Source organism: Saezia sanguinis (assembly GCF_003991585.1).
GTDB classification, from domain to species: Bacteria; Pseudomonadota; Gammaproteobacteria; order Burkholderiales; family Burkholderiaceae_C; genus Saezia; species Saezia sanguinis.
Genome location: NZ_PQSP01000003.1, coordinates 1 through 57671 on the forward strand (window position 1 = coordinate 1; position 57671 = coordinate 57671).

Genomic DNA, 57671 nt, shown 5'->3' on the forward strand with positions numbered 1-57671 from the left:
TTGGTGTTCAGGCTCCCCAGGTGCTGGTTGACTGCTGCGCGTGCGTACCGGCTGTTGGTGAACAGGGCACTCTTGGCGCTGGCGTGGATTTCTCCGCTGAGGTTGTCAAACGCATTGAGTGCCTGCAAGCGGCTCATGCTGACAATCTGGTCATAGATTTTATTCCCTGGGCACAGGCTTTCAACACCCCAGCCGGTTTGAATCTGGTTATAGGTGCCGTCAAGATCACCAAAACCCGTTTCATTGCGCTTAAAGACCAGCCTGACCTGCTGCGGGTTTTCGTAGTTGACGGTTGGAACCAGAAAGGCCAGGTTGCTGCTGACGTTAGAAAATGTGCCTGTAACGCCTTGGTCGGTATCAATGAGAATGTACTCGGTTCCGCTAGACCAGGCACCAGCGCCTGCCTGTATGGCGAGATTGGCGTTAGCGTTGATGGCGACGGTTCCGGCACCTGGAAGTGTGGGGTTCAGGGATGAATCCGCCACCAGCCTGTCGCCAGAGCCGTCGGGGTTAACCTCTACCGCGAATGTGGAGCCGCTATTAAAAATGGCGTTGGCAACGGTAAGCGTGCCAATTGAGGTTCCAGGCGAAAGAGTACCCCCGGAGTTTACATTGACTGTACCTGTGATTCTTCCATGCCCGCCCAGGATGGTGCCATTGTTGACGTTAACATCGCCTGTGACCTGCGCGTTGGAGTTAGCACTGCTGCCCCCGACAATCAGCGTACCTTGCTCGATTTGTGTGGGGCCGGTATAGGTGTTGATACCGGTGAGAATAAGCGTACCGCCGCCGGTTTTGGTCAGGGTTTGTCCATCCCAGCCGAATTTGTAGGTGAGTGGATCGGTGTTGTTGGCCAAATCCGCACCCAGCGAGAATGTTTCCCCATCGGCAATTTTAAAAGTGCCGTGGGCGCTTTGCGGGTCGACGTTGCGCCACACCAGGTCAAGCTGGGCAATGATTTTGCTGTTGGTGTTATCTATACGAGCTGAACCAATGATAAAGTTGTCCAGGCTCACATAGCTACCCAGCGGCAGGCCTGCAACCAGGTATTGCAGACTGGTGTTGGTTACGCCGTTGTCGGTGTTGACCAGTGTGTAGGTGTTGCTGTCTGCTACAGGGGAATAACCTATGATGTCGATGGTGGCGTTGCTTGAATCAAAAGTGTCTGCCTGTACAGCCGGGGTGCTGTTGACATGCACGCCCAGCACGGTGCCACTGGCCATTTTGGCATCGTTGGAGATAGTCAGCGTATAGCCTGCGCCCACATCAACACGGCCTTGGTTGAGCGCAAGCTGTCCCATGCTTGCACTGGTGTTGAAGGTTAACGTGTCAATACCGGTTTTGGTCAGTGTGTTGACATTGTTGAACGCACCGTTGATGGTACCGCCCTGGGTAATGTCAAGGTCTCCGCCTGTATTGCCCATGGTGAATGTGGTGCCCGCAGCGGTATTCAACCAGGAGATGGATTGGCTGTAGTTGTTAGCCGTGAAGTTACCAGCCTGCAGGTTAAGGCCGCCCTGGTTCAATAACTGGTTGGTGCTACTGGCTGCCAGGGTACCGCTACCCGTTTTTTGCAAAATGCCACTGCCTGTGAGCGGGCCGATAATCGTCAGCGTATCTGTGTTAGCCGTGTTGAAAGTAACGGTATCGCTGGCCGCAGAGCCAATGTTGGTAATGCTACTATTAAATTGAAGTGAGCTACTGCCACTGGTGGTGATGGTGGAGCCATGGTTAAATGTGATGGTTCCAGCGCCTATGACGTTGGTGACATTGCTTGCCGCGGCAGTACTCAGCACGGTGGCGCCGTTATTGACAGTAAATGATGTGCCTGATGCCAACGCCCCGTATCTGGCGTTGTCTTTCAATTCGAGCGTGCCGCTATGAACTGTTGTATTGGCATAGATTTGAGAATATGTGCTGGCGGTGTTGGCGGCAAAATCTTCACCGGTAAAGGTGACTTTGCCGCTGGTCGTGTTGCTGCCATCGGTGGTGTTGAACCCCACAGTGACATTAACCGGCGCACCTGTGGAACTTAAACTGGTGAGAGGATCTTTGAATAGAACCTGCCTGCCTGCATCGGCCGAAATATAAAGTATGCCATTAGGCTGGCGAATATTGATAGCGTTGGCTACAGCGTTGGTCAGGTTGGGTGTTGAACCATTGCCAGTTTGGGTTCTGTTGTTGTAAAACTGGATGTCGCTGTTTTTGGCATACAGCAGACTACTGCCAGTTATGGTGGCGCTGTTGCCGATCAGAATGGCGCCCGCTGTCTGGCTGTTGGCATAGTTGTCATGTACCTTGATACCACTGGTACCATTGGCCACCATGGTAAGCCCGGTTTGCGCGACAATGGCCCCGGCCGTGTCATTGATGCCACGGTTGCCATAAATATCGGCATTGCCATGGAGTTCGACCCGTGCATCAGAAAACAAGCCGCCGCCTGAAGAACGTGCCGTGTTGTTGGCGAGAATAACTGTGGCATTTGTGCCACTGAAGATAATGTCGCCTCTGGTAGAGGTTCTGATGACACCACCAGCAATACCTGTAGCCTGGTTATTGGTGAATGACGCATTGCCTTCAAAGATCACATTGGCTGATGTCGTTGTGATGGCACCGTTAGAACTATTTGAAGAGTTATTATTGAAAATGACGTTGCCATTTTCTCCTTTGAATACCACGTCGGAATAAGAATTGATGACACCTTGGGCTGAGCCTGATGCTATATTGTTTTCAAACCGCAGTGTGCTGCCGGTACCAACATCAAAAGTTAAACTCGAATTGGTGTAGGAATTGAGAACCACGCCGGTATTAGCACCGCTGATGGTCAGGTTAATACCGTCATTGATGCGAATGGTGCCGTAACTGCTTGAAGACAGAGTAATCTTATCGATGGCGGAGTTGCCCGCGTCAAACACCCATGTATTGGAAGGTATCCCGGCTGTATTTTGATCAATGACCAGCGTGGCCGAATTGCTTGAGGTGCCGTTAAACCGGAGATCTGAGAGTCTGGTGGTCTGCCCTGAACCGGTACCGAAAATATCGGATAACAATAAACTGCCACCTGCCCCGATATTGACTATATCTGCATAGGCGCAAGTAGGGCCAAGCAAAAATAAGCTGGCAATGCTCAATGCCAGGCGCCGACGCTGTATGGGTGGTTGCTGCATTAAGCCGGTGAAGTCCCGGGTACCGGTTAAGCAATAGCCTGCTTTGGTGTTTCTGGAATGCATAGAAAAGCCCTTAAATTGACCGCACCTAAACTTAATCTGACACGTCGAGATTTATAACGGGGCTGTAATTTATTGCTTTTATCTTGCAATCTTCCCCTTTTTTATTTTAGTTAGGGCAGCTTAAAACTAGAGTTTCTGGCACATTTCAAACAAGCCCCTATTGGCGTCAATCTGCCAAGTGCATCGTGAGGCCGACGTTTATTATATTCGATTAACCATCGCGCATGGCCTGACGAACATCATCAAAAGTGTGGAAAAGTTGCTGATTTGACACCTTTTCACGATAAATACAGTTAACACGGATAAAGAAGGCCAGGCTATGGCATGGCCTGAAGTGGGCACCATCCTTTTGGGTGCAAGAGACTTCTGCATTATTGTTTGCTCTGTTTTTATTGAAAGCGCCCTAGATTCTTCCAGCGCCTGCTCCAAAAAGACAAAAGCGGTCACGATAAGCTTGAAACATACCGTTATTGATTGCCTCAGTGCTGTGCTGATGTATCAGTATGTGCGGGAAGACACATTCAGGTCGGTTGTTTGATCGCCTTCTGTCAGTTTCGTCTGATGAACTGGCACACCACAAGATACATTCATTTTAAAAGCTGTGACATTTAAGCCCACTCAATGGATTTCATTTTCCCCTACTACATAGCAATATGCCGCATTTACTGCTTTGACCGTATTGTGTTGGCGTTGTCTCCGAAGGGCTTTATCACTATTTCAAACCGTTTTATTTTTAGAAACATGGTTCAAACGCTCAGTGAATATTGGTATTTACACCCACCGCTCTTCATTAGAACAAATTTGGGCCAACAGGCTATTCACCTTGAGAACAACTTAATCCCAACTGTACCTAACCCCCAGTTGCGCCCCAAACCCTTTATTAACAGAACCGGTTTCGTAGCCTAAATTCCCTATAAAACTCCAGCTTTCATTGATTTTGGCCCGCAGCCCAACAGCAATGTCATAGTCGGTACCTTTTTGGTTGCTGCTAAAGATCCCTCCCGCATATGAAACATCTGTATCACCAAGCCATTCTCTACTGACACCAACCTCTACAAATGGCTCATAGATGGAACCTGATTCTGATCTGTGGTTATATCCAATCAGCAATGCAGCCCTTGTGGTAAAACTTTTACTGATGCCATAATGTATCTTATAGCCCATATTGGTTCTAAAATTCCTGCTCCCGGCATAGGCATATCGTAATTCGCCCTTCGGTTCAATGATCCATTTGCTGTCCTCGTCACGGATATATTCAAACTGTTTCCCCAGTTCAACGCTTGCAGTGATGAAGTCACGATTAGGTCTGTAGCTGATTAACTCTCCGGAAGAAGTATAGTTTTCAGCCCTCATTCTGGACCAGAAATATCTTAATGTTGCATAAGAATACCAGCCGTCACTATTGTCCCACACACCATACAAGCCAACACTTGGAGCATTTGCACGAGCCGTTCCATCAGGGTAGCCTGAATTATGATGTCTTATGTTACCTGTATAAATATATCCAGCCATAACGCCTGCATAGTACTTATTATCATCGTTTCCATACACTTCCTTGTCATACCCTATTTCAACACCATATAGACTCATCCTTGAATCAATTGCGTCATTAACTCTCAGACGTTTGCCATATGTACGAACCCAGAGTTCGTCGGGATGAAAAACATCATACTCACGGAGCTCCGTAATACGATGGCGGAATTCATTCAACCCTGTTTTAACAATAGAGAGGTGAATAGCAGGAATATTGATGATTGTTTTTGCTGTTGTTGTGGCCCGATGGTTGGTCTGTAAGTAATAGTTTTCATCTACAGCCCTGTAAAGCTCATACTCATAGGCCCCGCTATCTACAACGCCACCAAATAAAGTGAAGTCGACAGACTTGTTTGTTGCATTATCAAGATTGACAACTTGTATACCATAGCCGTTTATCACACTCGTACCGGCCGCATATCCGGTTGAATGAACTTTGAGTATATTATTTGTGCCGGTTGCATCATCACCATCAACGATAATCTTATCCGTACTCAATCCTGGAAAATCAAAATAAGTATTGATAAGGTAAGTCGAATCGTTGGATGTCAGTCTGCTCAGAGTTAAAGTGTTATAGCCACTGTCACCGCGCATATCTATGATTGAGCCACTTGTGGTCGTCAGGTTGGTAATATTACTGCTGCTTTTCATTACCCATGTTGAATCATCCAACGATACTGTTGACGTTATTCCTGCTGCAGCATCAGTAACAATAGCATTTTCCAGATAAGAATCTGTTGCTTCCAGCACCCCGTTATGAGAACTAAAATATGCCAGTTTGGTTCCATTACCGATAGCAACGGAATTATCTAAAATGAATTGACCGGTCTGGGTACTGCTATCACTCCAGGTATAAAACAAGGTATCCGTATCGGTAGTAATCGAGCTGTTTGTAAAACGAATAAGTCCATCGCGCTCTATTCCCACAAATGCATGGTCTAAAGAATCACCGGAAACAACCATTCCGGTTATATCCGCACTGCCGCCATCTTTGGCCAGTAAACCGTAACGGCCATTACCATCCAAATCCAGTTTATGTGTACCATCACCTTGTATATTAATATAACCGCCTTCAGACAGAACCCCATAAGAGCCATTATTTTTAGCCTCAATATCCAGCCCTACCAAATTTATGGTTGAAGCTGTTGGGGTAGCAGCCCCATCCGTCCCGAAAGCCCATATACCAGCACCTTCATTAAATTGGGCACCATGGTTGTCATTGTTGTTGGCCTTAAGCGTATTTGTACCAGCATTGCTGATAACGTTAACCAGACTGCCACCGCTTGCCTTGATACCGGCATCCGGGTTGCTGTCAATAACAATATTCATATCTACAATATCCAGCTGCGACCTGATCCCATTGGAAACATCCGCAACACTTATACCTATACCTTCATTATTAAGAGAGGTTTGGTTGCCGATAACGTCAAGTGTATGGGAACCGTCACCGGTGATGCTTATTAAGCCGCCATCGCGCACGTATATCCCGTACATACCATTATCATTGGCTTCAACGTTCATATTTTTGATGATAATAGAAGCTTGCTGGCCAGGAGCGCTGGCAGAAATGCCATGGGCAAGAAGCCCTGCACCATATGTCCAGTCGCCAGGAGTTGTTACCGTGTAGTTTCTGTTTTCGTTAGCGGTTAATTTGTTATTGCCAGAGCTGCTTTCTATATAGATCACACCACTATCAGCAGCCACCACCCCTTCAAGTTCGTTATCATTTGAAATGATATTCATATCCTTTATGACAACAGTGGCTACTGCCCCCGTACCACTGTCTGCTTCTTTCGCATGAATACCCTTTCCGAGATCTTGCCCTATATTTGTGGTCATTCTCGTGTTATAAATTTCCAGCGAATTTGTGCCACTGGTGCTGGTGATATTGACCAAACCACCATTGAGTGCGGCAATGCCCTGATACGCTTGATCTTCAACAAAAACATCCATATCTTGGATAATGACAGCTGATTTAGATCCATCTGAATCAACAAAATCTGCGACGATTCCATTGCCTGTGCTTCCATCAGAATTATTGTTCGCAATAACTTCCAATTTGTTGTTATTGGTGCCGACTATATTTATAACACCCCCTTCTGTAGCGCGTATGCCATGAAAATCATTTTCACTGACATTAATATTCATGCCTGCTATGGTTATAGTACTTTTCATGGCTGGATTGGCACTGTTAGAACCATCAGCATATATGCCCGCACCATCAGCCCAAGGATTAGCCGTAGAGGTCACATTTCTAAGCGCTTCCAGTGTATAACTGCCATCGCCAATGATATTGATAACACCGCCGTCCGTCGCTGACAAACCATACTGCCCATTGTCATTGGCTTCCACATTCATATTCTGAATGGTCATGGTCGATGCGGACGTACCAGAAACGCCCTGTGCAGCAAGGCCTGCACCTTCAGTCCAGGAAGTTGTATTGTTTTTGTTGCTGCTGGCAGATACAGTAAAAGTGTTCGGGTTGGAAACGTTACCAGCAATGATCGTCTTGCCGCCATTCTGAGCCAAAATACCATAAGCACCTGTGGAAGAACCATTATCATTGGCCTGTACATCCATGTTGATGATAGTCAGCACAGAGTCCGTATCCATGCTCGCAAGTCCAGCGTATTGATTGTTATCGGCAGTTAAACTGTTCTGAACGCTGTTGCTACCTGTAATCGTCGCTACACCTGCTGTTGAAACCTGCAAGCCATACTTGCCGTTACCATCAATCTGTACTTCCATACCGCTTACACTCAGATCGCCTCCCAGTGCAACAATCACGCCGCCATCAGCGCTATTAACACCATTATTCGTTACAGCTAAATACTGAGTACCATCCCCTGCAATAGTTATATCGCCGCTCCGTACCATGATGCCGGCAAGTCCATTACTATCAACCTCTATTTTCATACCCTCTATATTGATTGTTGCGCCACCTTCTGACCAAATACCACCGCCCCAACTGCCAGATGAATTATTGCCGCTTACAGTTAAAAGAGGATTACCACTGCTACCAATAATGTTCAAGACACTATCATTATTGAACGCAGCAACACCATAATTGCCATTATCACTGGCATTTACCTCCATGTTAGTGATAGTCAGGGTCGAACCGCCAATACTCTCAAGACCCGTCCCAGCATTGTTATTAGCCGTTAAAATGTTCTGAACAGCATTGCTGCCTGTAATCGTCGCAACAGCGTTATCTGAAACCTGCACGCCATATGAGCCATTATTATTGGCCTGCACATCCATGTCGACGATAGTCAGCACCGAATCCGAATTCATACTCACAAGGCCAGCATATTCATTGCCATCAGCGGTCAAATTATTCTGACCGTTGCTGCTGCCTGTAATCGTTGCTACCCCTCCTACAGAAGCCTGCAAGCCATACCTGCCGTTACCATCAATCTGAACATTCATACCGCTTACATTCAGATGCCCACCTTGTGTAACAATCACGCCACCATCAAGGCTACCAACGCCGTTACCTGTCACAGTTAAAGTCTGATTGCCATCCCCCGTAATCGTCACATCGCCGTTGCGTGCCATGATGCCGGAAAGTCCGTTACCAATAACCTCCACGTTCATATTATCTATATGAATGGTTGCGTTATTTTCCGACCAAATACCGCCACCCCAGCCGCCTGATGGATTATTATCATTTGCCGTTAAAAGAGAACTGCCGCCGGTGCCGCCAATACTCACGCTACCGTTACTGGCAAAAATACCTTGAGAGCCATTGTTGTTAAACTCAACAGTAGTCGCGCCGATAATGTTTACCTCTCCGTCCTGAGCCCGTAAACCATTATTCGCATTATTATTGGCGCTGACATTCATGTCATTGATCGTTAGATCTGAGCCACTCTCAACCAGAAAACCTTCCCAGGTGTTGTTATTGACTGTAAAGTTTTTTGTCGGGTCTGAGCTATTAATGGTAACTGACGTTCCACCTGAGATAAATACACCACTCTCGTTAATGCTGGAATTAATGTTTCCATTCGTATTTATAATTCCCGTTATGCCGCCCTCACCACGAATCCCGCTATTAGGCCATCCAGACGAAACGCCAGTGATTGACACATCACCAGTCCAAGTAGTGGTGCCATTCACAACATTGTAGGTGGTTTGTGCCCATGCACTTCCGCCAACCACTGTTGAAAAGAGCACTTTTACCATAATTATTTTTTTATAGTCCATTTCGCCCTTGAATCAAAAACAATACAGTAAATGTAAAGTAATTTGGCTATGATTATTTGTTATAAATCTAAATAGTTTTCTTTCAATAAAGAAAAACAACATCTTGGTGTGATATTTTTTTACTTTTGCCCATTTATTGATAAACAAGGTTTCAATATTCTGCTTTTTACCACGAATAACTTTGCACAATAAGCGTCATCTTGGTAATTTACACCTGAGCATAAACTTAAATCCTTTGTTGCTGCGCATCGGCATGTGTATGAATGATATCAAGTATCACCCTGCTGCTTAATTGCTTTCATTTCCAGCCAAGCACCCGTACATTTTGGATGCAGGAGAGCTTGTTACAATCACACTGCCTTGATGGCTAGGGACTGGAGAATAGAACGCGAAGCTACTTTTTCCTTTCTTGAGGAGGGTTGGTTTTTTATTGGAAAACCTTCCAACTTCGGAAAAATACTTTGGATTGCTTTGCCGTTTATGCTTGTTGCGTTCGACGCTATTATTTCTTTTATCTTATGATCTTGATTTGTAGAAATAACCGCATTAGCGATGGCCGACTTGCTTTGGGTGAACGTGCGTTCATGACACGCAGTGTCCAACATGAAAATATGTGAACTAATAAAGTCTGTAATAAAAATCCTTTCTATTCATTTTTACTTTTTATTGGTGTCTGTTTAGAGAAGACATCTGGCGAAGCACTTGGTTTGTCCACATGGGTACTGTTTACTTCCATTTGGAAATTAACATTAACGGCATCGATTGATAACGCAGGAATAGGAACAAGACCCAATACGGGGACTTTTAATGTTTGTTCTACTGCTGTCGTTGTTTCACCTTGCTGTACAGGGCGAGTAAACGTGAATTGTTGTGTATGAACTTCCTTGCCATCTTTATCTTTATAGGTTACTTTTTGAATAAAATCCTGTGTGGTTGACACCAATTGCTGTTGTGCTTCAATAGCGGCATGCAGAGGTGCGCCAATAAGGTCACTCATAGGCAGGCCTTTGAAGCTATCGGTAGCGCTCACATCAGGCGCATTTGAAACCGTTTGTTTCTCATCAATATCGGGATTTGTTTGTTGAGCAGGAGCGTCTTTTTTAGTAGTCACCGTAATTCTCCTTATCAAATTTCCCTGATCCTGAAACATCACAGTAAAACAAAGATTTTTAGGACGTATCTAGGACGCGAAGCCAGAAACAACAAAGGCCAGTCACTGCTGAACTGGCCTAAGTATTTGAATTTATTGGTCGGGGCGGCGGGATTCGAACTCGCGACCCCTTGCACCCCATAAATGTTTATTGTTTTCCGTTAACGTGTTTTGCGGTGCATTTTGTATAATTAAATCAATGCACTAGCGTTGTTTTCTGGTATTTCCCTTTCCCATATAGTATCATAAAGGATACTGAAAGCCGTGCACAAACGGTCACCATACGGTCACCAGAAATCATGGCTTTATCATACAGGAGACACGATGGCAGAGATCACCGAACGACAGTTAAGCACCAAACCCACCGACAAGGATATCTGGTTCAACGAGTCCGCGCCCAAGGGACATGGCCGTTTTCTGGCGCGGATTACGCCTGCCGGTGAACGTCTGTTTTATTTCCGTTATTCTGATTCTAGCGGCAAGCGGGTCCGTTTACCATTGGGAACATACAGCCGTACCGGCACAGCAGGCCTGACGTTGAAGGAGGCGCGTCAAAGAGCGATGGTTCTGGCCGATCTATATGTGAGCGGTCATACGAATTTGCGGGAGTATCTTGAAACCGAGCGGGTTAATTCTGCTGTCCGGCAGGAGTCGGAGCGGTTACGGCTGGAACGGGAAAAGGCTGAAGCCGAAGCGACGGCAGCAGCAATGGCAATGCGGCAGACGGTCAGGGGTTTGTTCGAGCAATGGATGGAGATTGATGTTGCCAAGCACAAGGATGGCGGTGCCGAGGTTCGCCGTATGTTTGAAAAGGATGTGCTGCCTTATATCGGCGATTGTTTTGTGGCGGATGTTAAAAAGGGAGATGTAGTCAGAGTGACAGATTCGCTGTTAGCCCGGCAGGTGCCGAGAATGGCGAAGCGGGTTTTTTCTCTGATGCGCCAGATGTTCCGCTTTGCGGTGGATCGTGATCTGATTGTGTTTGATCCGACTGCCGCTATCCGCAAGGCGAGGACTTTCGGGCAGGATAATGAACGTGACCGCATTCTGGATGAGGATGAAATCCGCTTGTTGGTTGAAAAGCTGCCGGATGCCGGTTTACTGGTGACGACCGAGATTGCGGTGTGGATCATTCTGGCAACCTGTTGCCGTATCGGGGAGTTGATGAATGCCCGCTGGCAGTATGTTAATCTGTACAAGCGGACATGGGTGATTCCAGCGGATCATTCCAAGAATGGCAAATTGCATGTTATTCATCTGTCTGATTTTGCGGTTTCGCAATTTGAACGGTTAAGGGAGATCAATGGCACATACGAGTGGTGCTATCCAAACGCTAAAAAAGATGGGGCGGTAACGCCTAAATCGGTGACGAAGCAGCTTGGCGACAGGCAATGCACAAACGAAGAGCAAAGGATAAAGGGGCGCAGTAAATTTTACGATGCCCTGTTGCTGCCCAATGGCAAATGGACACCGCATGATCTGCGCCGCACCGGCGCGTCGATGATGACGGCGTTGGGGATTCTGCCGGATGTGGCGGAGCGCTGTCTCAACCATGTTGAAGAGAACAAGGTCAAACGCACTTATCAACGGTACAGCTACGCCAAGGAGATAAAAGAGGCATGGCAGATGCTGGGGCAGGAGCTTGAGAAATTGGTGCAAGCCCAGCCCTGAAAATCAACCTTTCTTCTATCATTTGGATTGCTCATTACTCAATCTGACTGTGTTCTGTTGCGAGGCACGATCAAACATGACGATGTCGGCCAAAAACGATAAGTAGACTTTAAGGCCACTCCTTTCAGAAATTTTGGGGCGCGGTAAAAAATTATCTGACAGCAAATCCTTGTTTATACCTTTGTTGCTAATTGTTCAAAGCCAAGTAATATGGAAGGGTTAATTGACTTAAACTGCCACCTTGGTAATCTTTGATGATTTGTCCTATAAGCATCCATCAACTCATTCAGATCTGATGGTTTATTGATACCTAGAATACATTTTGCTTTTTCAAAGTATGACTTTGACGAAGCTCTTGCAAAAACTTCAAATGCACTGTGAAAACGACCAAGATACAGCAAAGTATCTGGAAACCAACCACGATAAAAGTCATCCTGCTGTATTTCAGCACGCATAAACAATATAAAGTCAGCCTGCATTAGATAACGAAACTCTATACCGGAGTTCTTACTTCTTTGCTCAAGTAGATCCGCATGAACAGATAAATGCCGGGGTTCCAATTTATTATTTCGATCCTCTAGGGAATACAAGTATTCTCGGAAAACGTCATATCCAACCATTGCATTTTTTCCATAATCAGGTCTTCCAGGCACATAGTATTGCTGTGTCAATAGCGCGTTAACTTCCGCAAATCTTTCATGCTTTGTGAAAATAGCAACCGCATATAGGAAAAGCTCATGAATAATAAATTTAAAGTTATCGAAGTCCCTTTCGTCCCAATTATTAACATTCGCAGGCCTGCTCATATATGGGATCAGGGCTTCAAAGAAGCGGTGTACTTTGAGGATATTTTCTTCTGTTGGCGCATATTGCGCAAGAGCAATAAACAGTGTAATTGCTTCATTCCTGTACGGAATAAACTTATCTATATTATCAATAACTTGATCATCAAATTCACCTTCTTTTTCGGTGATTCTAAAATTCTCAAGGTTACTAACAAAGGTAGAAAAATACTCGTCTAATGCACCAGATGTAAATGGTTTATTTTCTTTGATGGCGGATATAGCCCTTTTGTGTATTGACGTTGTTCCCAGAGATATCCCATCTGACTCTTCCAAAAAAGAAGGCGGCTTTCCTATCGCAGGCCTCGTATAAAGGGGCTTGTCATATACCCAACGTAATAGTTTTTCAAAGTTGTCCGCATAACTATCGGGAGCACTTAAATCAATATATATTCGTGATTTATAGTATGTTGGTAAGTATGCTTGACTTTGCGAATCTCTTTCAGAAATGATTGCTACAAATTTTCCTTGCTCCTGATTTTCATAGACTTCACGTGAAATGATTTGTGTTTCAGTGCCTACACCACCAGATCGTCCATCTGCCTTTGATGCGTAAATTTCATCACATATCATGGCGACCTTTGTTATCTGGGGATCTGTAACCATCTTTTCCATGAAAGCTACCGAATCATGGCCTTCTTTTAGATCCCATTTATCAAGAATTACATGAACGCCAGATTCGGTTAGTTCTTTAGCTAAATCTATTACCCACTGTTCATGGGTTGGGTTAGACCAGCTATAAGAAATGAATAATTTTGGGGATTCCATTTATGTACAAACCCTTAATGAGTGGATCACGCTACATTCAGCGGCTTTGGATCTGTATAACCTATATCCAAAGAATTAACTATATCTGCTTATGCTAATGACCTCTTTTGGCACTGCGCCGACTATCAAATTTGATTAAATCCAGAATAGCAAAGGTATCAAACTAAGTATAAGTTAGTGCACATCAGCAGAGATTTTCCCACAAAAGGCTCTTCCTGCTGATTACCTTTTTCTTCCTTTTGAAAAGTACCCTTAAGCCTTTTGGGGTACGCCCTTAAAAGCCCGTCCTTTGCCCCCTTTTTTTGTGCTATCTCAAATAAATCGCCGTAATTTCCAGCCGTTCAACGGCGGAAATGTCACCGCAAGGGCGGATAAACTGGCTTTGTCTTGGCGCACCAGCTAAAAACGTGTCCTATGGATATAGAAAATAAGCAGCCTTCTATTGCTCCAAAGTTGACTTGGATTTGCGCACATTTTTAACGCAAATAGGTCTCGGTGACGCCCGGCCTGAAATGTCCCTGCCCTGAAAATCAGGCATTCAGCTAAGAGCGGACCTTCCAACCTTCTAATGTGCAAAAGTTGTCAGATCTCAGTTATGAAATTGCTTAAATAGCTAACAATAACTATTTGGGTGGCAGCTTTTTCCTGTTGCTGAACAATTTAAAGCCTTCGGGTACTGGTTTAAATTTATCGCTCTCTTCAGGCCATCGTTTAGCTCGACTTTGGAAAGCCCTCAGCGCCTCAATATCCAATGTGGCAGCCACCACGAAGTCATTATCTCCTCCCCTAAGGCGGGCAATATCGCGAAGAAAGCTTTCTTTAGCCGGAGAACGGACTCGGCTATCACCATATTTCCGATTATTAACCAGAATGGTATATGCATGAATATCTAATGCGGCTGATTCGATTAATGAGGCGAAAGTATCCAAATCTTTGTTCCAACTTAGAACCATAAGGGCATCAACGTTACCTTGGAAACGGATTCGGGCTTTGCTGTTTTGAAGTTCCGAGCAAACCATCACACCAAAGTTGACGCCATTATGAATATAAATCGGCTTGGATGGTGGTTTATTGGATTTGCTCCACTCCTTTCCATATTTCACAATAAGCTCTTTATCTTCGCCAACGGCAGGTTCAAGCTTGGGTTGCCAGATCTTTACAAAAGTCGGATAGCCGAGCCTATTATCTGCAAGCACCAACGCGACCTCACTCAAAATCTTATTACCTTCACTGTGACGATACTCCATTCCTGCTATTAGACTAATACCTGCAGCGCTCAGTCTAGCTGCGATACTGTTAAGCCAGTGTAGAGGAACAGACAGTTCTGGAAAGAGTACATAATCCGGTTTTGGGTTCAGTTTCAGTGTATCGTTAACCAGGTTAGATATTTTCTGATAACGCTTGCGGCTTAAGTTAGGCTTATCACAAGCAGTAGCTGCCCAATCGCTATCTTCAGTGCGAAGATTAGTTAAAGCGACAACCACTTTATCTTTGTTGTCAGTACCGATCCTAAGGCATTTCTTTCTTTTCGTAGAAGGCTTGTTATTTGCATCTTGTTCAGTCGCGAGTAATGTCGGTTTTATCCATACCCCGCGCAACACTTGGGTATATTTAGCCCAAGTTACTGCTGGACCGTAAATCGGCGGTTTACCAGATGCCGAAGCTAAACCAACGCACTCGGGAGCTAATTCCGATATTTCAGCTGGAGATAATGGCCGTGTTGGGAAGAGATAAGGTAGGTAGCTATCGTTCTTACGATGCCCATTGACCACCTTGCCCAATCTCGTTCTGCGGGTTGAGTTTATGAATTTTCTAAACGTCTTTGTATCAAGCAATCCGGAGTTGCCAAGCAGATTCAGTATCTGCTTCTCTTTCTTAGCATCATGTCTACCAACCAGCTTCTCGGCAGAATGACTTTTTACAATGTATTTATATGCTGTTTTCGCAAGATCAGCCGATGCAACAAGTGGAGCTTTTTTCACGAAATCTGTCATGTCAAAGCGAAGATCACGCAGTTCTTTAAAGTCCGTCAGATTAGCTATAATTTGATTAAGGAACAAATTGGCAAGGCGCTTCTTCTTGGTCGAGCGTTCACCCAAGAAAAGTTTATCAGGACCATAGTATCGGGTTGCAGCGTCAATAAATAACCATGTCAATGTTCCCTTAATATAGCGCCAAAGATTTTTCAGAACCTTGGCATCACATCCATTAATTTTAACTTTTTTACCGTCGACAACTTCAGATGCTAATGTATCTATAGCTTTATAGGATTTAACCGCGATTCGCTCAGCCTGCTCCCACTCGTTCATGCTGATCGCAAAGCCAAGTAGTCGTGGTAAGTAATTAAAGTGTGCAAATAGCTTATCTGTTCGCAATATGTGGTTGTGGGCAAACTGGTAAAACTCTTCGCGTTGTTCTTTCCATTGGTTGGGTGGCAAATCCCGCGCTAGGGTTTCTACATGTCGAAGCTGAAGTGACCATCCTAAGCGGCGAATCGTCAGACCATCTGCTTTGCGTAGAGTATCTGCATTTTCTCCTACGCTACCTGCAGCGGAAAGTACTTTGGCAGCCGTCGAGTGCTCCAATTGGTCTGGCGATGGCATAAGTCGATGTTCGCTGGAAAGCTCGTATATTTCTTTCTCAATACTGTCCAACAAATCGAGGCCCGCCCGGCCCTGCAATACAAACATTTTTTGTTTATCCGACTGTAGCGATATTGTGGTATTGCCTTGAATGGCTGCCCCTTGATTAATTTTCCAAACCTTGCCGTTTGTGTCGTCCTGCGAAAGACAGGTTTTACCCATTCGCGTTCGGAACAACTGCATGAGATCTAGGCTGTTGGTAATAGTGCCTGTATCACGCACCACGAGAAACATATCATCAACATAGCGACCATAATGAATAGGAGAGAGTTTCTCCAAGACAAGCCTATCCCATTTATGTAGCAAGACATTGGAAATAATGCGGCTGCACGTTAGTCCAATAACCAATCCGCCCTTAATATCGGCCTCTTTGCCACCAACCGACTTGCCAAACTTTGATGCCCCACCAGACCAGTTGTTAAGAAAACGTGCGAGCTGAACAGTGAATGCTTTTTCTTCATCATCAAGGTTCAGACCAAGAACCTCTAAGAGAGCCTCACTAGATAAGGTCAAAGGGTCTATAAAATGGTAGTAGCTTTTCAGGTCAAGTGAAACAGCGATTATGTCCTGATCCTTTTCTAGCTCGTCCCGTATAGCTTTAAGTCCATCACTGCGCCACTTTTGGTATGGCTGATAATAGGGAACAAATGATCCAATGGAACTAATATGAAACAGATTTTCATCATCGCTACTAAAAAGCTCGTCATTTCGAATACGCTTTAGTCGAGCCCCATAGCAGCTACCATCCAGTTTGGCATCAAATTTGTGTCCAACCATATTGATCCATAGTGCAGATATAACATGCATATCTACGGGAAAATCCCCAATAATGCGAAATTCTGGTGTAATGTTATAGTTTTTAAATAAGCTTGCAACTGCTCGCTCAGGTTTGGAAAAATGAACATGACCATTTCCTGTAGTGTCTTTTTTTTCTGTAGATAGCTTCTTTGGCAACAACCAAAAATCACCCAAGAATTTTTTATTTTTCTCAAAGCCTGAATCTTCTTGTAGCTGCTCTAGCAGTTGCTCAAGATTTGTCAATAAGTTTTGCTCGTACTCCGCAAACTTGATAGCTGTAGGGAAAGTATTTTCAAAGAAGCAGTCAGCTTTAGCCTTACGATAGGCAATGAGTAAATCTTCGATTGTTAAAGAGTTCCATCCTTCAAATTTTGCATCATATGCCATAACTTGTTCTCATATCTAAAGCTTATAGAAAATTTGCATTCCTAAAAAAAATTCAAAATTATTTTTCGCGTTCTTCAAACACGTTACTCTTGATCAATAGGCCATGGCATAATTCTCATCCAAAATTTAATTAACTCTTTTATCGCTTTGTACCAACTGCTTACAGTCATCAGTTACGCCAATGTTTATATGGAGTCCTTGCAGAAGTACAGCGGATCAGCACATATCATTTATTAGAAATTTTCCCGTGAAAGGCTTCCTCTGTTAAATTGCCCTTTTCTGTCTGATAGATAAGACACCCTTATTTCTTTAACTTTTTTACTATTTTTCTTTTTCCTACTTCGAAAGCAATAAAATCCATAGCTTTTATACATAGGCCAAAACACCTAGTTAAAAATTTCTTAAAAACTCAATTTACCATCTACATATAGTAGCCATACCTGATCTGAGGATGATCAGTCTCATCCAGATATTTCATAATTTCTCCAACTTTCCGGGCACAGCTAAGAGTAATTGGATACTTGCCATCAAATTGAGTGTTGTTCCAATTCATTTTAGTCAAGCCTAAAATCTCACGAGCTAAAAAAACCGGAGACTGCTCTGAACGTATTACACGCAACTCGAGCGGTTGAGGAATATACAATCCCGGGTACGTTTTGTAGTACCAGATTGAACCGCGAGTGTATAGCAATTGCTTTTTCTCACTTAGCTCGAGTACAGTTCCTCTATAAGGTGGATATGCTCCATTACGGAATAATCGGATTTTTGAGTCCATAACGGTCACAAAGTCAACAGCATCTATCCGCAAATCACTCGCAGCTTGAGAAAAACCGTCTATTTCAATATCTGTAAAATTAGAAGTTTTGTGAACAACCACCCGAGCTGGAAAATGCCGTAGCGCATTCCAATATTCTTCAAGAGCGGCCTTAAAAAGAGAAAACGCCTGATCAAATGTAAGACGAGGAATACGATCTGTTTTGTCAATATGAACAGGCGTTCCACGCAGAATTAGGCCATTCCCTAATTCATCAAATACTTGGGCTAAACTAGTATTAAGCGTTTGCTTGTCACGACTGCGATAAAAAGCAACACCTAGAGCACATGATTGAGGCCGAGCAGCATCATTCTCTAACCGCCAAGGGTTAGTTGCTCCAGCTTTATAATACAAAGCACTGGCTAAATTCCATGCTTTAGTTGCATCATCTTGTTGACCTTTCGCGCTAGACGTTAACGACTCGGAACGCAATAATTGCAGGGGTTTTCCCAAGTGCATACTGCGTGCCTTCAGCGCTCTGCGAAAATTCAATTCTGTTGAAACGGCAATACTTTCCTCAAGACGCTCTTCGCCTTCCAAAGCTTCTTCAGTACTAACCGCAGCATAAAGTTCTTTTGACAATAAACACACAACCACATCTACTGGACGATTTTGCGCAAGAAACTTTATCTCCTCATAATAAAGCTTAATGGCTTGCTCCAATCTTTCATTTCGTTTTTTTATTTTGATTATGTTATCTATTTCTTGTTTGCGGAGTTGCCTACCAAGGTCTTGATTGAAGATAAATTTGGAGTAAAAACCCGTTTGTTCATTAAAACCACAGAAATCAGGAAATAAGTTAGTTTTATGTAACTCGACAGCGCTTTTAATAGGAGCCTTCATCCGTTCAAGTAATGCAGAAAAATTTTCTATATCCTGTGCGGTCCCTACTGCTCCCAAATGAATGTGTGTTCTGCGAGTCTGCGATTGCCTGTCATAGACACCATAGGCAGCTATACCGCGACGCGGACAAATATGCAAGCCTTCAGCGAATTGCAAGCGAGGTTCATTAATATGATTTAATTTCATTCTTTAATCAGCTTCAACGACAGAAAATCATCATTCTCAGATACCGGAGGTAAGGGAACCCATCTTGACTCATCCAAATTAGGCGCTCCTTGTTGTGAGATCTCATCACCAAAGGATAAAAAAGAGCCTCTCTTCGCCTCCCCAGAGAACAAGTCTTCAGTATCAATTGCTCTCAACCATGCTGATATAAATCTAAAATGATTGAAAACAGCACGGTTATTTTCTTGACGCTTTATCCAGCTCAAATACTCGTGGCCATACCGATTTGCCTTTTCAAAATTTAGTCCATAACTAAAAAACCAACTTGGTGTGATTGACATTAACCAATCTTGATCAAAGCAAAGAAAATCAACCGAAAAAGCCAAATGTTTCTGCATAAAAACTTTAGAAGCATCTTTTTTATTGTATTTTCTTTCATAGACTGTGCGTATTGCTTGTTTCTCTCCTTGCCATACCTCTTTACGGGTGTCGTTATTGCCCTCCTTTGGAAGAAAGACAAATTGCTTTTCTTTGTTATACCAACTGACATACTCTAAAAACAATCTTTGTTGCAAGGAAAAGCGCAGTAATGACTTAAATACATTTTCATGGTTAACATCTATTCGATAATAATCATGACTTGAATGCACCTCTTGGGTTCCTGATTCGACTAAATGAAAATATGGAGAATTTCTGTCTTCTAAATCATGAAAAGTAATAAGTGTGCCATCATGTATCGTATAGGCTGATGGAACCGTTTTGCCAATATCCTGATTGTATTCGCGAACGATTTGTCGCCAATGTTGCCACTTGCTTTTTCTTCCCCCTTTCATAATATCGCTATTTAATTGAGCAATATGGAGATCCGCAGGAAAATATATTTGGAGAAGATTAATAAAAAGGGTTTCTGATGGCTGTGTAGGTGGATCGATATCTTCATCCGCTAACCCCACGGGAACGCCTCGTAAATAAGATTTCAGTATATTAATTGCTGCTTGAAGATTAGCCGGAGGCACTTGAGCCGCTTTATTGCACAAGGATCGATAGTCCAAAATATCATTATCAACACACAAAGAAAACTCGCTTTTAACGACACTATTGATTGCCTCCTGAGAGTAATTATCCTGTCTTTTCGTTAAGATATAAATAATCAACCGTTCATAGCGTTTGTGAAGTTGGTGATTAATAAATTTATTTAACGTATCTTTTATTTTCCCGATATTAGACGTTCCTGTCACCTGAATCGCTACGCGCGCCATGTCATCTGCCAAATCAATACTTGGATAATTAGTTTGATCTGCATTTAGATTGCGAAGAGCCGACAGCCCGTAAAGCTCGCGTAGCAAGCCACAAATAACATTTTCAGCGATTTTATGAGTATCATAAAGCTGCATAGCACCAGCAGTATCAACGCTTTGCTGAAGCAGCCCTATCAACTCTCGAAATTCGTTTAGCAACTCAATATGTTTCATGCCAACTTGCCTGATTTTTTCTCACACATTCAGCATCAATCTTAAGTGCTGCTTTAAATAAAGTTAACCTTCTGTCCATACTCATATAAATTTTGATCAAAATCGAAGCGCTTTTTATACTTCCTTAATCTATTCAAAAAAACTTGAATATCCTCTATATTCTCTCTGCAAACACAATATATAGCAAATACATATGACTCGTAGCCTTTATATATTTGCGTCATCGTCCATACACCCGCTTGATATACCGTCCCCTACCATCACCATGTCCGAGGTCTCTGGAAGCCAGCATCAATGCATCTTTTTTATCGTATCTTTCAATCCGGCTGGCTTCGATCTGACGTTGGGTGAAAGCGTATCTGAGGCTATGCCTGCTTTCCTTGCCCCGAAAACCTGCGGCGTACATGACGTTCTTGTAGCGGATCATCGCCTTTTTTTCTTCGGGTTTGTCTATAAGTCGTTTGTTCTCTCTGGTTTGGGCAATGGTGATGGCGTGCCAGACAGCCTGTAGCGCTTCTTCCCTGTCGTGGGGTAGATGTATCGTTGGCACCCGCCCTTAGTACCGTAGATGATGTGGACGGGTTCGTCGTTGAGAAGCAGCTTTTCCCATTTTTTAAGGCTTTTGCAGGCTTTGGCGGCTTCTTCGGCTCTTAAACCCAACGCCTAACGCGAGTACAACTTAATCCGCTTCCAAGCCCTCTTGTCCTGTTCTTCAATTAGAAGTTTTTTGTTTTTCAGGCTATATTTCTTGTGTAAGCGTTTCAAATGCTATAGCCTGTTTCTTATTTGCGATTTTGTGTCTGGTTCAGTATCTTTTCTGTCTCATCGAGCAATTCTCCCGGACGCATTCCCAATGCCCTGGCGATTTTCATGACCTGCGGCAGCAACGGTGTATGTTCTCCCCGTTCTATGCGCCCCATGTAGGCTCGCTCAATCTGAGCCAGATGAGCCAAGGATTCCTGTGATATTCCTTTCGCAATCCGGTTTATTCTGATGGTTTGACCAAAGGCTTTTGACAACAAAGGATCATGTGTTTTTTGGCCTTTGGGTCTGCCTTTAGGCAATGTCTGCTCTGTATGCTTGTCCATCCGATAAGCATTACAGAATCGCAGACATCAAACCACGCTAATATTAACGCGATTATACATAAAAATGAATTTAATTCCATCAAGTGATTTATATTGTTTTTATGAAATGAACAAGAAACCTGTTGGCATTTCTACTTCAAGTTCCAAAAGCACCTGAAATTTCACTCTACTTGGGCCTTTTGCCTTTTTGCCAAGCCATTTAAAGATAAGGAGCCATTGCGCCAGCAATGGCTGCCGTTACCCTTAGTCAACCTTTATCTTTTCCTTTTAAAAAAGCCTTTTCTCTTTCTTTCCAACATCCTTCTATACTCCAGAAACTCCCCTGATGTGTAAAAAGAAGCAGATAGACCGAATCATCTCTGGTTTTAACGAGGTCCTATAAAGGGACACAGTCAATATTACAATGCTTTGTTATTGCCTAATGACAAATAGACTCTACATGATTTGCGCCGAATAAGTGCATCCATTATGACTGCATTAGATGTATTTCGTTAGCTGCAGTCCATGCAGTTAGAAGTTTTTATTTAAATGCGGTAACTCATAATTGATATGGCAATCCCTCAAAATTTTAGTGTGAACAAGTTCGCTGCAATGCTCTCGCGTACTGCGTAGACCGAATTAACGCCTCCATGCAAGCCATAAAAGGAATACTTAGACTCAAGATACTATGCAAAGATAACATCCGGATCATCATCTTCCATTGCTAAATTATTCATTTCCGTAATATGTTGAAATTCTTTGAGATATTCAGGCCGATTTTTCGCTAACCACCCCACCACCGCTGCATTAGCTAAGAGTTTCGTTAAATAACCTTTGATTACTGTTAAATGTAGAACATCTGGCCCATAATCCTCCTCCACAACCTTAATTTGCATCTGCAAAGCAGCAAGCTCTCGCTCCATACGTGTAATTGAATCAGAAGAAATATGGGATTCTGGTGATTTTTTGCGACTTTCGACCAATTGATTGGTCGGAGTTGCAGCCAAAAGAGCATTAGCAAACATGACTGAATAATTTTTATTGCCAGCCATCAATTCGGCTGCTTCAATCTGTCGCAAGGGTTTCATTTGCCTCAAAATATTGAATATTTTGGCGGGGCAATTGGTGTCCGCAAGCAAAGTAATGGCTTCGTCGCAAATACCATTCAGTAATCTGAATCGAAGCTTAATAGTTTCTGGTGATAAATTCAGAGCCTTACCAAGACGCTCAACTGAAACTCCTCGCTCCATAGCGCGAACAATCATCTTGTGGTCCTGTACAGCAGAAAGCCGGTTAATGCGTTTATTATATGAGTATGTATCGTCCTCAAGCGATATAAGGCAGTCAACTTCTACCTGACCTAAATCCTTCAATACTTCAATGCGTAGATGTCCATCCAAGAGAAAGTAATGTTCTGATCGTCCCGGAATGGATGTAACAACAGGAGGTTCTACAAGCCCGACATCTTGAATTGAAGCCTGAATCTGCTGATATTTCACGCTGCGTTTAACCTCGGGAGGCAGCACTTTCAACGGTAAGATATTGCATATCTGAACCCGAATGCACTTATGTAGAAATACATTTTTAAGAGTGGGATCAGGATGATGGTTTGAGATTCCAGACGTGCGTTTTGACATCATATCCCTTTCATCTGTTGAAGACGGGTTTGTATCAGTTTCGGCATTGAACTTAATTGTTCTCTCTTGAGTAGCTGCATAAATGAATTTATCGATAACAACTCCTTAAGCGCTTGTATGGAAAACACTACCCTATCATGTGTATAGGTTGCTTTCTTTATCATTAATTGTTGTCGCCCTGCTTCCTGTTCGAATAAACGTCTGAAATCAGCCGCTGTCATTTTTTTCTTTTTCTTCTGACTTCCAGTTCCTATAGAATTGACGCGAATAAGTTTGTCTTTTTGAGCCCGAGACTCTAATAAATGACGAAGCGTAATCAGTTTTTTCCCTCTAAATCCTTGCTCATAAGCATCGGCTAATAGACTCTGAATTTCACTTTCGCTACTCTTGGCAATATCTGTTGCCATACTGATGGGGATAAGACCAGTTTCTACTGCCGCAAGCAGTTTTTCCTCTCCGCGTTCAAGCAAACCGCTAATCGTATTGACCCAAGATGCTGTAACGCCAATCAGTTCTGCAATGTGAGAGTCACTATGCCCCCTGTCTCGCAGCCGCCCAATTTCTTTCATCAGGTCAATAGGACGATGCTGCCTTCTAGCTATATTCTCTACCAGACTCATCACTAAACAGTCTTCCTCGCTGGCATCAATAACAAATGCAGGAATTTCAGTTTGCTGCAATGCAAGAAACGCTTCAAGCCGACCTTGCCCACAAACAAGATCATATTTGAGATTATTTTGAACAGATTGATTTCGCCGACTGACAGTAATAGGACGCTTTAGACCTACCTTTTGGATGTGTTCAATAAGCTCCTTGTGAGTCTTTTTGCTTCTGGAACGGGGATTTAAAATATGAATCTGCGCAATAGAAACCAATTCGACCTGATCCCGTGATGTCAATGGTGCATTCATACAATTTCCTCCATAAAATAACATGTCGCCAACTCATCGAGAACATCTAAAGTTTCAAAGCGATAACTATCGATAAATGAATTGTTTTCTTCTGCTAGTCGTTGAGGCCATGCACCCATATCCAAACGCGGGATAAGGTAGTAATCCTGGGGCTGGGTGTTAGCACAATTCATACGTACGGCAACTGTGATATCAGGCTTGAGATTGTTATCAAACTGCAAACGCCAACGCAAAGTCCCTGCTGGGGTGGATCGACAAGGGGCAATAATGACTGATGCGCTCCACTCACCATTGATATACACTAAGTCATTAGTGTCATTGCATTTTACTTGTGCACCGACATGCATCAAACGATCAATAACACCTCCAAATACTTGCGGATATAGCCGCCGTAACGAACGATTAATTTCTAAATAACGATAGTCTCTGCTGGGCGTATAACCAATCAGAGCATAAGCACGTATAAGACCGCCAAAGCGACTGGAATAAACCGTACTTGATGGCATCCCTTCTTGCTCATCAATCAGTATCCCTGATAGTGTTCCTGCACGTTCGAGCAAGGCATGAAGCATTTTCAGCATCTGTGCGTCATCTAATCTGTGCGATCGCTGTAAAATAATTTCACGCACACGCGTAAATGCTTCTAACGAAATTATGCCCTGAAAAGCACCATCACAACGAACCCACACCCCTTGTGCATTTTGTATGGTTTTCCCTCGTAGCTTGGATGAGGTCTTGTTATAAACGTTATTTCCGATGTACTTCTCATTGGTAAGTACTTGATGAACAGTACTACGACTCCAAGGTCGGTCGAAATCAGTAAAAATGCCTCTTTTGTTTAGCGAATCTGCAATTTCACGTTCATTCATTCCATCATAAATAAACTGATGATAGATACGCTGAATTACGTCAATTTCAGCCTGGGGCCCTGGTATCAAGATCACTCTATCAGTTTGGATACTTTTCCGCTGCCCACGAGAAAGCTCTCCTTTGAAGTTCTTTTTTTCATCAAGTAATGCACGGCGTAGTCCATAACCCGCTGAACTACCTTGATGGAATCCCTTTTCAGCAAGGCAACACTGGCCTGCAAATACTTTATGAGAAAGCTCTCGACTGTATTCACCAGCCATTGACCGTTTAATACTTTTATATATCGTTGCCATTGGCGAACCATCATTTTCAAAAGGCTCAGCACAATATATAACCCGAATGCCAGCGCTTGTGCAAAGGTATTCATAATAGGCACTCTCATCGGTATTTTGAAAACGCCCCCAACGACTAACATCGTAAACAAGTATTACTTGAAACTGGGTATGTCCTGTTTGTACGTCTTCAATTAATTGACGTAATGCATCGCGCCCCCCAATATCTAAACCACTCTTACCTTCATCCCGATAAGTCGTAATGATGACCATTCCATGTTTTTTTGCATAAGCATGGATAGCTACAGACTGATTTTCAGTTGAATAGCGTTGATGATCAGTAGACATGCGGATGTACTCCGCCACTGGCACAGGATTCTTGATAAAATAATCCATATGATTCTGTGCTGCTTCAGAAAACAAATTGCTCTTCCAACAGCTTTAAATAAATAACGAATGATTATAATTTTTATCTGTGTCATTTTTATGACAAGAATATTTTGATTTTCTTGAAAATCCACTATTTTGAAAATAAATATATGCTTGTGCCGTGAATAAAGAAGCGATCATAGACCACCTCCTTGTTGCTTTTTTTTCAGATAATTTTGGAATCACTCTTTTTGCACCAGTCCAGTCAATCTTTCAAACTTTCCACTGATCCAAACAATTACCCCAGCAAACTTAGTAACAACTACACGAGTCAATCATGCCTTCAGCTAGTTTTGACAGGGCATAGCACACCACAAATAACGCGGCTGTATCCATCCAGGTAACGTCCTGAAAGGGGCGACGTGTTTCCCATGCTCTTCGAGTACAATCAACCGACGACGATGCTATATTGATAGTCACCTATTTTGACTCATGGTGCTCCCGCATAATGGAAATCAAGCTCACTGACAAGGATAAACGGCAGATCACACATCTAGACGATCTGTATGGAATCATGCAGCGCATTCTGCTGCGCGAAAACAAAATAGACAGAGAGAAAGAACACTTCTGGATCATTGGTTTCAATACCGCGGGGTACATTCTCTACATCGAACTGGTCAGCCTGGGCAGTGTCAGGGCGACCATCGTTGAACCGATGAATGTTTACCGCATTGCGGTGATGAAAAATGCCACTCGCGTCATTGCGGTCCACAACCACCCCGGCGGCAGCCTCGATCCTTCCGACAATGATCGGGATATCACCGACCGCTTGATTCAAGTGGGGCATATCCTGGATATCGAGCTAGTGGATCATTTGATCGTTACGCCGATGGCCTATTTGAGTTTTAGAGCGATTGGACTGATGGATGAGCTGGAGACCAGTCTCAAATATGTGCCGACATTTCAAGTGATTGAGAAAATCCGCAAGGAAGAGAAGGCAATTGCGAAAGAGGCAATAAAGGCAGTAAAAGATAAAGCAGATTCAGAAAAAATGGCTTTGATGAATGCCTTATTAGAAAAAGACGTATCGATTGAGAATATCGCAAAAATAATGGAAATCACGCCGAAAGCGGTTAAAAAAATCCTCAACAAAAAATAGGTATCGCAAGTCGGATATCACCGAAATTTATCCTAGGCATAGCTAGGATAACTATGAACGACCGCACTAGGGGAAGACAGGACACCGGCTCAGATGTTTGAGCTGGGCATTGTTGAGCAGGCCACAGAGGCATTTACCGAAGCTGCCTGACCAAGTTCCGGTTCGAGGTCAGGTGAATAGGCAGTCTGAGCCAATCAGTACCGCATGAACAGCCTTTTCTTATGCAGCTGTTTCAGTCTCTAGGTACATACATATTGAGCCAGTCTCTTTTCGCCATGTGCTCTTGAAACTAACTGCTATGCGACATCCTGCGACATTATGCAACCGTGCATAATGTCGCAGGATGTCGCACACATGGATAAATGCCCTGTCCAGAGCAATCAAATTAGCCTGATCTGTTTCAGCAAAAAATTATGTCACACTATGCCAGTCAATCAAAAATGCGCACTGCAAAACGATAAAGCGCCTTTGCCATTTCACCGGATTTCCGCTGTGTAAGGCTCGCCAACTCGCTTGCACACAGCGTAAATCCTTGCTCTGCGGCAAATCACGCATATTTTTAACGCAAATAGGTCTCGGTGATGCCCGGCCTGAAATGTCCCATCTCCTGACTGACCGTTTCCAGTGCCTGCTCCCGGTTTAAATGGTGGTTGACCTGTAACTCTATCATGCGTTGCTGTGCATAGCTGTGGCGCAGCCCATGTGCACCATGCGACCAGCCCAATGCACGATTGGACGCTGCTGTAAATGAGCTTGACCAGCGGTTGCCGCCGTTGACGTCATAGTGCTGCTGATAGTGAATATGGCGGTCTGTGATGGTTCTGGGTGCTTCCAGCCTTATTGCTTCAAGTCGCTGCACCAGATGTTCAGACAGCATCACTTCACGCACAAGGCCGCCTTTGCCGTGTACGGTGTAAAGGATTCCTTCTCTGCCTTCAAATTTTGAATCCAGTGCAGGACGTTCATCTGCTGCTCTTTCTGTCGCTGGCCGAAGTGTGAGGAGTTCATGCGCTCTTAATCCTGCGCTGTAGGCTAGCTCTGTTGCCAGTGCATTCCTCTGTGTCTGGGCTTCGCTGATGAGCTCCACCTGTGCAGGAGTGTACGCTCTGGAATGAAGTATCTGCTGGTGTTCAGACTTGATGACAGGCAGGCGTTGGTCTGGTTCCAGTTGATGCGTGACATGCTGCATCATGGCTTGTATGGCCTGCCGCTGTGTATCCAGTGCTTTCTGGCCTATTTCTTCTCCCCGGTATTCAAGGTAGTGCAATGCAGTTTGTGGCGTTAACTGGCGCAGGCTGATACGTTGATCTACGCAGTATTGCGCTACCTGGGTCAATGCCTGCTCGTAATTGCGTACGGTACCTACTGAACGTATGACTGTGCCTTGGAGTTGTTTCATGACCGATGCGGCCTGTCTGGCTGCACCGGCAAACTTAGCCATTGTGCTTTGCCAGCCACCGGCTGATGGTGCTGTGGGCTACTGTGATTTTGTGTTTTTGCAACCAGCGCTGCAGATCGGCTACAGTGGCCCCCTGCGCATGTAATGCCAACAACTGGCTGCCATAGCGCATGAGTTTGAATGTTCGCGGCTTGCGCATGGCACGCTTGTGGCCTTTTAAGCTGGCAACTTCTGCCTGTGGGTTAAATTCGCTTATCACTGCACCATCGAGATTAAAAAAGGAAAGAGCAAAGGAAAAAACAAATAAATTTGTAAGAACATCTGACCTTTTCAGGTTCAGCGGCCTGAGCCTGTTTGCCCCTGTTTCACCTTGACGCGGTGCGGCTCGGACTAATCTCGCCTGTGACGTGTGTATGTGTGTTGTTCTCCTTATAGAGTTGATGAAGTAAAAGGATTATCCAGCTAAATTTTCTTTAGCCAAGTGCTTCAGGGATATGCACTTCCTGGGTTCCAGCCATTCAACGAATGACCACGTACTTCAAGGAGATGTACGCCTGGGCATGTGTGTCCTACGGACACTGAACATGATTGAAATTTTACAGCTTATTTAGCCTTAAAAACCAGGTAAATAGAGGGTTTCAGGAAAGTGCACAACAGTGGACGTCAGTGCATGAGAAACCCAATGCAACACAAGGTTACTTGTGCGCAGTTTTTGAATTTCATGAATGCGCTCATGTGGATTTGTAAACATTCGGCAAAGCCGAGTGCCCCCAAAATCTCCACACCATGGTTTGACGGTTTTCTTTTTTCAAAGCAGGCTGAACCGCGAAGTGCGGAGGAAGAAACCAACCTGCAAAGTTACGCGATGGAAGTAAAGTCGTGCGTGAAATTTCAAAATGAACTCACAAGGAAAAATTTCTTATGATGAATCCTGGTGTTTTTAGGTCGCAAATCGAATTTTCAGGGCTGAAAATTTAAACTGCTTTGCCCACAGGTCGAGTTTTCACCCCCCGAAAATTCACAAAACCGCATTATTTACAGGACTGGCTTTTTTGTTCCTGCATCCACTGGTCTATGTCTTTGGAGTCCCAGGCTACCGCCCTTGCACCAATCTGGAAATTAGGCGGAAACCTGCCTTCACGGATCATCTTGTAGAGCTGGGTGCGTTTATACCCCACACGGCGCATGACCTCAGATATGCGTAAAAAGCGTCTTTCAACTGGGAAATCCTTTGTGTTACTCATTTCACTTCTCCTTAAATATGAATGTAAGAAGCAGCTTAATGAACATCCATGCCTGTTACCGCAATAAATGTGATTTTGCTCATGCAGTATTTTTTACATGAACAAAAAAGTGGTAACACAGCGGATACCGGCATGCACAGGAGATGTTTTACTTTGAGGTGGAACAATTTCCTCAACCCTATACGCACTCCGAACCCGTGGAAAATGCCGGATGGTTACCAGGACAAACCTATGAATAGCTGTTTATTTCACATTTTAATCACTGCATCATGCAACACTTATAACTTACCAGCGCAATGATGAGCTCAATTCACTATTACATTAGCTTCGCTTCAGAAGCAACTTTATAAAAAATATCGGCGGCATTCTCATCTAACCCCTCTATTTCGCGAGCAGTTTGTACCCCAATAATAATTTGACTCAGCTTTGACCTGTCATTAGTTACGCCATTTTCCAAATCTATCAAATATTGGATTTGGCTATCAATTGATTGCAAGGTTATATTTTCTGGATACATAACCATTAATTTTCCACACTGATTTTGAGCTCTAAGCAGCAACTCTATTCTTTCATTCATTTATTTGGCACTTTCAAAAATAAAGAATTATTGGGGACAAAAAATTGTACTCCACCACCTTGAGCTGAAAACGGTTTCCCAGGAATTGTCCAAGTGTCAATTATTTTTGCCGCAGTACTTTGCAAAGCAGAAATGGGTTGAGATGGAGTAAATGAGAACGGAACTCTACCCGACGGATTAATGCCTAGCATTTCTGCTGGTGTTCCTGAATTCGCAAAGTAATTTCCGATCCTGCCATTTTGAGTATATTGAACATATAACGAACCCGGCTGTAATTCTGTCGAGATAACAGCTTTGCTAAAATCAATGCCTTCAAGATGTCCAAGGATTCGATCCGTGTTAAAACCAGCTTGGCGATAAAAGTTATACGCTAACTCATATCGGTAAAGTTGCTCAATATTTGAGAATCCTCTCTCGATGTAGCTCTTATTAACATTTTCTACAACCCGTCCATGTGTATTGCTAGCAGAAATTCCCCACTTTGTACTTCCAGATGATAAAGACCACAGCAATCCGGTATTGCCAGCATATGCTCCTGCCCCAGCTTTGATTTCATAAGCAATGATCCACTCGCCCAAAGTCCGGGAACCTGTCGTGGATAGCAGTGAGTTCAGTGTTGATTTACCAATTGACTGTAGCAGCCCTCCTGCTCCTATTAAATAAGCCTCTGGATAGACCGACTCCACACTACCATAAGGCGTGGTAAGCACTTTCACGTAATCATTGCGTCTGTCTTCAAACAGCGGATCAATATGCCCGTTGTTGCCGGGCAGCCAGCCCACCATTTCGTTGGCTTTTTGTTCTGATGTTGCATTGAAATATGTCTGCGTCACACCATCCCAGGTAAAAGTGTTGCCACTCCCTGTTTGTATGGGCTGGTTATAGTACGGGCTGTCTTGCAGACTTTGCAACGCATACGCAAAATTGTCATAGGTTCTTTGTACTGATGCCTGATGTTGTCCATCTGTGGGCCTTGTAATATCCAAAGACAATGCATATTCCAGCAGCGCAAAGTATTCAAGGTTCTCCTGCCCTCCCTGGTCAGATACCAACTGGCGACCAGCCATTTCATAGATGCCGAGCCAGTAAGCGTATTGATTCTGGTCAAGTTCTCCTTGTTCGTTGGTGGCTTTCTCACGTGCCAGCTCTCTGATAAGGTCTCGTTCCTGCCGGTGCAACTGCCGGTTATTGGTATCCTGGTTGAACGCAGTGCTGGCCCCACCTTCACCCCCTGTAAGGTAACCCAGCCCCGAAGCAAGCCCAGCACCTACAGCCTCCCTGACACCCGGAGGCAGGTCGGCGGTAATGGTATTCAACTGGTCTGCCATGAGTGCACTGCTACCTGCACCAGCAGCCCCGCTCCAGTCGCCAGTCAAGCCCCCTACAACCGTGTGCGCCAGAACCCGGTACGCGCCGCCTTCGCCCCAGTTGGCTTCGATATCCTGCGCCTGAGCCAGCAGCCGGGCTTTTTCAGGGTCAGCGTCATCCAGCCGTCTGGCCTGCGCTTTCAGGGCATCCGCTTCTCGCAGCATGTTTTCCGCAAACCGGCCAACCCCCATGGCCGCCTGCTGCCCAAACGCGGCGGTGATCTCACCGCCTGCCTCCATGTTGCTCATCAACTGGTCAATGTCCCAGTTCTTTTCTATACCGTTCACACTCTGCCCGGTGCGTACACTGTCGTTGATGGCAGCAATCGCTTCTTCAGCTGTCTGCCCGGTTCTCCTGAGTTGTTCGTCCTCGTTGGTAATGGTGATGTTACCGGTGCTGATGCCTGCGACTGTGATGCTGCTGTTGCTGCCGCTGTCACTGGTATAACCCATCATGTTGCCGCTGGGAGTACCGTTAAAGGTGCCGTTCTCGTGCATGCCGCCCTGCATGCCCGCGCTGATGGAATTACCCTTGGCGTCATAGCTGCTGGCATTGATGAGGTCGCTGGTGGTTAAGGAGCCGGTGGTGAGCGTGTTTTTGTTGTCGTCCACCGCTGCTTGCGTGCTGGCGATAATCGCCCCCTTGAGGTCGGTGTTGCCTGCAACGGTGATGTCAAAGCCGCCGTCTCCGGCCATGATACCGGCGTATTCCTGGGCACTGATGTAGGCTCCGCTGGCACTGGATTTGCCCCCGCCAATGGAACCTCCAGCATTTTGGCCCTGCTGGGTGGATGCACTGATGCTGCTACTGCTGCTGTGGCTGGTGTTAAAGCTACTGTCTTGCAGGGTTTCGATGTTGAGGTTGCCGCCAATGTCGGCTTTCACGGTGTTACCGGCAATCTGGCTGCCGATGATGTTGGTGTCTCCCCCGCTGATGACCGTGAGGGTGTCGCCCGCACTGACATGACTGGCAGTCCAGCTCTGCTGTGTTCCGTAGCCTGATCCGCTGGACTGGCTGGCGCTGGCACTGCCGCCCCAGCCTCCCATACCATAGCTCACACCAGCTGACCAGCTCGATGAGCTGTTTTCGCTGTATTCGGTGCTGGTGTTACTGGCAGCCCGGATATCAATCTGGTTGTTGGCAAGGAGTGTGATGTTGCCGTCCGCATTAATGTCACTACCTTGTATCAGGATGTTGCCGCCGCTGTAGGTGGGGTGCTGGTCAGTTTGTTCAGCCGTGCCGTTGTTGGTGGGCCTGCCGGTAGCAACTAAATTGATATTGCCTCCAGCGCTCATAGTAGAGCCTTTGGCAGTGTTGTCGTTTTGCAGGCTGTAGCTTTCAGCCTTGGAACTGCCGTAGCTGATGGAAAGACTGGCATCGGGCTTTTGGGGTTCGCCATTGATGCTTTCTCTCATCACATCCTGGATACCGCCCATGGTGTTGTAGGCGTTAAAGGCAACAGCCCCGCCTGCCAGGGCCTGCATGCGTGAATCATCGGTACGGTCAGCGGTTTCGGCCATGTTCTGCGCAAACTGCGCAGTGGACATGAGCGAAGAGCTCAAGCCAATGGAGACTGAACTCTGGCTGGATTTGTAGGTGTTTTCTTCTCTGCGGGTTTGCCGGGCTTCGACCACATTGATGTCCTGCGCCACCACATTGATATCACCCTGACGGGCAATGACGTCGCTGCCCACCTGGTTGTAGGTGCCCTGCTGGGCGAGTATATTGACATTGCCTTGCAGGCTGCCCACCGTGCTGCCTACGGCGCGCTGTTCATCGATGGTCTGGGTGGTGGTGGTCTGCTGGCTGCCTACTGTAAAGGAGCTGACGTTGCTGCTGAGCACGCCGGTTTCGGTGGTGTGTTCGTAATGGTATTCGTGGCTGTTGGCAGTTCCTGCGATGATGTTGATGTTGCCTGCTTCAGAAATGAGGTTGACGTCATTCGTGGCAACGACACTGGAAGCCTGGATGGTGGTGTCACTCCGGCTTTGCAGGTTGATTTGCTCAGCACTCAAGGTGGAGCCGACCTGATCGTTCTGGCTGTATATATCTATATTGTGTTGCGTACCACTGCTCAAGCCCCCGGTGACATTGCGGGTGACCGAGAAACCGTCACTGTGGTAACTGTCCCCGGCTTCGATGTGTATGGTGTCGGCTATGGCATTAATGGTACCGGTATCACTTTGGATGCCGGAAGCTCGGGTATGCAGGGTGTCTCCTGCGATGAGGTTGATGTCGCCCGTGCCCTGTATCTGGCTGCCGGCCTCAAGACGGTTTTCATCATTGCGCCAGTTTTTGGCGTCAAACAGGGTGAGGTGGCTTTGTTCGGTATCAACCGTGCCGATGTCGATGTTGCGCCCGGCAGCTAAGGTGGTCACACCACCTCTGGTGGCGGTTTGTGTTTCGCCTTCGGCGGTGGTGGAAACGGTGGCGTCATTGCCAATGTAGCCTGCTCGCAGGTTGATGTCGCGCCCGGCACTCAGCAGGATCTGGCCCCGGTTGCTGCCGGAGGGCTCAGTGGTACTGGTATCGGTCGCTGTGTCGGTCGCGGTATCAGTTGTTGTGTCGGTTGTGATGTCCGTTGTTGTATTGGTCGATGCTCTGCTGGACTGGGCACTGTAGGCTGCCGGTTGTTCTTCTGGTGGCGGGTCAATATCTGCTGGCTGCCCGGAGGTCAGGACTTCCCGACCACTGAGGTACACGCTGGCGACGTTGCTGACGCCGTGTACACGCCCCATCGCGTCTTTACCGTCTGCAGTGGTGGAGATGATGTTGATGTCTCTGGCAGCAGCCAGGGTGATAGAGTTATCTCCCGAGATGGCCCCGCCAATGTTATCGATGTCAGTAGCTGATCTTAAGACGACATCACCGCCGTGCAACTGGCCTACTTTGTTTTGCAGATAGGCCACATCGACAAACAGGCCTTCGCGCCCGGCGATGGTGGCATTGTTGTTCAAGGTAACAGGGTTGCCGTCCTGTCCGGTGATATAAACGTTGTTGGCGCTGATCAGCGAGCCGCCAGCGGTGATCATCGCGGTGCTGGCACGGGTGTAAAGCTGGGGTACGAGTACGGTTTCTGTCGTGCCGTCGGGCAAGGTGACTTCGGCGCTGACCAGCCACACGATGTCGCCGGTGAGTTGCGCCATCTGCTCGGCGGTGAGTGCCACACCCACGGTGAGGTTGTAGGTTTGAGCAAATTCAACACCTGCATTCATCAGCGCCTGGTATTGTGCTTCATCACTGAGGTAGCCTGCCAAATAACGATAGCCGGTAAGCTGGCCGATCTGTTCGCGGATCAGTTGTTGTTCGTAGAATCCGTCGCCCAGGCGCTTTTGCGTGGCAGCCGGATCGAGCCCCAAAGCACTGAGCATGTAGTCTGAAGTGAGCCAGGTGCCATAGCTGGCAAACCGGGGGTCGGCCTCAATCAGGTAGTTTTTGTTGCTACCGGGGTTGATCTGGTACAGGCTGCTCGCGGGGATGCGGATGTTGGGCCGGGCGGCGTGTATCAGGTCACCACCCGGGAGTTGTACTGTGCCAACCTGGGTACCACTACCCTGGGGTGTGGTGTTTGGCTGCGGGGTGGCGACGACCAGGGTGGTTTCGGTGACGGGCAGGGTGACATCCAGCGGGGTATGGTTCCAGCGCCGTTCGTCATCTCCCCCGTTACTCTGGCGGATGTAGCTGTAGCTGGAGAAGCCGTGGTGGCGCGTGGTGTCCTGGCTTTTGGCGTCAATTGTCTCTACGTTGCCCGTGGTGACAATGGTGCTGCCTGCGGTGATACGGCTTTTGTCGTTGACGAGGTTGCCATCCAGCAGCATGCTGCCCCCGGCGCTGATTTGTCCGGGGTTGCTCGCGGTAACGACACTGTGGCTGCCCAGGATGTCGTAACCCTCGACATAGAATTCGCTGGTGGTGTTAAAGCCGTTTTGCATGTAGTCCTGCAATTCGGCATTGAGTTGCTGGTACTGGGCGAGGTTGCGGTCTTTCCACGGTTGCAGTTCAGCCAGGTATGCGTTGTACTGGCGCTGCTGCCCGGCATCACACGGGTGCCCTTGCGCACAGATAAAGCCGGGGTGTTCGGGCATGGGGGCGTCAGGCGCCTGCACCCCGAAGAGCGCCCAGTACGGCGAGTCGTAGTCGTAGTTAATCTGTTCAGGGATGGTGGTGATGTTCTCCATGTCGTAGCGTTCGGGCACATACGCGGCAACAGTCGGAGCATAGTCCATGCCGTTTGCCGGGCCGAAGATGTCCAGCGGATACTGGCTGGAGGGCAGTACCAGTGTATAGCGGGTGTCGGTGCCGCCAAAGTCCGATACCAGTTTGGAGAGTATTTGGGCGGATGTGTAGTTGGCCAGGTCGTCTGCGGTGATGGCTTTGAGCGAGCGATCTGCGCTATCGTAGATGAGGATTTCGTCAAACCCGTAACGATCCCCATTACCCAGGATAAAGGTGAGTACGGCACCCACTTTCTGCTCGGCGCTCATCTGCGAGGCAAATGCGGTGTTGCGGTTCTCGATGCTGCCCGCAGTAATCTGCATGTCGCCCAGAGTTTCGATCACAGCCCCGTCGTTGTAGACCAGGTCAGCGCTGCCTTGGGCAATGTGGTTAGCATCCAGGCTGCCGCCAATCGCCATGTCCCCGGCACTGAACAGGACAGCACCGTTGAGGTTCCTCAGTGTGCCTGCCCCAATATCCATACGTTCACGTGCAGCGATGACTGCTGACGTGCCCTGACCACTGGTCGTTTCGTCCAGGTTGGTGAGGGTATTAGCCTGCAAGCCGATGTGGTTGCCGTAGATACGCCCGCTGCCCAGGTTGGTGAGTGCGTCCGCAGTGATATAGGTGAGGATGCCGTCTATCAGGCCCCTGTTGGTGAATGTATTGGCAACTGTGATCTGGTTGGTGCCTGCGCTGATTTCGCCACCGGACAGGTTGTCGATGTTGTGCGCGGTGATGCTGGCGGTGTTGCCAGTGAGTATGTCTCCGGCATTGGTCAAGGTGCCGTCCACGTTCAAGGTGAGGTTGCCATCGGCAATGATCTGGTTACCGGCCTCAGCGGTGTAGTCGCCTTGTATGGCAATGTCGGCATTGGCTTCGGTGAGGATTTGTCCGGCCCCGGTGAGGTTGTCGGTGGTGATGCCCAGGTCCCCGCCGCTGATGATGACGCCAGCGCTGTTGTCAATGCGATCTGCCGTGATAGAGAGGTTATTACCGGCGTGGATGGTAGCGCTGGTATTGGCAAGGGTTCCAGCCTGCACGGTGCTGTTACCGCCACTGAGTATCTGGCCCTGGTTGGTAAGAGTCTGTCGTACTGTGGCGTTGAGCTGGCTTTCGGTATTAAAGGTGCCATCCGTTGCCATACCGGCGGCGATGAGTCCATTTGCGCTGTTCTGAATGTTTTGCGCATTCAGGCTGACATTGCCAAGAGCCGCTAAAGTGCCCTGGTTATCAAGCTGGCCGTTGCTGTTAAGTACCAGTTGCCCCTGGGTATAGAGGCTCCCGGTGTTGCTGATACCGCTGGCCGCCGCCACCTGGATGCCGCTGCTGGCGGCAACCGTATGACTGCTGTTGATGGTGCCGCTGTTGACAAGCATACCATCGGCGGTGACCGTAACCTGACCAGCTTGTGCGCCGATGTGCCCGGCGTTCCTCACCCCAACACCATGCTCGGTGCCGATCAAATAGATCTTGTTCGCATACATGCCGCCAAGACTGGCGACATCAATAGCGTACAGTGGTTTGCCGTTGGTATCTTCCACCGTGAGTTGCATTGGGGTGCCGTCCGGTGCAAAGCTGCCGGTGCCCGCAGCGATGGTCAAGTCATTGGCCCAGAGTCCCGAATTGATTTCAACTGCACGCGAGATGATGCGGGTGTAGTCAGCAGTAGAGGTGTCCAGCCCCGCTCCGTTGATGGCAATTCTGCCCCCTCCCAACGCTGCAACACGGTAGCTTTCCAGATTGCCGCTGTTGTTAAAGACGGGCGTGCCGGTGGTGAGCGTCACACCTGCGGCGTTGATGAAGCCTGCACCATCGACCGAGATGCCAGCCGGGTTGGCAATGATGACTTCGGCCCGCTGCCCGCCAACTTCGATGTAGCCTTGCAGCAATGAGGGGTTACCAGAGGTGACTTCGTTCAAGATGACACGCGCTGCACCATAGGATAAGTTCGGATTTCCCGGAACCCACCCGCCCAACTGCGTCTGGGCGTTGACAGTGCTGTTGTTGAGAATAACGCCCTGGCGCTGGACATTGAACTGGTGATACTGGTTACGACTCACACCCGAGCTGCTGGGCGCAGTGATGTTAACAACTGGCACGCCATTTCCGGCACTACCCATCCCCGGACGGTATTGCCCGGCATTCGGGTCAGGCACCACCTGGGCAAAAGCAGCGCTCAAAGGCGTGAGAGCAACAGCGACTGACAAGGCCAGACAGCCTAATTGTCTAAGAGGGTGGCTTTTGCTGTGCTTATGTTGCCGGAAATGATTAGCCTTAAAGTATGATCCTGCCCAATATTTCATAGGGAAACTGCTTTCTTTTTTGTTTCTTCCCGGCTTGCCCCTGCCGGCAGAGTGATCCTGCCTGGCACCACTCAGTTGACGTTGTAATATAAAACGATCTCGTGACAGGCTTCCAATAGCCGATAAAATCGCTGGCCTTACCAGATTAAAACCAACCAGCCCGTGTTTCCATAAAAAAGAACCCTGTCCGCCAATCGGCGAAGCAGGGCTACAGGTCATCTCGGTACAGCTTAATCCGGTTACTTCATCACTCATCCCTCTTCACCTGTTAAAACCTATCAAGTTTCAGCGTCTGGTTTTTTTGAGAATTTTTTCTGTTTCATCCATAATCTCACCGGAGCGCATCTCCAGCCCTTTAGCCAGTTTGATGATCACGGTGATCATGGGCGTCAATTCTCCCCGCTCAATTCTCCCGATATGGCTGCGTGCCAGCGTTGACAAATCCGCTAGGGCTTCCTGTGAAATCCCCCTTGTCAACCGCAATTGACGCACCGCGATTCCAAATGCTTGTGCGACTTCAGGATCGTGCGTTTTTATCCCTTTCGGTCTTCCCTGTACCAGTGGCTTGATCAAATGCTGCTTCATCCAGCAAGCATCTGATATTTATATTACATATTCTACACATACCTATGTACAAAATCGATGTGCCTGACAAATTTTAGGGGTTTATAAAGTTAAACAACCAGATCGAAAGCCTCCCAAGGCAAAGCCTTTTAAAGATAGAAAGCCATTGCTTCAGCAATGGCTCCCGTTACCCTTTGGCCCCCTTATAATTAACCTTTTGTGTTTTATCGCTTTACGCCTTTTGAGGCCATTTGCAGCCTCTCATCACCTACCAAGTACAAAAAACAAAACTTACTCTCTGGCATATCAGTATTGCAGTGCTGCACAAACGGTCACCATACGGTCACCAAAAAGCAGTTTTACCAGAAACGGCAAAGGCCAGTCATTGCTGAACTGGCCTAAGTATTTGAATTTATTGGTCGGGGCGGCGGGATTCGAACTCGCGACCCCTTGCACCCCATGCAAGTGCGCTACCAGGCTGCGCTACGCCCCGACGTGAATTTGGTATTCTAATTCAAAATGGATCGCGTGTCACGCAGTAGTTACTCGTCATTCAGTATTTTTTGGATTGCGAGCAATTCTTCACGCACCACTTTCCAGTCCATCGCAGGCCATGGAGTATCCGTTTTATGCAACTGTGGCTCCATGGAAACAGGTACATCATTTTGATGGTTAAAAGCATCGGATTCATCTTGCCGAGAAGAGGGGAACTGGCTGTCGAGTTCCGCAAAGCTTACGGCAATTTCTTCTTCATCTGCTGTTTTTTGAATGGCAGGAGATTCTGAATCGGTATTTAAGTTTTTATCGGATGAAGCATGTCCGCCAGTTAGCTGTTGCCTGGCCCCACTGATGGTAAACCCCTGCTCATACAAAAGGTTGCGTATCCGCCTGATCAACAGTACTTCATGATGCTGATAGTAGCGGCGGTTTCCTCGCCGCTTGATGGGTTTAAGCTGCGTAAACTCCTGCTCCCAGTACCGCAGTACGTGCGGTTTGACGCCACACAGTTCGCTGACTTCACCAATGGTGAAATAGCGCTTGGCAGGTATGGGTGGCAATACAGATGTCATGAAAGGCAGCCGAATAAATGTGTTTCGATTCGCCTTAAGGGCAATTGTTCAAATCATCAACCACTATAAAAGCGGTATTTCAGCCATTTGCCATGAAGTGCTTATTTGAAAAGTATTCAACAAGCACATACACAACCCGACATTTTTGTACGATCGCCCCCCGCGATTCCTCAAGAGTAGATATTACTACAAATTAACGAAGCAAGTAATTGAAGTTATTATGATTGCTCGTCGCCTGTGGCGATTTTCTGCTCTTGAACACTGCTTTTGAGCTTATTGCTGGCATGAAAGGTCACGACCCGGCGGGCTTTGATTGGCACTTCCTCGCCTGTACGCGGATTGCGCCCTGGACGGGATGCCTTGGAACGAACCTGGTAGTTGCCAAAGCTGGAAAGCTTGACTTCTTCCCCACGCACCAGGCTTTGGGTGATCTGGTCAAAGAATGCTTCCACAATGTCTTTGGCCTCGCGCTTGCTTAGGCCTATACGCTCGAACAGAAGTTCCGCCATGTCTGCCTTGGTCATGGTCGGCGTTTCGATTGTGGTCAAGTCAAATAAGCTGTTTTCCATGACTCGCTTCCTTCGTACTGTACCTAGATCTTGCCTAGTATCTGTTTTTATCCGCGCAATTTGGCATTATAAGCTTTTCCGGCAGCCTGAACCAATGTCGCAACGACTTCACTGATGCGCTCATCGGTTAATGTTGCAAGCTCGTCAACAAGTTCCAGCCGGAAAGCCATGCTTTTATATCCTGCAGGCACGTCAGATACAGCGCCCTCTTTAGGGCGATATACGTCAAACAGCGTAATTTGTTTGAGTATGCCATCTTTGCTGACAGATTGCTGCATCACATCAACCAGCTGTGCATATGTCACACTCTCGGCAACAACCAACGCCACATCGCGTAATACAGCGGGAAAGCGTGACACAGGCATATACCCGGGTAACTGAGTGTGCTGCAACGCGCTGAACTGCAGTTCAAACATCACCGGGGCGTGCGATAAATCATATTTCTGTCGCCATTTGGGATGCAACTCTCCCACCACGCCAACCACATGTTTGTTCAACACAACATGGGCACAACGCCCAGGATGCAGCATCGGATGGGATGCAGGCACAAACTGCACCTGCTGGGGCAAAAATAGTGCTTCAACATCCCCTTTGGCATCATAAAAGTCTGATGCCCCTGGCCTATCGCCCCATTGCACCGGCTTTTTATCACCATAGATCAGCCCGGCTACGTAACGGGGCTGGGCAATGCCTTTTACAGTGGTATCGGTATTTTCAACTGCGGCATCACGAATAAAAACATGACTCAGTTCAAAAACTTGTACCCGCTGCGTATGCCGGCCTACATTCTGTCTCAGCACATTCAACAGACTTGGCAGCAAGCTTGAACGCATCACTTCCAGTTCGCTGGCAATCGGATTGAGCACTTCTATCGGTGTGGCATTGTCCACCAGTTCGTTTTCCCATTGACGCGGCACAAAGCTGAAATTGATGGTTTCCAGGTAACCGAGTTCAGCCAGTTTATGACGAACCTGCATCGGGGTACGTTGCATCTCAGAGCTGGTGCGTGCAAAGATTGGTGCCACTGGTGCTGTCACCGGCAATCCATCATAGCCAATAAAGCGAGCCACCTCTTCTATCAGGTCCGCCTCTACTTCAATATCAAACCGCCAGCTGGGAGGGGTCACCGTTATTTGTTTATCCCCTTGGGTTAAGGGAAAATGCATGCGCTCAAAAACACTGACACATTGTTCCTGTGTCACTGGTACGCCGATGATCTTGCTGGCCCGATCAACCCGTAATGTCACAGAACTGCGTTGTGGCATGTTGGGCTGAACATCGGTAATGACGCCACAGCGTGTTTCAGGCGTACCGCAAATGCTCAGGATCAATGCCGTAATGTATTCAATGTGGTCAATGGTTGAAGCGGGATCAACACCGCGTTCAAAACGATAGCCGGCATCGGTTGCAAAATTAAAGCGACGTGAACGCCCTGCTACGGCTTCAGGCCACCAGAAAGCTGCCTCGATATAGATGTTGCGCGTGGTATCAGCAACTGCCGATGCATCCCCCCCCATGATCCCTGCCAGACTTTCCACCCCTTGGCTATCAGCAATGACGCCGACCTGTTCATCCAGCGTGACGGTATTGCCATTGAGCAGCTTCAATGTTTCGCCTGTTTGCGCCCAGCGAACCTGCAAGTCACCATGAATTTTGTCTGCATCAAAAATATGGCTTGGCCGGCCCAGCTCAAACATGACATAGTTGGAGATATCCACCAGTGCAGAAACCGAGCGCTGTCCGCAACGCTCCAGACGTTTGACGATCCATTCAGGCGTTGCCACTTGTGTATTCAGGTTTTGCATCAACCGGCCTGAAAACCTGCCGCACAGATCAGGGGCCTGAACATCTACAGGCAGTACAGCATCTGTTGTAACCTGTTGTGCAGGGAACTGCAGTGTTTTCAACGGTGCACCCGTCAGCGCCGACACTTCACGGGCCACACCATATACGCTGTTACAGTGCCCCAGATTAGGCGTGAGCTTCAGCTCAAAAATCACGTCATCCAAGTCCAGCACTTCGCGGATATTTTTTCCGATCGACGCATCAGAGGCAAGCTCCAGCAGTCCACCATGGTCTTCAGAAATGCCCAACTCGCGCGCCGAACACAGCATGCCATAGCTTTCCACACCACGCAATTTACCGACTTTAATTTTGAATGGCTTGCCATCCTTGCTGTCTGCCGGTGGCGGCAGTTCTGCACCCACAGTTGCCACAGGCACACGAATACCCACCCTTGCGTTAGGTGCGCCGCATACAATATTGAGCAATTTTTCTGCGCCAATATCCACCTGGCAAACACGCAGGCGGTCTGCATCAGGGTGTTGCACAGCCTCTTTGATTTCGCCCACGACAATACCTGTAAAAGCAGGTGCAGCAGGCCTCATCTCTTCCACTTCCAGCCCGGCCATGGTCAGTACATTGGCCAACTGCTCGGTGTTCAGATCAGGGTTACAGTATTCGCGCAACCAGGATTCAGGAAATTGCATGGTATGTTTCTCTCGTACTATTCAATCGTTCACGTAACAAAATTCGGCAGTTTTTTATGGCTTAACTGAACTGCGACAAAAAGCGCACGTCGCCATCAAAGAACAGGCGCAAATCATTCACGCCATAGCGCAGCATCGCCAGACGGTCGATACCAGAGCCAAACGCAAAGCCGATATAGTGCTCCGGGTCCAAGCCCATATTGCTGACCACATTCGGATGCACTTGCCCCATGCCCGAAATTTCCAGCCAGCGCCCCCGCAACGGTCCGGTGTTGAACATCATATCCATTTCGGCACTGGGTTCAGTAAACGGAAAATAACTCGGCCTGAAACGGATATGCATGTCTTCCGTCTCAAAGAACTGATGCAGAAAATTAATATACACCGCCTTCAGATCCTTGAAGCTGACCTGCGTGCCAATCCATAAGCCCTCAAACTGGTGAAACATCGGCGAATGCGTGGCATCGCTATCCACCCGGTAAGTACGTCCAGGCACAATCACACGGATATCGGGCATGGTCTGCCCGGCATCTATCAGCGATTTGTATTTTTTGACATGCTGCACCGCGTAGCGAATCTGCATCGGGCTGGTATGGGTACGCAGCACATAACCCTGCTCGACATAAAACGTATCGTGCATGGAACGCGCCGGATGGTTTTCCGGCATATTCAGCGCGGCAAAATTGAACCAGTCCGATTCAATTTCAGGGCCATCGCCCACGTCAAACCCCATAGAGGCAAAGATTTTTTCAATGCGCTCCTGCGCACGAATCACCGGGTGTAATCCACCCTGGCTGCGTGAGCGTCCGGGCAAGGTCACATCCAGCGCCTCGGCCTGCAACTGTTGCGCCAGTTCAGCATCGGCCAACGCCTGGCGGCGGCTGGTCAATGCCGCTTCTATCGCCTGCTTGGCCTGGTTAATCACAGCACCCTGCTTCTTTTTTTCTTCTACCGGCAGGCTGGCCAGTTGTTTCATCTGCTCAGTAATCCGCCCGGCTTTGCCCAGGTATTTGGCTTTGGCATTTTCAAGCTCTGCGGCCGTATGGGCGTTTTCAAAATCGGACTGGGCTGACGCCACCAGTTGTTGCAGTGTATCCATATCAATCTGTGTATTCTGTTACAAACTTTTGCCAAGCACCAAAATGACAAAGGCCGAAGCTTGTCACTTCGGCCTGAAGAGCCAGGTTCTCCTTTACAGAAAACCTGCCCTGTTTCGTTTACGCATCTATGCAATGCCAGATAAAAAAATACAGTTCAGTGCATAAAGCGTCACGGCTGAAATCAGGCCGCCAGCTTTGCTTTCACCTGTTCCACAATGCTGGCAAACGCTGCCTGGTCATGGATAGCCATGTCAGCCAGCACCTTGCGGTCAATTTCAATGCCAGCCAGTTCCAGCCCGGCAATAAAGCGGCTGTATGTGAGGCCCAGTTCACGGGTTGCCGCATTGATACGGGCAATCCACAACTGGCGGAATTCACGTTTTTTGGCACGGCGGTCACGGTAGGCGTATTGGCCTGCCTTCATCACTGCCTGTTTGGCAATACGGTATACATTACCACGGCGACCACGGTAGCCTTTGGCTTGATCTAAAACTTTTTTGTGCCGTGCATGTGCGGTCACACCACGTTTAACGCGAGGCATATTATTCTCCTAAATCCGGTAAATCAAAAACGACAACAGACTGCGAAATCACAGGCCGGCAAATGGCATCATTTGTGCCATATGGCCCAGATTGCTGTCATGGACATTCACAGCGCCACGCAGGTGACGTTTGTTCTTTGTCGTCTTCTTTGTCAGGATATGGCGCTTGAAAGCCTGGCCGCGTTTAACGGTGCCACCTGGACGAACACGAAAGCGCTTGGCAGCACTTTTCTTGGTTTTCATTTTGGGCATGACTGCTCCTTTGTTTTTGTCACTCTCAGGCGCTGCAAACTGCTTGCAGACTTCCCGGGCCCAGAGCGCTCGGACTGTTTGAAGCACAGCTTCGAAACAGTGAAACGCGTATTCTACTACAAAAATGGCAATGTAGTCCAGAGCAGATATGAGGCAGGCCTTTACAGGGAACAACACCGTACCTCTGGACGCACAATTTAAAACTGCAGAGTATGTCGCCTGTTTTAAACAAAAAGGCAGCCTGCCTGGCTGCCTTTTGATTCATGGGGTGCAGGGTTGCACACCAAAACTTTTATTTTTTCTTCTTCGGGGCCAGCATCATCACCATCTGGCGGCCTTCCAGTTTAGGCATGGATTCCACCTGTGCTACATCTTCGAGCTCATCACGGATACGTTCCAGCAATTCCATTCCAAGCCGCTGATGTGCAATTTCGCGTCCACGGAAGCGCAATGTCACCTTGCCTTTGTCGCCACCTTCGAGGAACCGTCGCAAATTACGCATTTTGACCTGATAGTCAGCCTCATCCGTCCCCGGACGGAACTTGACTTCCTTCACATCTACCACTTTCTGCTTGGCTTTGGCTTCCGCCGCTTTTTTCTGCTCGGCGTAGCGGAACTTGCCATAGTCAATCAGGCGGCATACAGGCGGGTTGGCCGTGGGTGCAATTTCGACCAGGTCGGTATCGTATTCGGCAGACAGGCGCAACGCCTCCTGCAAACTGACAACCCCCAGCGGCTCATTTTCCGGGCCATTCAAACGGACTTCCGGTGCCGTAATTTCACGGTTCAAACGGTGCTTGCGCTCAGTAATGTTATTCGGCGCGCGACGATCTGCTAAGGTAGCGATGGTTTCATCCTCTCTTCAAATTATTCAACAAAAACCAAACGGTTATTCATTGGCACAAGGCTCTCAACTCTTGGCGTCAATCTCAGAACAAACACGTTCGATCAATTCTGTCAGTGCCATTTCTCCCAGATTCTGGTTGCCACGGGCACGCACCGACACTTTCTGCTCTGCCATTTCTTTATCCCCAACCACAAGGATATAAGGCAACTTTTGCAAAGCGAGTTCCCGAATTTTATAGTTCACCTTTTCGTTGCGCAAATCGGTAACCACCCGAATACCCCGTTTTTGCAGCGCATTTGCAACGGATTGCGCGTATTGCGCCTGCGCATCGGTAATGTTCAAAACCGCCACCTGGTAAGGTGCCAGCCATACCGGCATCGCCCCTGCATAATGCTCCACCAAAATACCAATGAAGCGTTCCATGGAGCCGACAATAGCCCGGTGCAGCATCACCGGGTGTTTACGCTCACCAGATTCTGCCACGTATTCGGCATCCAGGCGCTCTGGCATTGAAAAGTCTACCTGAATGGTGCCGCACTGCCACTGGCGCCCGATTGCGTCTTTCAGCGTGTATTCCACTTTGGGGCCGTAAAACGCACCGTCTCCCGGCGAAACAACAAACTCACAGCCGGAACGGCGCAGGCTTTCCATCAGCGCATGTTCGGCCTTGTCCCAGATTTCATCAGAGCCAATGCGTTTTTCCGGGCGGGTTGCAATTTTGTAAATGATGTTGCTAAACCCGAAATCCTGATAAACCTTTTGCAGCAAGGCTGTGTAGGCCACACACTCTTCCAGAATCTGATCTTCCGTACAGAAAATATGGCCGTCATCCTGCGTAAAGCCGCGCACGCGCATGATGCCATGCAAACCGCCCGAAGGCTCGTTGCGGTGGCACTGCCCAAACTCGCCAAAACGCAAAGGCAGGTCGCGGTAGCTTTTAACCCCCTGTTTATAAATCAGGATATGCCCCGGGCAGTTCATGGGCTTAAGCGCATATTCACGCTTTTCACTTTCGGTGACAAACATGTTTTCGCGGTATTTGTCCCAGTGCCCGGTTTTTTCCCACAGTGATTTATCCAGCAGTTGCGGGCCTTTGACTTCGCGATAACCATTGTTGCGGTATACCGCACGCATGTACTGCTCCACCTCCTGCCAGATGGTCCAGCCCTTGGCGTGCCAGAACACCACCCCGGGGGCATGGTCATCAATATGAAACAGGTCCAGTTCCTTGCCCAGTTTGCGGTGGTCGCGCTTTTCCGCTTCCCCCAGCATGGTCAGGTAGGTTTTCAACTCTTCCTTGCTGGCCCAGGCCGTGCCATAAATGCGCTGAAGCTGCTCGTTGTTGCTGTCGCCACGCCAGTAGGCCCCTGCCACTTTCATCAATTTAAAAAACTTCAGCTTGCCGGTACTGGGCACGTGCGGGCCGCGGCACAGGTCGGTAAAACCGCCTTCTGTATAAAGCGATACCTCCTGATCGGGCGGAATACTTTCAATGATCTCAGCTTTATACGCTTCACCAATGCCTTTAAAGTAGGCGACCGCTTCATCGCGCGGCATGACCTTGCGGGTTACCGGCTCGTCTTTGGCGGCGAGCTCTGACATGCGCGCTTCAATCGCCTGCAAATCTTCCGGCGTAAACGGACGTGAATAAGAGAAGTCGTAATAAAACCCGTTTTCGATCACCGGGCCAATGGTCACCTGTGCATCAGGAAACAACTCTTTCACGGCGTACGCCAGCAGGTGTGCCGTTGAATGGCGGATAATCTCCAGCCCGTCGGCATCCTTAGCGGTTACGATTGACAGGTCTGCATCCTGGCTCAACACATAACTGGTATCCACAAGGCGGGCAGCTTCACCGGTACCCACCCGGGCGGCCAATGCTGCTTTGGCCAGCCCTGGCCCAATAGACTCAGCCACCTGTGCCACAGTGACTGCCTGAGGATAGTCACGTTTGGAGCCATCTGGAAGACGAACAGAAATCATGGTTTTTCTCTTATCAATAAAAGCATAAAAAAAGCGCGTAAACCGCGCTTATATATCAATGGGTGTGAAATAACGAATTCAATATCAATAACACCTTTACCGCATACAAGCGCAGCAGCGTACTCAACAAAAACCTTTGTTAGAAGTTCGCGGTGTCATAACCCATGGAGCCTTTCTCAGTCTTACATAAAAATCAGAATTTAAGGGAGATTTTACCCGAAAACCACAACCCGTGCGCTTACGCTAAGGATTGCGGCGCGGAAAATCCAACAAAATCGCCTGAAGCAAACGATCCAGATCATCCACAGACAACTGCTGCTCTACCTGTTTGCTGTAAAAAAACACCGGCGCACCCGGTATGGCCGGTATACCGTAGAGCCAAACCATCCCAGGCTCATGCCGATAAATCACCAGACCATCCATATACAGGTTGTAGTTTTCCAGCACCGTTTGCACACGGTTGCGTGCGGCCATGTTGCCATCAACAGCCAGTAAAGCATCTTCTTGCGTAAGGCCCTGGGGAATGCGGTTTAAAAACAACTGGTCAACCCCCGTATAGGCACATTCGTAATTCTGGCAAACACTGCTGCGGTCCACCACATTTTCAGAAGGCAGTGGATTAAGCTGCACCGTGCTTGCCTGCGCGCGCCAGCGGGTCATCAACGCCTTGCCGTCCTGATACGCAGGTTCGGAAATATCCATAAATACAATATTCTGAGGCCGTGTTGTTGTACCAGCCCATGCCGCCACACTGGGCAACACCAAAAACACTGCTGCCAGAAACAGGCATATGAAACGACCACGCCGTATTTCACGCATGGCATTTCCATAATTCGTGTATGCATGGAGGCGGCTCATAACGTAAAGCCCTCATTCCACATCAGCAGTTGCCCCACCACCAGACGCTCCAGCAGCCAGTCAAAATCGGCCAGAGATAATTGTTCCGGCACATCATAGGCAAGCAGAAAAACGGGCGTGGCATCCAGTGCCCGCAGTGCATACAGTCTAACCTGACCAGCCTCATGCCAATACAGCACCAGGCCACTGAGGTAACGCTGCATCACGTCATCTGTATAAGGCGGTGCATTGTATCTTTGCAAAATGCGCTGCAGCCTGTTTCTGGCCTGCTCATCCCCTGCAATGGCGGCACGCGCATCTTCAATGGTAAGCCCCTGCGGCACGGCACTCAGATAAAGCTTTCCAATACTGTGCCAGTCGTCCTGATTATCTTTACAGGCAAAACATCCCCGATAGCGGCCACCAAAGCGTACCCCAGCATCCGCACTGCGCAACTGGCGCAATTGCGACATGAGCAGCTTGCCATCCTGGAAAGCTGCTTCAGAGACATCCATGAACACAATGTTGTACTGCCGCTGGGCAAAAACAAGCTGCGAGCCACCCAACAAAAACAGCAAAAGGCCAGATAGCCAGAGCTTTCTTAACAAACGCCCGGCATCTATCACCGCTTATACCGCCGGCACGTCAATTTCTTCCTGATGTGCCCGCTGCACAGAAGGACGCTCACTGACAACATCCATCCAATTGGCCAGTTCAGGCCACTGCTCCAGATCAACACTGAACCGGGGCATCCAGCTCAGGATCGGGAATAAATAGGCGTCTACAATGGTAAAGTGCTCTCCCATCACATAAGAGCGCCCCTTCATTCTGTTGGCCAGATTGCCCAGCCGCCACTCCAGTTTTTCAGTGATGATTTCTTTCACCTCATCGGGGATTTCTGCCATGAACAGCGGGGCACATAAGGCGTGCAGTTCGTTGCTCATGAAATTCAGAATCTCCCATAACTCCACCCGCTCCCACGAACCCTGGGGAGGTGCGAGCTTGGTTTCAGGCTTCAGGTCTGCCAGATACTGAATAATTGCAGGCCCTTCTGTCAAAATCTTGCCATCATCCAGCGTCAGAGCCGGCACATAGCCATTGGGATTAATCTCCCTGAAATCCCCACCTTCAGAAGTATGCATTGACGCATAGTTCACCCGGATCAGCTCATAAGGGATATTTTGTTCAATCAAAATAATATGGGGAGCCAATGCGCTTGCTTCAGATGCAAAATAAAGTTTCATACCCGAAAAATCCCTAAAATTAACAATACGTCTTCAACACGGGCTGTATTTTCCCATGTACATAGAATTCACATGCAGAGCAGCAGTATATACAAACCACCTACTACCTCATTGTTATTGCTCAATATTTTAACTGATGCCTGAAAAGGTCTGATATTGGAAGTGCCATAAGGGCAGGCAGCCCCTAAGCACAGCAGCAGCAAGCAGATCGCACACAGAGCAACATCACCACCGGTTACCGGTGATCCAGCCATCAACTCCGCTGGCGCAACGCCTCATACAGACAAATGCCACTGGCAACCGACACATTCAAACTCTCTACCGCCCCCTTCATGGGAATACTGACCAGCAGATCACAGCTTTTACGCGTCAACTGCCGCATTCCAGGCCCTTCAGCCCCCAAGACCAAAGCCAGTGGCATTTTCAAATCGGCCTCATACAAGGACTGTGATGCATCATCAGAAGTTCCCACGCACCAGATATTGCGCTCTTTCAGTTCTCCCAAAGTACGGGCCAGATTGGTCACCATGAAATAAGGCACGGTGTCTGCCGCGCCACTGGCCACTTTGGCAACTGTGGCGTTGATGCCTACCGCATGGTCTTTCGGCGCAATCACAGCATGTGCGCCTGCACCATCGGCCACACGCAGACAGGCCCCCAGATTATGCGGATCGGTCACACTATCCAGCACCAGCAACAAGGGTGGTCCCTCAACAGCATCCAACAAATCATCCAGGCTTTTTGTCTGGGTCAGTTCCTCAACAGCCGCCACCACTCCCTGGTGGCGGTGCGTTTTGGCCATTTTTTCAAGGCGTGCAGCATCAGACTCAATGATACGCACACCTGCGTTTGCAGCCTGCTCCAAAAAACGGCGCATGCGCTGATCATGCCGCGTCATATCCGCATAGATTTCGCGAACTGACTGCGGTGCAGTTTTTAAACGGACACTGACAGCATGAAAACCAAACAACAACTTTTGCGACATTTTTACCAACCTGCTAACAAATTAAACACACAATAATGCAAATACCCGCCGGCATTATCCGATAACAAACCATCCGTAACAGCGCCCTTATCAATCCACTGAAACCAGATACACCATCGTATTCAACAGCATCTGTGCGGACAGCGCTCCATCAGTAAAGCACAACGCATTGTAACCGCCGCTTGCCCCCTGACCAGGAACAGTCATGCCACGCGGTAACTTTGCAAACGGGTTCAAAACAACAAAGACACCAACACCATCAGGGCTGCCGCCTTTACACAACAGATAGTCTACCGTTACAGCGAACAGCGACATGGATATTTTTAATCGCGATTGATAAGCCCTTACCCGCTGTTTATTCATTAAACCACGCTGTTCCGACTTATACATATTGCTCTGACATGAAACTTCACTATCGTACGCATTCACAGCGTAGCCAAAAGATTTACAAGCGCTTGACCGGGCTTTGCGTGAATAGTGGCACAAGTTCAGACTTTGCCTTTTGGACACTGATCTCCGTTCGATTAAAACGCTGCATCTCTCCAGATTCAAAACAACTTCTGTTGTAAAAATACCATAAACGCATCACCCATCATTCCTTTTTATGTAACCACGATTCACAAGCTGATATGAATACTCAAAATAAAACCGCATCTCATTTTGCTTTCAGCCCAATTGTTCATGCATGTCAAACCTTTTTGCGGCAAAAAGCATCCCGTTCTTTTTCAAAAATTTGGCGGGCAAGTGCTGTCTGCGCCAGTTTTTCAACCGTACTTTACGCCAACAGCGTATGGGCACAGTCATATAACGTGGCAGATGTCGCCTCACTCCAAGCTGCCTTACAAAATGCGTCTATTACCAGCGGCTCCATCATCATGTCTGCCAGCCAGGAATGGACCTTAACCAGCAGTATCAATGCTGCCGGCGGCGCAAGCAATTTCACGCTCGATGGCAGCAACGACAGTATGCTGCTTGGCAATAATTCATTTGCACTGATCAACATGGGCACTCAAAGTGTCAATGCCATACAGAATATAGAACTTAACCGGGGCACATCATCCGCTACTGGCGGCGCTTTTTCTGCCGGCGCCGTCACCGCTGGTATCAACAATGCAGCATTCAGAAATAACCAGGCCGCAACCGATGGCGGCGCCGTTTATATCAGCGGTGCCTTTGCCGGCGGCATTCAGAATAACATCCATTTCGACAGCAATACTGCTTCGGGTGGCAGCGGGGGCGGTATTTACATCGGTGGAAATTTCAGCGGTGGTATTGGGGGTTCAGGCCAGGATGCCCACTTTGACAATAACCATGCAAGCGTTAACGGCGGGGGCATGTACGTCGGCGGCACATTCAGCGGCAACATCAGCACCAACTACTTTGCCACCAATACGGCAGACGGTTCCGGTGGCGGCCTGTATGTTACCGGTGCATTGGGCAACAGCGGAAATGCCATTGACGGCGCCATTGTGACAGGCAATACCGCCCAGAATAACGGCGGCGGCATCTGGACGGGTTCACTTGCCGGCAATGTCACAGCCAATTTTGCGCAAAACGCTGCCACGAATGGAAGCGGTGGCGCCATCTACGTCAATACCGGCGATATCACGGGCAACATCAACAATGCCCAGTTCACAAGCAATACGGCAGGTGCTAATGGCGGTGGGCTTCATGTTGCCAATGGCGGTATCGCAGGCAGTATCAACAACAGCAACTTTTCCCAAAACGCAGCGGGCGGCAGTGGTGGCGCCATCAATCTTCAGGGCGGTTTGACTGGCAGCATCTCCGGTGCCAATTTCACACAGAATACAGCAGGTGCTAATGGCGGCGGACTCAACGTGGTATCCGGCGGCATCGCTGGCGATATCAGCAACACGACTTTTACCGGCAACCGGGCCAATGCCAATGGCGGGGGCTTCAACATTGTCAGCGGCAATATTGGCGGTTCACTCTCCAATGTCACCTTTTCACAAAATATCGCAGCAGCCAATGGCGGCGGGTTTAACCTCAGTCAGGGAAACATCACCGGTGATATCAGCGGTACAAGTTTCGCTACCAACTCAGCAGGGCAAAACGGTGGCGGCCTGAGTGTCATGAATGGTGATATCAGCGGCACCCTTTCCAACTCCCCCTTCGCTCAGAACTCTGCCACTGCCAGCGGCGGGGGCATGTATGTTTCGGGCACTGTGGGCAACATCACCAACATGAATTTTTCTGCCAACCATGCCGGACAGCACGGAGGTGCGGCATTCATTGGCACGCTTAACAACGGCATATCCAATTCAACACTCAACGTCAACACAGCCAACGGGAATGGTGGCGCTTTATATATTAATCAGGGGCTGAACGGAACCATTTTGAATACGCAGTTCCTCTTGAACACGGCCGGTGGCTATGGCGGTGCGATATTCGTCAATACCTCATCAACCACCGGCAGCACCAATTTCACCCTCTCCGCTGATGCCGACAACCGGACCACCTTCACAGGCAACTACAGTGCCGCAACCGGCCAAAACAACAGCATTTATTTTGGCCGCGCCAACGGGCAGAATTCAGGGCACGATGTCTTCATGAACGTTGGCGGCGCCGATTTCACCGGCACCGTTGCGATTTATGACCCGATCACTGTTGATATGACGGGCGGCAGGAACTTCACCTACACCAATAACGGGGGAACCGGCACCCATTACTGGGGTGGCCGTAACAACATCACCACCGTTGGCGGCACTGCCACATTCAACCTGAATGCTGGTACAACACAGCTTCGCCCGGACTTTACCCTGGTTGCAGGAAGCGGTACCCGGATGATTATCAGCATGGGAGCCGGCCCCGAGATCAAACGCTTTTCCATGGATGTGTCACAGCGTGATGCCAATCTGGCCGTTTTCAATTTTGCCAATGCAGCCGCAGGCTCTTCATTTACGCTGGGAAGCAATCTGGTGCTGACCGCGCCCCGCACACTTTTGCCTCAAGTCGGCAAATATTTGATGGTGGAAGGCGGCATTGCCGCCCTTCCAGACCAGGCCGCACTGGACCATGTCAATGGCAGCATTGAAGAAACACACGAATACCAGGCCCAGTTCCTGCGTGAAGGCAATCAGATCTGGCTGACGACTGTTTATGTACCTGACCACGTTACAGACCTGGGGCCAAACGGTGAAGAATCTCTGGGTAACATTGAAGACTGGCTGCACAACACCGAAAACGGCAATAAGGTTCTGGACAATGACTGGGCGTTTTACCTGCTGAAAAACGACCTGAACTCGGTTTCTCCTGAAGCGGCATTGACACTTGGCTGGATCAATACCAACAACCATATCAAAGTAGCCAACCAGGCGCTGGATATGGCTTTTGAAAGTTGCCGTGAACAAAATCCCTCAACAAAAGACGATGATACCAATCGCCTGAATTGCGAAAGAAAAGAATTTTACGCATGGGTGAGTTACCTGGGCAGCTTTGGTCAGGATGCGCGCTCAAGAAGAGAGCATTCAGGCTACCGGGTCGACACCAACGGCATTGTGATGGGATTGAACTGGAACTTCCGCGAAAACTGGACTGCTGGCGTGTATGGCAGCTATACCAGATCAGATACTAATTTCACCGACATTCATGCCAGCTCGCAAACCGAAGCCGGCCAATTTGGCTTATTCGCCCGCTACACGACCCCTGAGAACATGCGTCTGACCGTTGATGCAGCATATTCTCACCACAAAAATGACCTGCGCCGAAGCCCTGCTTACCTAGGTGTCAGTGAAGGTGACTACGCGCATGATGTGTTCAGTGTGGGAGCAGAAATCGCTCAGGACTTTTACCCCTGGGACAGCCATGCACGGTTGACACCATTTGCTTCGGCACGCTACCTGTGGATCAACCAGCAGGGGTTCACAGAAACCGGTGGCATGATGAATGCCCATGTCAGCCGTACCGATCATGACTTCCTGACCACCAATCTGGGAGCAACGCTTGAACGTGACTACACCCTGAAAAACGGAACCGTATTAACGCCCGGATTCACACTTGCCTGGCGGCATAACTTCGGTAACAGCCAATTCTCAACCAGGGCCCGGTTCGCAGAAACATATCTCGACGGCTCCTACGGCCCCACTTATCAAGTCAACTCACGCCCGCAGGAACGCGATGCACTGGTTGTTGGCCTTGGGCTCAAGGCGGAAGGGCAACTGCGACCCGGCGTGCTGTGGAATACAACACTGTCGTACACCAGAGAGCAAAGCAGCCGCTCAAGCGATGATGCACTTTTCTTAAGTGTGGGACTCAAGTTCTGATTTCGTTTGCCTTGCTGCAAACGTTTCATCTGCATGAAAAATGCCCTGGAAAGAAACTTCCAGGGCATTTTGTATTTTTGCTGATCAATATAATAAAGTAATAAAGGGTGTCTTAAAAATTAAAATTATCCGGATCAGCCCCCAGGCGCAGATTCTGATTCAGCGCCGTAATCTGCTTCACTTCATCGTTGCTGAGATCAAAATCAAAAATATGCAGATTCTCTGCCTGCCTGTTTTGATGAACAGACTTCGGAATCACAACCACCCCTCGCTGCACATTCCAGCGCAATATCACCTGTGCAGGTGATTTCTGATGCTTTTGAGCAATCGCGCCGATGACCGGGCTTTTCAGTACATCCGACTGCCCGGCACCCAGCGGTCCCCACGCCTGCGGGCAGATCTGGTGTGCATGGCAAAACTCAACCAAAGGCTCTTGTGCCAGGTAGGGATAACATTCAAACTGGTTGATGGCGGGCACAATCTCTGCCTGCCCGAGCAAATCCTGCAAATGGTGAATCTGATAATTGCTCACGCCAATGGCTTTGGCCTTGCCGGCGTGATACACCGCTTCCATCTTTTTCCAGACATCCACATACGTTTTAGGTACCGGCCAATGCACCAGATACAAATCAACGTAATCAACGCCCAGCCGTTGCAGGCTGGCATCCATCGCCTCCTGCACCTTACCGCTGCGCTGGTCGTCGTTCCATAATTTGGTGGTCAGAAAAATTTCGCTGCGCGCAACTCCCGAATTCTGAATTGCCTTGCCCACAGCCTCCTCATTACCATAAATCATGGCGGTATCAATGTGGCGGTACCCGCTGGCCAGCGCCGTCTCAACCATTTGCTGTGTCACAACATTGTCAACCCTGAATACACCAATGCCAACAGCAGGAATCTTTGTGCCATTATTCAACTGCATATATTTCATATGTCATACCTCTTAGTCTGATTGTTCAGGAAAAAACAGAAACACCTGCCCTTTCCCCTTCATTCAAATAACCACCATTTCAGCCAGGTGGCCGGCCTCAACCTTCACCTGGCGATTGCATCGGGCTGACAGTTCACGGTCATGTGTCACCATCAGCAACGTCGTGCCAAGCTCCTGGTTCAACGTCATCATCAAATCCATAACCTTATTTCCAGTGGCAAAATCCAGCGAGCCCGTAGGCTCATCGGCCAGCAGAATATCAGGCTCCATCACAAAAGCGCGGGCCAAAGCCACACGCTGCTGCTCACCGCCAGATAAAACCTTCGGGTAGTGCGATAAGCGCTCGCCCAAACCAACACGCTCCAGTATTGCCTGCGCCTTCTGTTTGGCCTGCGGCCGGTTTGTCAACTCCAGCGGCAGCATCACATTTTCCAATGCGGTCAGATTAGGCATCAACTGAAAATTCTGAAACACAAACCCGACATGCTGCGCCCGGAAAGCTGCCCGCGCATCTTCACTCAGTGCAAAAATATCCTGTCCAGCCAGATAAACCGTTCCATCAGAAGGATGATCCAATCCGGCAATAATCCCCAATAACGTACTTTTGCCCGACCCGGAAGCCCCAACAATCGCCACCGATTCACGCGCCAGGACAGAAAACTCAATATCGTGCAAAATCTCCAAGGTACCACTGGAATCCGTGATACGTTTGTAAACATGCTCAACGTGAATAATCGATTCTGACATGAATAATCCCTTGATCATTTGGCGCCACAGCCATTCAACCACCCTGTTTCAGGCTGCAGCAAGTATTCTTTTGTGTTTGCTACTGGCATTATCAGTGACTACGGGCGCTATTGCACAAAGTGCGCCTCAAACCATTTTGGTGGTAGGTGACTCTCTATCGGCCGAATATGGCCTGCCCCGCGGTACGGGCTGGGTTGCACTGATGCAGGCCCGGGTGCAGCAACGCGCTCCTGATACGCAGGTCATCAATGCCAGCATCAGCGGTGATACCTCTGCCGGAGGCAAAGCCCGTTTACCTGCCGCACTGCAACAACACCACCCTTCTATCGTCATCATCGAGTTGGGTGCCAATGATGCGCTCAGGGGCCTGTCTTTGGATGCCACAGCGGCCAACCTGGAAAGTATGGTGGAAATGAGCCAGGCAGCCGGCGCCAAGGTGCTATTGCTGGGCGTGCAGGTACCGCCCAATTATGGAAGAAATTACACGGAACAGTTTGCACAGATGTATGTGCGCATTGCCCAAGAGAAAAACACGGCATTGGTGCCCTTTTTCCTCAAAGGTATTGCAGATGTTGCAGACTCTGAACAATACTTTCAGAGGGATCGAACGCATCCAAACCAATCTGCGCACCCGATTATTCTGGAAAATGTATGGCCGGAATTTGAAAAAATGCTGAACTGATTCTCTTCCTCGAATAAAACCCTATTGCATGACACGTTGTTTTCTTGCAATTTAAGCTTGATAATGAAGCCAGCAGTACATAAATATTTGAAAAAATCAATATCAAAGCGGTTTTTTTCAGCCATTATTGGCCTTTGTCGCGGGCAGAGTTAACACAAAGCGTCGAAAGGATTTTCCATGAATACCCCAAAATCAGCAGGCGAGAATCTATCGTTTTCTGCCGAAAAATCATATTCTCCAACACTGGTCCCGGATCTGGTCCATGAACATCAGGGGATGGTTAAACACTTGGCAGCAGTCATTAGCTCGTTTGACAACCGAGAATTTCAGACTACAAAAGACCTGCTTGAACAATTCAAGCAGGAAACGATTGCGCATGTTTATAAAGAAACGACCAAACTTTACATGTATCTCCAGTACGCTTTGGTCGACCAGCCTTTCGATTTTGCACAAATGCGTGAAATCCGCAAAGAAATGGACTCTATTGTTGCCTATACCATGGATTTTCTGAAAAAATACGCGCCCCTCGAAACCGATACACAATTGCAGCAAACATTTAAAACAGAAATGGAAGAGCTGCGGGACCGCTGGGTGATGCGGGTGGATATTGAAGAAAGCATTCTTTTCCCGAT

39 protein-coding genes, 1 tRNA gene and 2 pseudogenes (1 of these 42 running past the window's edge) are annotated in these 57671 nt (G+C 47.8%); 6 read left to right on the forward strand and 36 right to left on the reverse strand.

Translation table 11 applies throughout. The annotated features are described in order from the left end of the window. Together CUZ56_RS07155 and CUZ56_RS16345 are read right to left on the reverse strand one after the other, a co-directional pair. Window positions 1-3230: beta strand repeat-containing protein (locus CUZ56_RS07155; RefSeq protein WP_204250856.1), on the reverse strand; the 3230-nt coding region annotated here is incomplete at its 3' end. A gap of 110 nt (window positions 3231-3340) precedes the next feature. Continuing rightward, window positions 3341-3451: pseudogene (locus tag CUZ56_RS16345) on the reverse strand (integrase core domain-containing protein); the annotation flags it as partial. Window positions 3452-3549: 98 nt separating this feature from the next. On the opposite strand from CUZ56_RS16345, the gene CUZ56_RS07165 reads away from it, so the two are divergent. After that, a complete protein-coding gene (locus CUZ56_RS07165; RefSeq protein WP_126979708.1) occupies window positions 3550-3768 on the forward strand; it encodes a hypothetical protein in 219 nt (72 codons plus the stop codon). 296 nt (window positions 3769-4064) lie between these two features. On the opposite strand, the gene CUZ56_RS07170 is transcribed toward CUZ56_RS07165, so the two are convergent. Continuing rightward, on the reverse strand, window positions 4065-8969 hold the full coding sequence (locus CUZ56_RS07170) for an autotransporter outer membrane beta-barrel domain-containing protein (RefSeq protein WP_126979709.1): 4905 nt from the start codon (window positions 8967-8969) through the stop codon (window positions 4065-4067). Between the two features lie 646 nt (window positions 8970-9615). Next, entirely contained in the window at window positions 9616-10080 is a 465-nt protein-coding gene (locus tag CUZ56_RS07175) for a DUF2589 domain-containing protein (protein WP_162615281.1), read from the reverse strand. Window positions 10081-10443: 363 nt separating this feature from the next. Between CUZ56_RS07175 and CUZ56_RS07180 the strand changes: the two genes are divergently transcribed. Beyond that, a complete protein-coding gene (locus tag CUZ56_RS07180; RefSeq protein WP_126979711.1) occupies window positions 10444-11790 on the forward strand; it encodes a tyrosine-type recombinase/integrase in 1347 nt (448 codons plus the stop codon). Between the two features lie 173 nt (window positions 11791-11963). Here the strand turns inward: CUZ56_RS07180 and CUZ56_RS07185 are convergent, their stop codons facing one another. From CUZ56_RS07185 to CUZ56_RS07230, 10 genes are all read right to left on the reverse strand, one after another. Then, on the reverse strand, window positions 11964-13400 hold the full coding sequence (locus CUZ56_RS07185) for an SEFIR domain-containing protein (protein ID WP_126979712.1): 1437 nt from the start codon (window positions 13398-13400) through the stop codon (window positions 11964-11966). Window positions 13401-14023: 623 nt separating this feature from the next. After that, window positions 14024-17227, reverse strand: coding sequence for a hypothetical protein (locus CUZ56_RS07190; RefSeq protein WP_126979713.1), 3204 nt, complete (start codon window positions 17225-17227; stop codon window positions 14024-14026). A 421-nt stretch (window positions 17228-17648) separates the two neighbouring features. After that, complete coding sequence (locus tag CUZ56_RS07195; RefSeq protein WP_126979714.1) at window positions 17649-19070, reverse strand: argonaute/piwi family protein; 1422 nt, start codon at window positions 19068-19070, stop codon at window positions 17649-17651. Beyond that, window positions 19067-20521 (reverse strand): SMEK domain-containing protein, encoded by a 1455-nt coding sequence (locus CUZ56_RS07200; protein WP_126979715.1) that lies wholly within the window; start codon window positions 20519-20521, stop codon window positions 19067-19069. Before CUZ56_RS07200 ends, CUZ56_RS07195 begins: the two co-directional genes overlap by 4 nt. A 220-nt stretch (window positions 20522-20741) precedes the next feature. Continuing rightward, a complete protein-coding gene (locus tag CUZ56_RS07205; RefSeq protein ID WP_126979716.1) occupies window positions 20742-21071 on the reverse strand; it encodes an integrase domain-containing protein in 330 nt (109 codons plus the stop codon). Further along, on the reverse strand, window positions 20972-21181 hold the full coding sequence (locus CUZ56_RS16350; protein WP_126979717.1) for an integrase domain-containing protein: 210 nt from the start codon (window positions 21179-21181) through the stop codon (window positions 20972-20974). Before CUZ56_RS16350 ends, CUZ56_RS07205 begins: the two co-directional genes overlap by 100 nt. A gap of 122 nt (window positions 21182-21303) precedes the next feature. Next, window positions 21304-21609 carry a helix-turn-helix domain-containing protein gene (locus tag CUZ56_RS07215; protein WP_126979718.1) on the reverse strand — a complete coding sequence of 102 codons (306 nt, stop codon included), beginning with the start codon at window positions 21607-21609 and terminating at the stop codon, window positions 21304-21306. Window positions 21610-22274: 665 nt separating this feature from the next. Continuing rightward, window positions 22275-23228, reverse strand: coding sequence for a plasmid partitioning protein RepB C-terminal domain-containing protein (locus tag CUZ56_RS07220; RefSeq protein WP_204250857.1), 954 nt, complete (start codon window positions 23226-23228; stop codon window positions 22275-22277). Continuing rightward, a complete protein-coding gene (locus tag CUZ56_RS07225; RefSeq protein WP_126979719.1) occupies window positions 23225-24136 on the reverse strand; it encodes a plasmid partitioning protein RepB C-terminal domain-containing protein in 912 nt (303 codons plus the stop codon). The genes CUZ56_RS07220 and CUZ56_RS07225 overlap by 4 nt, the downstream gene beginning before the upstream one ends. Beyond that, window positions 24133-25674 carry a recombinase family protein gene (locus CUZ56_RS07230; protein ID WP_126979720.1) on the reverse strand — a complete coding sequence of 514 codons (1542 nt, stop codon included), beginning with the start codon at window positions 25672-25674 and terminating at the stop codon, window positions 24133-24135. The genes CUZ56_RS07225 and CUZ56_RS07230 overlap by 4 nt, the downstream gene beginning before the upstream one ends. Before the next feature lie 481 nt (window positions 25675-26155). Here CUZ56_RS07230 and CUZ56_RS07235 point away from each other — a divergent pair, with 481 nt between their 5' ends. Next, entirely contained in the window at window positions 26156-26806 is a 651-nt protein-coding gene (locus CUZ56_RS07235; RefSeq protein ID WP_126979721.1) for a JAB domain-containing protein, read from the forward strand. Window positions 26807-27365: 559 nt separating this feature from the next. On the opposite strand, the gene CUZ56_RS07240 is transcribed toward CUZ56_RS07235, so the two are convergent. The 20 genes and pseudogenes from CUZ56_RS07240 to CUZ56_RS07335 form a co-directional block, all read right to left on the reverse strand. Beyond that, window positions 27366-28247, reverse strand: coding sequence for a tyrosine-type recombinase/integrase (locus CUZ56_RS07240; RefSeq protein ID WP_126979722.1), 882 nt, complete (start codon window positions 28245-28247; stop codon window positions 27366-27368). Next, the gene (locus CUZ56_RS07245) at window positions 28240-28464 is read right to left on the reverse strand and encodes a hypothetical protein (protein ID WP_126979723.1); all 225 of its coding nucleotides are present in this window, start codon (window positions 28462-28464) and stop codon (window positions 28240-28242) included. Before CUZ56_RS07245 ends, CUZ56_RS07240 begins: the two co-directional genes overlap by 8 nt. Before the next feature lie 772 nt (window positions 28465-29236). After that, window positions 29237-29449, reverse strand: a complete 213-nt coding sequence (locus CUZ56_RS07250; protein ID WP_126979724.1) for a helix-turn-helix transcriptional regulator — start codon at window positions 29447-29449, stop codon at window positions 29237-29239. Between the two features lie 316 nt (window positions 29450-29765). Continuing rightward, window positions 29766-30026 carry an immunity protein Tsi6 family protein gene (locus CUZ56_RS07255; protein ID WP_126979725.1) on the reverse strand — a complete coding sequence of 87 codons (261 nt, stop codon included), beginning with the start codon at window positions 30024-30026 and terminating at the stop codon, window positions 29766-29768. Continuing rightward, window positions 30023-37819 carry a two-partner secretion domain-containing protein gene (locus CUZ56_RS07260; RefSeq protein ID WP_162615282.1) on the reverse strand — a complete coding sequence of 2599 codons (7797 nt, stop codon included), beginning with the start codon at window positions 37817-37819 and terminating at the stop codon, window positions 30023-30025. Before CUZ56_RS07260 ends, CUZ56_RS07255 begins: the two co-directional genes overlap by 4 nt. Window positions 37820-38200: 381 nt before the next feature. Continuing rightward, window positions 38201-38488 (reverse strand): helix-turn-helix domain-containing protein, encoded by a 288-nt coding sequence (locus CUZ56_RS07265; RefSeq protein ID WP_239442208.1) that lies wholly within the window; start codon window positions 38486-38488, stop codon window positions 38201-38203. 407 nt (window positions 38489-38895) lie between these two features. Beyond that, window positions 38896-38972: transfer RNA gene (locus CUZ56_RS07270), tRNA-Pro, on the reverse strand. A 333-nt stretch (window positions 38973-39305) separates the two neighbouring features. Then, a pseudogene (locus CUZ56_RS07275) lies at window positions 39306-39549 on the reverse strand (MerR family transcriptional regulator); the annotation flags it as partial. Window positions 39550-39767: 218 nt separating this feature from the next. Next, a complete protein-coding gene (locus CUZ56_RS07280) occupies window positions 39768-40118 on the reverse strand; it encodes an integration host factor subunit alpha (protein WP_126979728.1) in 351 nt (116 codons plus the stop codon). Between the two features lie 47 nt (window positions 40119-40165). Then, the gene (gene pheT / locus CUZ56_RS07285; RefSeq protein ID WP_126979729.1) at window positions 40166-42607 is read right to left on the reverse strand and encodes a phenylalanine--tRNA ligase subunit beta; all 2442 of its coding nucleotides are present in this window, start codon (window positions 42605-42607) and stop codon (window positions 40166-40168) included. A 61-nt stretch (window positions 42608-42668) separates the two neighbouring features. Next, window positions 42669-43706, reverse strand: coding sequence for a phenylalanine--tRNA ligase subunit alpha (pheS, locus tag CUZ56_RS07290; protein WP_126979730.1), 1038 nt, complete (start codon window positions 43704-43706; stop codon window positions 42669-42671). Between the two features lie 182 nt (window positions 43707-43888). Then, complete coding sequence (rplT, locus tag CUZ56_RS07295; RefSeq protein ID WP_126979731.1) at window positions 43889-44248, reverse strand: 50S ribosomal protein L20; 360 nt, start codon at window positions 44246-44248, stop codon at window positions 43889-43891. Between the two features lie 48 nt (window positions 44249-44296). Then, entirely contained in the window at window positions 44297-44500 is a 204-nt protein-coding gene (rpmI, locus tag CUZ56_RS07300; protein WP_126979732.1) for a 50S ribosomal protein L35, read from the reverse strand. Between the two features lie 292 nt (window positions 44501-44792). After that, window positions 44793-45347, reverse strand: coding sequence for a translation initiation factor IF-3 (gene infC, locus CUZ56_RS07305; RefSeq protein ID WP_126979733.1), 555 nt, complete (start codon window positions 45345-45347; stop codon window positions 44793-44795). Between the two features lie 63 nt (window positions 45348-45410). After that, window positions 45411-47330 (reverse strand): threonine--tRNA ligase, encoded by a 1920-nt coding sequence (gene thrS / locus CUZ56_RS07310; protein WP_126979734.1) that lies wholly within the window; start codon window positions 47328-47330, stop codon window positions 45411-45413. A 243-nt stretch (window positions 47331-47573) separates the two neighbouring features. Beyond that, entirely contained in the window at window positions 47574-48188 is a 615-nt protein-coding gene (locus tag CUZ56_RS07315; protein WP_126979735.1) for a hypothetical protein, read from the reverse strand. After that, window positions 48185-48775 carry a hypothetical protein gene (locus tag CUZ56_RS07320; protein WP_126979736.1) on the reverse strand — a complete coding sequence of 197 codons (591 nt, stop codon included), beginning with the start codon at window positions 48773-48775 and terminating at the stop codon, window positions 48185-48187. The genes CUZ56_RS07315 and CUZ56_RS07320 overlap by 4 nt, the downstream gene beginning before the upstream one ends. Window positions 48776-48796: 21 nt before the next feature. After that, complete coding sequence (locus CUZ56_RS07325; protein ID WP_126979737.1) at window positions 48797-49411, reverse strand: glutathione binding-like protein; 615 nt, start codon at window positions 49409-49411, stop codon at window positions 48797-48799. Window positions 49412-49664: 253 nt separating this feature from the next. Further along, window positions 49665-50396 (reverse strand): 23S rRNA (guanosine(2251)-2'-O)-methyltransferase RlmB, encoded by a 732-nt coding sequence (gene rlmB, locus CUZ56_RS07330; RefSeq protein ID WP_126979738.1) that lies wholly within the window; start codon window positions 50394-50396, stop codon window positions 49665-49667. 90 nt (window positions 50397-50486) lie between these two features. Further along, the gene (locus tag CUZ56_RS07335; RefSeq protein WP_126979739.1) at window positions 50487-50759 is read right to left on the reverse strand and encodes a hypothetical protein; all 273 of its coding nucleotides are present in this window, start codon (window positions 50757-50759) and stop codon (window positions 50487-50489) included. 446 nt (window positions 50760-51205) lie between these two features. Between CUZ56_RS07335 and CUZ56_RS07340 the strand changes: the two genes are divergently transcribed. Continuing rightward, the gene (locus CUZ56_RS07340) at window positions 51206-54679 is read left to right on the forward strand and encodes an autotransporter domain-containing protein (RefSeq protein ID WP_162615283.1); all 3474 of its coding nucleotides are present in this window, start codon (window positions 51206-51208) and stop codon (window positions 54677-54679) included. Window positions 54680-54791: 112 nt separating this feature from the next. Here CUZ56_RS07340 and CUZ56_RS07345 read toward each other — a convergent pair whose 3' ends face one another. Next, window positions 54792-55610, reverse strand: coding sequence for an aldo/keto reductase (locus CUZ56_RS07345; RefSeq protein WP_126979741.1), 819 nt, complete (start codon window positions 55608-55610; stop codon window positions 54792-54794). A 63-nt stretch (window positions 55611-55673) separates the two neighbouring features. Beyond that, window positions 55674-56357 carry an ABC transporter ATP-binding protein gene (locus tag CUZ56_RS07350; RefSeq protein ID WP_126979742.1) on the reverse strand — a complete coding sequence of 228 codons (684 nt, stop codon included), beginning with the start codon at window positions 56355-56357 and terminating at the stop codon, window positions 55674-55676. Between CUZ56_RS07350 and CUZ56_RS07355 the strand changes: the two genes are divergently transcribed. Both CUZ56_RS07355 and CUZ56_RS07360 read left to right on the forward strand, forming a co-directional pair. Further along, window positions 56356-57039 carry an arylesterase gene (locus CUZ56_RS07355; RefSeq protein ID WP_126979743.1) on the forward strand — a complete coding sequence of 228 codons (684 nt, stop codon included), beginning with the start codon at window positions 56356-56358 and terminating at the stop codon, window positions 57037-57039. The genes CUZ56_RS07350 and CUZ56_RS07355 overlap by 2 nt on opposite strands. A gap of 177 nt (window positions 57040-57216) precedes the next feature. Further along, on the forward strand, window positions 57217-57671 hold the 5' portion of the coding sequence (locus CUZ56_RS07360; RefSeq protein ID WP_126979744.1) for a hemerythrin domain-containing protein. It continues 22 nt past the right edge of the window; the window shows 455 of its 477 coding nt (coding positions 1-455); the start codon lies at window positions 57217-57219; its stop codon lies off the right edge, out of view.

Bases quoted from the DNA above. Each gene is read 5' to 3' on its own strand.
- rplT (WP_126979731.1), bottom strand. From the start codon at position 44,248: ATGCCTCGCGTTAAACGTGGTGTGACCGCACATGCACGGCACAAAAAA.
- CUZ56_RS07180 (WP_126979711.1), top strand. From the start codon at position 10,444: ATGGCAGAGATCACCGAACGACAGTTAAGCACCAAACCCACCGACAAG.
- CUZ56_RS07165 (WP_126979708.1), top strand. From the start codon at position 3,550: ATGGCATGGCCTGAAGTGGGCACCATCCTTTTGGGTGCAAGAGACTTC.
- CUZ56_RS07235 (WP_126979721.1), top strand. From the start codon at position 26,156: ATGGAAATCAAGCTCACTGACAAGGATAAACGGCAGATCACACATCTA.
- CUZ56_RS07215 (WP_126979718.1), bottom strand. From the start codon at position 21,609: ATGGACAAGCATACAGAGCAGACATTGCCTAAAGGCAGACCCAAAGGC.
- CUZ56_RS07170 (WP_126979709.1), bottom strand. From the start codon at position 8,969: ATGGACTATAAAAAAATAATTATGGTAAAAGTGCTCTTTTCAACAGTG.
- CUZ56_RS07185 (WP_126979712.1), bottom strand. From the start codon at position 13,400: ATGGAATCCCCAAAATTATTCATTTCTTATAGCTGGTCTAACCCAACC.
- CUZ56_RS07250 (WP_126979724.1), bottom strand. From the start codon at position 29,449: ATGAGTAACACAAAGGATTTCCCAGTTGAAAGACGCTTTTTACGCATA.
- CUZ56_RS07325 (WP_126979737.1), bottom strand. From the start codon at position 49,411: ATGAAACTTTATTTTGCATCTGAAGCAAGCGCATTGGCTCCCCATATT.
- CUZ56_RS07195 (WP_126979714.1), bottom strand. From the start codon at position 19,070: ATGAAATTAAATCATATTAATGAACCTCGCTTGCAATTCGCTGAAGGC.
- CUZ56_RS07335 (WP_126979739.1), bottom strand. From the start codon at position 50,759: ATGAATAAACAGCGGGTAAGGGCTTATCAATCGCGATTAAAAATATCC.
- CUZ56_RS07230 (WP_126979720.1), bottom strand. From the start codon at position 25,674: ATGGATTATTTTATCAAGAATCCTGTGCCAGTGGCGGAGTACATCCGC.
- rlmB (WP_126979738.1), bottom strand. From the start codon at position 50,396: ATGTCGCAAAAGTTGTTGTTTGGTTTTCATGCTGTCAGTGTCCGTTTA.
- pheT (WP_126979729.1), bottom strand. From the start codon at position 42,607: ATGCAATTTCCTGAATCCTGGTTGCGCGAATACTGTAACCCTGATCTG.
- CUZ56_RS07345 (WP_126979741.1), bottom strand. From the start codon at position 55,610: ATGAAATATATGCAGTTGAATAATGGCACAAAGATTCCTGCTGTTGGC.
- CUZ56_RS07280 (WP_126979728.1), bottom strand. From the start codon at position 40,118: ATGGAAAACAGCTTATTTGACTTGACCACAATCGAAACGCCGACCATG.
- CUZ56_RS07255 (WP_126979725.1), bottom strand. From the start codon at position 30,026: ATGAATGAAAGAATAGAGTTGCTGCTTAGAGCTCAAAATCAGTGTGGA.
- CUZ56_RS07240 (WP_126979722.1), bottom strand. From the start codon at position 28,247: ATGGCTAAGTTTGCCGGTGCAGCCAGACAGGCCGCATCGGTCATGAAA.
- CUZ56_RS07190 (WP_126979713.1), bottom strand. From the start codon at position 17,227: ATGGCATATGATGCAAAATTTGAAGGATGGAACTCTTTAACAATCGAA.
- CUZ56_RS07350 (WP_126979742.1), bottom strand. From the start codon at position 56,357: ATGTCAGAATCGATTATTCACGTTGAGCATGTTTACAAACGTATCACG.
- CUZ56_RS07225 (WP_126979719.1), bottom strand. From the start codon at position 24,136: ATGAATGCACCATTGACATCACGGGATCAGGTCGAATTGGTTTCTATT.
- CUZ56_RS07220 (WP_204250857.1), bottom strand. From the start codon at position 23,228: ATGATGTCAAAACGCACGTCTGGAATCTCAAACCATCATCCTGATCCC.
- CUZ56_RS07200 (WP_126979715.1), bottom strand. From the start codon at position 20,521: ATGAAACATATTGAGTTGCTAAACGAATTTCGAGAGTTGATAGGGCTG.
- CUZ56_RS07355 (WP_126979743.1), top strand. From the start codon at position 56,356: ATGAATAATCCCTTGATCATTTGGCGCCACAGCCATTCAACCACCCTG.
- pheS (WP_126979730.1), bottom strand. From the start codon at position 43,706: ATGGATACACTGCAACAACTGGTGGCGTCAGCCCAGTCCGATTTTGAA.
- CUZ56_RS07315 (WP_126979735.1), bottom strand. From the start codon at position 48,188: ATGAGCCGCCTCCATGCATACACGAATTATGGAAATGCCATGCGTGAA.
- rpmI (WP_126979732.1), bottom strand. From the start codon at position 44,500: ATGCCCAAAATGAAAACCAAGAAAAGTGCTGCCAAGCGCTTTCGTGTT.
- thrS (WP_126979734.1), bottom strand. From the start codon at position 47,330: ATGATTTCTGTTCGTCTTCCAGATGGCTCCAAACGTGACTATCCTCAG.